The 56478-nt window shown below is 72.1% G+C and carries 52 protein-coding genes (1 of these 52 only partly in view); 28 read left to right on the forward strand and 24 right to left on the reverse strand.

The features are described from left to right. On the reverse strand, positions 1-242 hold a 242-nt coding region (locus AB0D67_RS00335; protein WP_362928183.1), incomplete at its 3' end, for a hypothetical protein. A 95-nt stretch (positions 243-337) separates the two neighbouring features. Beyond that, complete coding sequence (locus AB0D67_RS00340; protein ID WP_362928185.1) at positions 338-700, reverse strand: signal peptidase I; 363 nt, start codon at positions 698-700, stop codon at positions 338-340. Positions 701-887: 187 nt separating this feature from the next. Here AB0D67_RS00340 and AB0D67_RS00345 point away from each other — a divergent pair, with 187 nt between their 5' ends. Further along, positions 888-1364: a peroxiredoxin gene (locus AB0D67_RS00345; protein ID WP_362928187.1), complete on the forward strand. Its 477-nt coding sequence runs from the start codon at positions 888-890 to the stop codon at positions 1362-1364. Positions 1365-1453: 89 nt separating this feature from the next. After that, positions 1454-1756 (forward strand): antibiotic biosynthesis monooxygenase, encoded by a 303-nt coding sequence (locus AB0D67_RS00350; protein WP_362928189.1) that lies wholly within the window; start codon positions 1454-1456, stop codon positions 1754-1756. Between the two features lie 33 nt (positions 1757-1789). On the opposite strand, the gene AB0D67_RS00355 is transcribed toward AB0D67_RS00350, so the two are convergent. After that, positions 1790-2281 carry a GntR family transcriptional regulator gene (locus AB0D67_RS00355; RefSeq protein WP_362928191.1) on the reverse strand — a complete coding sequence of 164 codons (492 nt, stop codon included), beginning with the start codon at positions 2279-2281 and terminating at the stop codon, positions 1790-1792. Positions 2282-2391: 110 nt separating this feature from the next. Further along, positions 2392-2874, reverse strand: a complete 483-nt coding sequence (locus AB0D67_RS00360) for a GntR family transcriptional regulator (RefSeq protein ID WP_362928193.1) — start codon at positions 2872-2874, stop codon at positions 2392-2394. 186 nt (positions 2875-3060) lie between these two features. On the opposite strand from AB0D67_RS00360, the gene AB0D67_RS00365 reads away from it, so the two are divergent. After that, a complete protein-coding gene (locus AB0D67_RS00365) occupies positions 3061-3306 on the forward strand; it encodes a hypothetical protein (protein WP_362928195.1) in 246 nt (81 codons plus the stop codon). 425 nt (positions 3307-3731) lie between these two features. On the opposite strand, the gene AB0D67_RS00370 is transcribed toward AB0D67_RS00365, so the two are convergent. Beyond that, a complete protein-coding gene (locus tag AB0D67_RS00370; RefSeq protein WP_362928197.1) occupies positions 3732-4400 on the reverse strand; it encodes a UPF0758 domain-containing protein in 669 nt (222 codons plus the stop codon). A gap of 181 nt (positions 4401-4581) precedes the next feature. Continuing rightward, positions 4582-5379, reverse strand: a complete 798-nt coding sequence (locus tag AB0D67_RS00375) for a GntR family transcriptional regulator (protein ID WP_362928199.1) — start codon at positions 5377-5379, stop codon at positions 4582-4584. A gap of 544 nt (positions 5380-5923) precedes the next feature. On the opposite strand from AB0D67_RS00375, the gene dapA reads away from it, so the two are divergent. Beyond that, entirely contained in the window at positions 5924-6847 is a 924-nt protein-coding gene (gene dapA / locus AB0D67_RS00380; protein WP_362928201.1) for a 4-hydroxy-tetrahydrodipicolinate synthase, read from the forward strand. A gap of 138 nt (positions 6848-6985) precedes the next feature. Beyond that, entirely contained in the window at positions 6986-8671 is a 1686-nt protein-coding gene (locus tag AB0D67_RS00385; RefSeq protein ID WP_362928203.1) for a ribonuclease J, read from the forward strand. 110 nt (positions 8672-8781) lie between these two features. Here AB0D67_RS00385 and AB0D67_RS00390 read toward each other — a convergent pair whose 3' ends face one another. Next, the gene (locus AB0D67_RS00390) at positions 8782-9159 is read right to left on the reverse strand and encodes a MerR family transcriptional regulator (RefSeq protein WP_362928205.1); all 378 of its coding nucleotides are present in this window, start codon (positions 9157-9159) and stop codon (positions 8782-8784) included. 51 nt (positions 9160-9210) lie between these two features. Further along, a complete protein-coding gene (locus AB0D67_RS00395; protein ID WP_362928207.1) occupies positions 9211-10242 on the reverse strand; it encodes an NADP-dependent oxidoreductase in 1032 nt (343 codons plus the stop codon). Positions 10243-10433: 191 nt separating this feature from the next. On the opposite strand from AB0D67_RS00395, the gene kduI reads away from it, so the two are divergent. The 4 genes from kduI to AB0D67_RS00415 all read left to right on the forward strand — a co-directional run bounded on the left by kduI (position 10434) and on the right by AB0D67_RS00415 (position 13113). Beyond that, positions 10434-11246, forward strand: coding sequence for a 5-dehydro-4-deoxy-D-glucuronate isomerase (gene kduI, locus AB0D67_RS00400; RefSeq protein WP_362928209.1), 813 nt, complete (start codon positions 10434-10436; stop codon positions 11244-11246). Beyond that, on the forward strand, positions 11246-11983 hold the full coding sequence (locus AB0D67_RS00405) for an SDR family oxidoreductase (RefSeq protein ID WP_362928211.1): 738 nt from the start codon (positions 11246-11248) through the stop codon (positions 11981-11983). Before kduI ends, AB0D67_RS00405 begins: the two co-directional genes overlap by 1 nt. Before the next feature lie 16 nt (positions 11984-11999). Then, on the forward strand, positions 12000-12764 hold the full coding sequence (locus AB0D67_RS00410; protein WP_362928213.1) for an IclR family transcriptional regulator: 765 nt from the start codon (positions 12000-12002) through the stop codon (positions 12762-12764). 163 nt (positions 12765-12927) lie between these two features. Next, positions 12928-13113, forward strand: coding sequence for a tautomerase family protein (locus tag AB0D67_RS00415; RefSeq protein WP_362928215.1), 186 nt, complete (start codon positions 12928-12930; stop codon positions 13111-13113). A 142-nt stretch (positions 13114-13255) separates the two neighbouring features. Here the strand turns inward: AB0D67_RS00415 and AB0D67_RS00420 are convergent, their stop codons facing one another. Further along, the gene (locus AB0D67_RS00420; protein WP_362928217.1) at positions 13256-14755 is read right to left on the reverse strand and encodes a sodium:solute symporter family protein; all 1500 of its coding nucleotides are present in this window, start codon (positions 14753-14755) and stop codon (positions 13256-13258) included. Between the two features lie 206 nt (positions 14756-14961). Here AB0D67_RS00420 and AB0D67_RS00425 point away from each other — a divergent pair, with 206 nt between their 5' ends. From AB0D67_RS00425 to AB0D67_RS00455, 7 genes are all read left to right on the forward strand, one after another. Continuing rightward, positions 14962-16218, forward strand: a complete 1257-nt coding sequence (locus AB0D67_RS00425) for a pectate lyase (protein WP_362928219.1) — start codon at positions 14962-14964, stop codon at positions 16216-16218. 154 nt (positions 16219-16372) lie between these two features. After that, entirely contained in the window at positions 16373-18910 is a 2538-nt protein-coding gene (locus tag AB0D67_RS00430) for a DNA translocase FtsK 4TM domain-containing protein (RefSeq protein ID WP_362928221.1), read from the forward strand. 205 nt (positions 18911-19115) lie between these two features. Continuing rightward, positions 19116-19862 (forward strand): RodZ domain-containing protein, encoded by a 747-nt coding sequence (locus tag AB0D67_RS00435; protein ID WP_362928223.1) that lies wholly within the window; start codon positions 19116-19118, stop codon positions 19860-19862. 122 nt (positions 19863-19984) lie between these two features. Further along, entirely contained in the window at positions 19985-21394 is a 1410-nt protein-coding gene (gene rimO / locus AB0D67_RS00440) for a 30S ribosomal protein S12 methylthiotransferase RimO (protein WP_362928225.1), read from the forward strand. Positions 21395-21419: 25 nt separating this feature from the next. Next, positions 21420-22025 (forward strand): CDP-diacylglycerol--glycerol-3-phosphate 3-phosphatidyltransferase, encoded by a 606-nt coding sequence (gene pgsA / locus AB0D67_RS00445; RefSeq protein WP_362928227.1) that lies wholly within the window; start codon positions 21420-21422, stop codon positions 22023-22025. Next, entirely contained in the window at positions 22025-22525 is a 501-nt protein-coding gene (locus tag AB0D67_RS00450) for a nicotinamide-nucleotide amidohydrolase family protein (protein WP_362928735.1), read from the forward strand. Before pgsA ends, AB0D67_RS00450 begins: the two co-directional genes overlap by 1 nt. 204 nt (positions 22526-22729) lie before the next feature. Continuing rightward, a complete protein-coding gene (locus AB0D67_RS00455) occupies positions 22730-23089 on the forward strand; it encodes a helix-turn-helix transcriptional regulator (RefSeq protein WP_362928229.1) in 360 nt (119 codons plus the stop codon). On the opposite strand, the gene AB0D67_RS00460 is transcribed toward AB0D67_RS00455, so the two are convergent. After that, positions 23086-23877, reverse strand: a complete 792-nt coding sequence (locus tag AB0D67_RS00460; RefSeq protein ID WP_362928231.1) for a DNA-formamidopyrimidine glycosylase family protein — start codon at positions 23875-23877, stop codon at positions 23086-23088. The two genes, AB0D67_RS00455 and AB0D67_RS00460, sit on opposite strands and share 4 nt — an antisense overlap. Positions 23878-23886: 9 nt before the next feature. After that, on the reverse strand, positions 23887-24336 hold the full coding sequence (locus AB0D67_RS00465; RefSeq protein WP_362928233.1) for an Rrf2 family transcriptional regulator: 450 nt from the start codon (positions 24334-24336) through the stop codon (positions 23887-23889). 459 nt (positions 24337-24795) lie between these two features. Here AB0D67_RS00465 and AB0D67_RS00470 point away from each other — a divergent pair, with 459 nt between their 5' ends. Then, positions 24796-25974, forward strand: coding sequence for an ROK family transcriptional regulator (locus AB0D67_RS00470; protein ID WP_362928235.1), 1179 nt, complete (start codon positions 24796-24798; stop codon positions 25972-25974). Between the two features lie 108 nt (positions 25975-26082). On the opposite strand, the gene AB0D67_RS00475 is transcribed toward AB0D67_RS00470, so the two are convergent. The 4 genes from AB0D67_RS00475 to AB0D67_RS00490 form a co-directional block, all read right to left on the reverse strand. Then, positions 26083-27561, reverse strand: a complete 1479-nt coding sequence (locus AB0D67_RS00475) for a glycoside hydrolase family 3 protein (RefSeq protein WP_362928237.1) — start codon at positions 27559-27561, stop codon at positions 26083-26085. Between the two features lie 202 nt (positions 27562-27763). Continuing rightward, positions 27764-28615, reverse strand: coding sequence for a carbohydrate ABC transporter permease (locus AB0D67_RS00480; RefSeq protein WP_362928239.1), 852 nt, complete (start codon positions 28613-28615; stop codon positions 27764-27766). Then, on the reverse strand, positions 28612-29628 hold the full coding sequence (locus AB0D67_RS00485) for a sugar ABC transporter permease (RefSeq protein ID WP_362928241.1): 1017 nt from the start codon (positions 29626-29628) through the stop codon (positions 28612-28614). The genes AB0D67_RS00480 and AB0D67_RS00485 overlap by 4 nt, the downstream gene beginning before the upstream one ends. Before the next feature lie 4 nt (positions 29629-29632). After that, positions 29633-30961 (reverse strand): extracellular solute-binding protein, encoded by a 1329-nt coding sequence (locus tag AB0D67_RS00490; protein WP_362928243.1) that lies wholly within the window; start codon positions 30959-30961, stop codon positions 29633-29635. Positions 30962-31163: 202 nt separating this feature from the next. Here AB0D67_RS00490 and AB0D67_RS00495 point away from each other — a divergent pair, with 202 nt between their 5' ends. Next, entirely contained in the window at positions 31164-32525 is a 1362-nt protein-coding gene (locus AB0D67_RS00495; protein ID WP_362928245.1) for an ROK family protein, read from the forward strand. Positions 32526-32702: 177 nt separating this feature from the next. Here the strand turns inward: AB0D67_RS00495 and AB0D67_RS00500 are convergent, their stop codons facing one another. Continuing rightward, complete coding sequence (locus tag AB0D67_RS00500) at positions 32703-37649, reverse strand: DEAD/DEAH box helicase (protein ID WP_362928247.1); 4947 nt, start codon at positions 37647-37649, stop codon at positions 32703-32705. 154 nt (positions 37650-37803) lie between these two features. Between AB0D67_RS00500 and AB0D67_RS00505 the strand changes: the two genes are divergently transcribed. From AB0D67_RS00505 to rny, 5 genes are all read left to right on the forward strand, one after another. Further along, positions 37804-39141, forward strand: coding sequence for an aminotransferase class I/II-fold pyridoxal phosphate-dependent enzyme (locus AB0D67_RS00505; RefSeq protein WP_362928249.1), 1338 nt, complete (start codon positions 37804-37806; stop codon positions 39139-39141). A gap of 185 nt (positions 39142-39326) precedes the next feature. Next, on the forward strand, positions 39327-39521 hold the full coding sequence (locus AB0D67_RS00510) for a DUF3046 domain-containing protein (protein ID WP_362928251.1): 195 nt from the start codon (positions 39327-39329) through the stop codon (positions 39519-39521). A gap of 345 nt (positions 39522-39866) precedes the next feature. Beyond that, a complete protein-coding gene (gene recA, locus AB0D67_RS00515; RefSeq protein WP_362928253.1) occupies positions 39867-40976 on the forward strand; it encodes a recombinase RecA in 1110 nt (369 codons plus the stop codon). Positions 40977-40990: 14 nt separating this feature from the next. Beyond that, complete coding sequence (gene recX / locus AB0D67_RS00520; protein WP_362928255.1) at positions 40991-41737, forward strand: recombination regulator RecX; 747 nt, start codon at positions 40991-40993, stop codon at positions 41735-41737. 385 nt (positions 41738-42122) lie between these two features. After that, the gene (gene rny, locus AB0D67_RS00525) at positions 42123-43733 is read left to right on the forward strand and encodes a ribonuclease Y (RefSeq protein WP_362928257.1); all 1611 of its coding nucleotides are present in this window, start codon (positions 42123-42125) and stop codon (positions 43731-43733) included. 205 nt (positions 43734-43938) lie between these two features. Here rny and AB0D67_RS00530 read toward each other — a convergent pair whose 3' ends face one another. From AB0D67_RS00530 to AB0D67_RS00555, 6 genes are all read right to left on the reverse strand, one after another. Further along, positions 43939-45819, reverse strand: coding sequence for a prolyl oligopeptidase family serine peptidase (locus AB0D67_RS00530; RefSeq protein WP_362928259.1), 1881 nt, complete (start codon positions 45817-45819; stop codon positions 43939-43941). A gap of 117 nt (positions 45820-45936) precedes the next feature. Further along, the gene (locus AB0D67_RS00535) at positions 45937-46830 is read right to left on the reverse strand and encodes an amino acid ABC transporter permease (RefSeq protein WP_362928261.1); all 894 of its coding nucleotides are present in this window, start codon (positions 46828-46830) and stop codon (positions 45937-45939) included. Continuing rightward, the gene (locus AB0D67_RS00540; RefSeq protein ID WP_362928263.1) at positions 46827-47495 is read right to left on the reverse strand and encodes an amino acid ABC transporter permease; all 669 of its coding nucleotides are present in this window, start codon (positions 47493-47495) and stop codon (positions 46827-46829) included. The genes AB0D67_RS00535 and AB0D67_RS00540 overlap by 4 nt, the downstream gene beginning before the upstream one ends. A gap of 81 nt (positions 47496-47576) precedes the next feature. Further along, a complete protein-coding gene (locus AB0D67_RS00545; protein WP_362928265.1) occupies positions 47577-48458 on the reverse strand; it encodes a glutamate ABC transporter substrate-binding protein in 882 nt (293 codons plus the stop codon). 48 nt (positions 48459-48506) lie between these two features. After that, a complete protein-coding gene (locus tag AB0D67_RS00550; RefSeq protein WP_362928267.1) occupies positions 48507-49262 on the reverse strand; it encodes an amino acid ABC transporter ATP-binding protein in 756 nt (251 codons plus the stop codon). 119 nt (positions 49263-49381) lie between these two features. Further along, entirely contained in the window at positions 49382-50044 is a 663-nt protein-coding gene (locus tag AB0D67_RS00555; RefSeq protein WP_362928269.1) for a Uma2 family endonuclease, read from the reverse strand. Between the two features lie 169 nt (positions 50045-50213). Here AB0D67_RS00555 and miaB point away from each other — a divergent pair, with 169 nt between their 5' ends. From miaB to AB0D67_RS00570, 3 genes are all read left to right on the forward strand, one after another. Continuing rightward, positions 50214-51731, forward strand: coding sequence for a tRNA (N6-isopentenyl adenosine(37)-C2)-methylthiotransferase MiaB (miaB, locus tag AB0D67_RS00560; RefSeq protein ID WP_362928271.1), 1518 nt, complete (start codon positions 50214-50216; stop codon positions 51729-51731). Positions 51732-52388: 657 nt separating this feature from the next. Next, a complete protein-coding gene (locus tag AB0D67_RS00565) occupies positions 52389-52898 on the forward strand; it encodes a hypothetical protein (RefSeq protein ID WP_362928273.1) in 510 nt (169 codons plus the stop codon). Between the two features lie 47 nt (positions 52899-52945). Continuing rightward, positions 52946-53623, forward strand: a complete 678-nt coding sequence (locus AB0D67_RS00570) for a hypothetical protein (RefSeq protein WP_362928275.1) — start codon at positions 52946-52948, stop codon at positions 53621-53623. A 98-nt stretch (positions 53624-53721) separates the two neighbouring features. Here AB0D67_RS00570 and AB0D67_RS00575 read toward each other — a convergent pair whose 3' ends face one another. Next, positions 53722-54651: a ribonuclease Z gene (locus AB0D67_RS00575; RefSeq protein ID WP_362928277.1), complete on the reverse strand. Its 930-nt coding sequence runs from the start codon at positions 54649-54651 to the stop codon at positions 53722-53724. 19 nt (positions 54652-54670) lie between these two features. Between AB0D67_RS00575 and AB0D67_RS00580 the strand changes: the two genes are divergently transcribed. Next, positions 54671-55192, forward strand: coding sequence for a methylated-DNA--[protein]-cysteine S-methyltransferase (locus tag AB0D67_RS00580; RefSeq protein ID WP_362928279.1), 522 nt, complete (start codon positions 54671-54673; stop codon positions 55190-55192). 245 nt (positions 55193-55437) lie between these two features. On the opposite strand, the gene AB0D67_RS00585 is transcribed toward AB0D67_RS00580, so the two are convergent. Continuing rightward, complete coding sequence (locus AB0D67_RS00585) at positions 55438-55767, reverse strand: antitoxin (RefSeq protein WP_362928281.1); 330 nt, start codon at positions 55765-55767, stop codon at positions 55438-55440. Between the two features lie 96 nt (positions 55768-55863). Here AB0D67_RS00585 and miaA point away from each other — a divergent pair, with 96 nt between their 5' ends. Further along, a protein-coding gene (gene miaA, locus AB0D67_RS00590; protein ID WP_362928283.1) for a tRNA (adenosine(37)-N6)-dimethylallyltransferase MiaA crosses the window boundary here: on the forward strand, positions 55864-56478 show its 5' portion. It continues 306 nt past the right edge of the window; 615 of the gene's 921 nt are visible here — the first part of the coding sequence; the start codon lies at positions 55864-55866; the stop codon falls past the right edge of the window.

Here is a 56478-nt window from a genome sequence, read left to right on the forward strand (position 1 = left end):
ATGGACGTGATGTCGCTTCGCATCTCCTTCTGCTCGTCTTTGATGGACGTGATGTCGCTTCGCATCTGCTTCTGCTCGTCTTTGATGGACGTGATGTCGCTTCGCATCTGCTTCTGCTCGTCTTTGATGGAGACGATGTCGGATCTGATCGCTGTGATGTCACCCCTGATCTCGGTGATGTCGGATCTGATCTCTTTGATGTCGGTCTCCACCGCGGAGACGCGTTCCTCGACGTACGGCATGCGGTCAGGATAGGCCGGACAGGCCGGTCAAGGAGCGGAAACGGGTACGGGAGCCGCGGGCGGGTCCGCCGCGCGTGCATGACGCCACGAAGGACTCAGGCGACGGCGTAGCCGGCGACGGACGGCCAGCGTACGGTCAGCACCACCGACTCCTCCTCGGCGTACCAGGAGTGGTCCACGCCCTGCCCCCACACCACGTAGTCGCCTCGCTCGGCCAGCACCACGCTGCGTCCCGGCAGCTCCACCCGGAACCGGCCGCTGATCAGCACCAGCAGCGCGGTGCGCTTCTCGCCCCGCACCCATTCCGCCCGCTCGTCACCGCGCGGGTGCACGCCCCACTTGATCTCCACGTCCTCGCTGTGCCGTACGTCGCCGACCGGCTTGAAGTGCCCGAGCAGCCAGCCGCGGTCACCGGGGGCGTCCACGCCGGCATTGCCCACGTACACGTTCTCCGTCATGGGCGGCGACGCTAGCACGCCGCCCCGCCGGGGCGGCCGCGGCGGCCGTACGGTGGGGAGATCCGTACGGCGGGCCGCGGGGGCCCTGTTCCACGAGCCGTCGCCCCCTCCACAATGGGGGGCCGGAACACCGGCCGCCGCCCCACCCGGGACGGGAGGGGATGCCGGCGCGAGGGAAGGACATGGCATGAGCGGTGGGCCCGCGGTCGGAGACGTGGTCGAGGACTTCGAACTCCCCGACGAGACCGGTACGGCGCGGCGGCTCAGCGACCTGCTGGAGAAGGGGCCGGTGGTGCTGTTCTTCTACCCGGCGGCCATGACCTCCGGCTGCACGGCCGAGAGCTGCCACTTCCGCGACCTGGCCGGTGACTTCGCCGCGCTGGGGGCCCATCCGGTCGGGATCAGCCGCGACGGCGTCGCCCGGCAGAAGAGGTTCACCGACACCTACGGGCTTGGCTTCCCCCTGCTGTCCGACCCCGACGGCGTCGTCGCCCGCGCGCTGGGCGCCCGCCGCGCCTTCGCGGCCGGGCCGTTCCTGACCCGCCGGATGACCTTCGTCATCGACACGGACCGCCGCGTGCTGGAGGTCGTGCACAGCGAGACGAACATGCGCGCCCACGCCGACCGCGCCCTCGCGGCCCTGCGCTCACGCACCGGCGCGTGATCTCGCGGGTGAATCCGGTAGCGCTGGTCCCGGCCTGGGAACGCTGAGGGTGAGAAGGTCCTTCATCGGAGAGACCCGCGGGAGGCGACATGGTCACCCTGGGATTGCTCACCCTACTGGAAGTCAAGCCGGGCAAGGAGGAGGCGGCGGAGAGCTTCCTGACCGAGGCACTCCAGCTCGTCGAGAAGGAGCCGGGGACCACGGACTGGTTCGCCATGCGCCTGGGCTCCACCCTGTACGCGATCTTCGGCGCGTTCCCCGACGAGGAGGCCCGCACCGCCCACATGTCGGGTGAGCTGATCCGGGCACTGTCGGAGCAGGCCCCGGACCTCTTCGAGAAGGCCCCGGCGATCAACCCGTTCGACGTCATCGCCGCCAAGTCGCCGGGATAGCCCACAGAGAGCGGAACTCCGGAGTCTCCGGGGTCAGCGCCCGGCCGCCGCGCCGGGCCACTTCTCCTCGGGGGAGACATACGTGCCGCGATGGGAGACGGTGAAGACCCATCCCTGCTCGCGGAGGTGCGCCACGGCGTTCCGGACGGTGGCCTTGGCGACCCCGTACTGCGCCATGAGCGCCTTCTCGCTGGGGATGGCGCGGTTCGGCGGGAAGTCGCCCCGCCGGATGCGGTCGGCGACCTCTTCGGCTATCCGCTGGTAACGGGGCGTCCTGCGGGGCGCGCGCGGCACGTCGGGCTCGCCGGCGAAGGTGCCTTCCCCCTGGACCGTGTGGACGAGCCCCTGCTCGCGTAGTTCCTGCGCGACACGCCGCGCGGTCGTACGGGCGATGCCGTACTCGCTTTCCAGTTCGGCCTCGCTGGGCACGGCTTCGCCGGGGATGATCTCCCCGCCCAGGATCCGCTCGCGGATCACCTCGGCGATCTGCCTGTAGAGCGGTATGGGGCCGTCTCGATCGAGCACGACCGAACTTTAGACGGGGAAGGACGTCCGTACATACCGAATGCGGTGATCGGCGGAGGTTAGGGTCGGCGCCCCGATATGAGGGAGCGGACGGCACCGGGACGGCCGGATCATTCGGCGGGCCACTTCTCCTGCGGGGAGACGAAGCTTCCGCGCTGCGGCACGGTGTAGATCCACCCCTGTTCGCGGAGGAGGGCGACGGCACGGCGTGCGGTCTCCCGCGCCACGTCGTACTCCTGGGTCAGGGTCGTCTCACTGGGGATGGGGCGACGTGGCCGGATGGCACCGCTGCGGATGCGTTCGATCACGTCTTCCGCGATCTGCCGGTACATCGGCGTCTTCCTCGGCTGCCGGGTCCCCTCGCTGGGCGGCCCTACGAAAGTGCCTTCGCCTTGGACGGTGTAGACGAGTCCTTCCTCGCGCAGCATTTGGACCGCTCGCCTGGCGGTCGTCCTTGCGACGCCGAACTCTTTCCTGATATCGGCCTCGCTGGCGACCGGTTGCCCAGCGGGCATTCTCTCCTCGGTGATCCGGCTTCGGATGATCTCTGCGATCTGGAGGTAGAGATGGGTGTCTCCATCATGATCGAGCACAGTCAGAAGGTAGACGAACAAGCACGAGCCCTGCCATAACGGCACACCTGAATAGGCGGGAATCGACGTGCGTTGACGTAAGAAGACAACTAGACGTATGATCACGGCATGGTCAGGGGGCGGAGCAATGCTCGTGTGAGGGTCGGTCCTCCGGGGGAGCGGCATCACAGCTCTCATCCAGGGTTGTTGCAGTCGGCTCATCAGCTGGTCGGCTGGCGGCCGGAGAGGCCGAGGACCTCGCGGGTGCGGGTGAAGGAGCACACCTGCGACTGCCAGGCCACGTTCTACGAGCTGTGTCAGGCGGGAGGGCTGATGTTCGTACGGCGGACGGAGCGGCGGAACGGCGTGACGGTCGTCCACGAGTCACCGTGGGAGATCGCGAGCCGGACGCAGGAGCTCTGGCGCCGCCTGCTGACCGGCGCCGCGCGGTGACGGCAGAAAGTCGCGCGGTGACGGCAGAAAAGCGTGCCCGGCGGCGGGGTGTGGAAGGGGTCCCCCGCCGCCGGGCATACCAACCACCCGTCTCATGGGGGGCTATGACGCCTGAGGCGGGAGGCGGTCCCGCATCGGTGGAGGGCCGATGCGGGGCCACAAGGATCCCCGGCGGGCGACCCCATGCCGCCCGCCGGGCCCCGGTCGTCCGGCGAGCCGCTTCCCACGCTCCATCGGCTCGCCGGGGCCGGTTCTGTTCCGCGGGTTCCCGCCGTGGCGAGGATCGGCCGGACGTGTCTCACAACGTTGTGAGGAGGCGTCCGGCCGGCCACGGCGGGGGAGGGGTCCGCGGACGGGGCCGGGGCGGGGCGCCGTGCCGTCCGGGTGGCACGGCGCCCTCGCCCCGAACCGCATCGGAGAGACCGTCAGAACGCGCCGTCGAGGCCGACACGGCGCCAGGCGGCGTCGGTGACGATCACGTGGTCCAGAAAGCGGAGGCCGACGGTCTCGGCCGCCTCGTGCAGGCGCGCGGTGAGCTCCAGGTCGTCAGGGCTGGCGTCGAGGGAGCCGCCGGGGTGGTTGTGGGCGAGGCCGAAGGAGACGCCGCCCGAGGTCAGGACCGTGCTGACGATCTCGCGGACGGACACCGGGACGTGGTCTCCACCGCCCTCGCTGACGACCGCCCGGCGGGTCACCGCGCCCCCGGCGTCACAGACCACGACGACCACGCGCTCACGGCCGAGGCCGCGCAGCAGCGGGGCGGCGACCGAGGCGAGGTCTCCCGAGCAGGTGATCCGCCGCCGTTCCGGCTCCGACTGCGCCTGGCGCACCAGGTGGAAGGCGGCGATCACCCGGGCGGCCTTGGCGGGGCCGATGCCGGGGACGGACATCAGGCGGTGGGCGTCGGAGCGGGCCAGGCCGCGCAGGTCGCCGCAGTGCGCGATCAGATGGGAGGCGAGCTCCACCGCGTTGGTGCCCCGGCTCCCCGAGCCGATCAGCAGGGCGAGCAGCTCCCGGTCGGCCAGCGCGGTCGCGCCGTTCGACAGGAGCCGCTCGCGGGGCTGGTCGCTGGGGGGCATGTCCTTGACGCGCACGCGAGGCACCTCCGGCTCGGGAAACCAGGTCGGTTGTACCAGGGGCCGCCGACATTCCGGCGCGGTCGCGGTGAGGATCACGGAAGCCGCGGGATCCCGCGGCCCCACCGCGTCGGGAGCCCGGTTTCGGCGTACGGGATCACACGACGGCCCGTACGCCCGTACGGCCCGCGGAGCGAACCTAGGACTGGACCGGGTGGGTGTAGATCAGGCGGAAGCGGTCGCCCGGGATGACGATGTCGCTGGTCTCGACCGGGCGGTCGCCGGCCCAGTGGGTGCGCTCCACGTGCAGGACGTGGACGCCCGCGGACAGGGCGAGCGTGTCGCTCTCGGCGGGCTGGGGAACGCGCGTGCGGACCTGCTCCACTATCTCGGTGACCTTGATGCCGAGGGCGGCGAGGCGGGCGGCCGGTCCGCGGTGATGCTCGTCAGGACCGGGCCCGAAGCCGGGACCGAGGCCGGGAACGGGACCGGAGCCGGGACCGGAGCCGAGGCCGGGACCCGGAACGGGTTCGCCGAGCCCGGCGGGCTCGTAGGAGGTGGAGAGCTGGATCGGCCTGCCGTCGCCGCGGAAGACGTAGTGGGTGCGGGTCACCGGGGCGTAGCCGCCCAGGCGCAGCCGCTGGGCGATGTCGGGGGTGGCCGTGGCCGGCTCGGACCGGCGGTCGCAGGTGACGCGCACGTCGTCGGGGCCGGCGTCGGCGGCGAAGGGGACGTGATGGTCGTGGAGGCGCCAGCGGTGCAGGGGCAGCAGCACCGGTTGTGCCCGCACGTAGTGGCCGGAGCCGACGCGGCCGACGATCAGGCCCTCGGCCGCGAGCACGCGCAGCGCGTGCCGGGCGGCGGTCTCGCCCACGCCGTACTTGCGGGTGAGCTGGGCGCGGGAGGGGACGGGCGCGCCGGGGAGCAGGGAGCCGTCGACGATCTGACGGCGGATGTCGGCGACGACGCGCAGGTAGACAGGATCGGAGGTTGCCACGATGTCCATCCCAGGGGTCGGCGGGCGTCGCCTCATCCTGTCGTATCCGCGACGACACGGAGGGTGATCGCCGCTGTTTGGAGCTCCAACTTTGCCCACGCCGAAAGCGCCAGAAAATATCTCAGAGACCGTGTAACGCCCGGGTAAGCGGCCCCGATTCAACGGAAGAGACCGTCGATGTGTGTACCCCCGAGCACATATCGGCGGTCTCTCGCTTGCTCGGTGAGCATCGGCGCCCGGTCGTCGGCCCCGTATGGCATTTTTTGCTTATTTTTGGCAGCAAGAGTTGAGAAACCGGGTGGGTATGGCCTCTCCTGACCGCCGCCCCGGAGAGGCGTCGAGTAGTGTGGGGTGTGCCCCGGGAGCCGAGGGGGAAGACGGCCCGGGAACGGGAACGGCCCGCTCCGGCGGTCGCCGCGCCCGTGCCCGTCGCCTGCGGCGGGGCACCGTGGGCAGATCCGTCCTCACCGGCCCGTCCTCGCGAGTAGCGCGGACGGGGTGGCGGGGTCAACCGTTTTAAGGGAGTCCGGGTACCGTTCGGTCTATGACAGCGCCGACGACAACCTCCGACGCGCCCTTCGGGCGCATGCTGACCGCGATGGTCACGCCGTTCGCCGAGGACGGCTCGGTCGACTACGAAGGGGTCCGGCGCCTGGCCGCCTATCTGGTGGACGAGCAGCGCAACGACGGTCTCGTCGTGAGCGGCACCACGGGTGAGTCGCCCACGACCTCCGACGAGGAGAAGGAGCGTCTCCTGCGCGCCGTCGTCGAGACGGTCGGCGACCGCGCCGTGGTCGTCGCCGGAGCGGGCAGCAACGACACCCGTCACAGCGTCGAGCTGGCCAGGGCCGCCGAGCGGGCGGGGGCGCACGGCCTGCTGGTGGTCACCCCGTACTACAGCAAGCCGCCGCAGGAGGGGCTCTACCGCCACTTCACCGCCGTCGCCGACGCCACCGGCCTGCCGGTCATGCTGTACGACATCCCGGGACGCGCCGGCGTGCCGATCGCGACCGAGACCCTCCTGCGGCTGGCCGCCCACGAGCGGATCGTCGCGGTCAAGGACGCCAAGGCCGACCTGTTCGCCGCCTCGCAGGTGATGGCCGGGACGGACCTGGTGTTCTACTCGGGTGACGACGCGCTCAACCTGCCGTGGCTGTCGGTCGGCGCCGCGGGCTGCGTCAGCGTGGTGGGGCACGTGGTGGGCGCGGACATCGCCGCCATGATGGAGCGGTACCGCGCGGGCGACGTCTCGGGCGCGCTCGCCGTACACCGCAGGCTGCTCCCGGTCGTCTCCGGGATCATGACGCAGGCCGGTGGGGCGATCATGGCGAAGGCGGCGCTGGCCCTGCTGGGCCGCCCGGCCGGAGCGGTGCGGCCGCCTCTGGCGGAGGCCTCGGAGCCGCAGCTCGCGCGGCTCCGAGAAGACTTGATCGCGGGCGGCGTGAAGCTGCCCGACGGGATCGCATGAGAAGGAAACGTGGCGGCCGCAGGTGGCCGCAGTGGGGAGGAATGGAAGTTTGAGCCTCAGAGAACGCAGGGAACGCGAGGAGCGCCGGGAGCACGGCGCCCGGTCGAGGTCCGCGGCGCGCGGGGAAGGGGTGACCGGATGAGCCATCCGCACCCGGATCTCGGGACACCGCCGCCGCTCGCCGAGGGCGGGCTGCGCATCGTCGCGCTGGGCGGCCTCGGGGAGATCGGCCGCAACATGGCGGTCTTCGAGTACGACGGGCGCCTGCTGATCGTCGACTGCGGGGTGCTGTTCCCCGAGCCCGAGCAGCCCGGCATCGACCTGATCCTTCCCGACTTCGAGTACATCCGCGACCGGATGGACGACGTCGAGGCGCTGGTGCTGACCCATGGCCACGAGGACCACATCGGCGCGGTGCCGTACCTGCTGCGCGAGCGGCGTGACATCCCGATCGTGGGGTCGAGGCTGACGCTGGCGCTGGTGGAGGCCAAGCTCACCGAGCACCGCATCCAGCCGTCCAAGGTCGAGGTCGTCGAGGGCGAGCGGCACCGGTTCGGACCGTTCGAGACCGAGTTCTTCGCGGTCAACCACTCGATCCCGGACGCGCTCGCCGTCGCGATCAGGACGCCGGCCGGGCTGGTGCTGCACACCGGCGACTTCCGGATGGACCAGCTGCCGATGGACGGCCGCCTGACCGACCTGGGAGGTTTCGCCAGGCTCGGGGCCGAGGGCGTGGACCTGCTGATGTCCGACTCGACCAACGCCGAGGTGCCGGGGTTCGTCACGAGTGAGCGGGAGATCGCGCCGGTCATCGACGAGGTGATCCGCACCGCGCAGAAGCGGGTGATCGTGGCGAGCTTCGCCTCCCACGTGCACCGGGTCCAGCAGGTGATGGACGCCGCGGCCAACCACGGCCGCAAGGTCGCGCTGGTCGGCCGCTCGATGATCCGCAACATGGGCATCGCCCGCGACCTGGGCTATCTGAAGGTGCCGCCGGAGCTGATCATCGACTCCAGGGACGTCGAGGCCCTCCCTCCGGAGGACCTGGTGCTGATCTGCACCGGCTCCCAGGGCGAGCCGATGGCCGCGCTGTCGCGCATGGCCAACCGCGACCACCCGATCCGGATCGCCGATGGCGACACCGTGCTGATGGCGTCCTCACTGGTGCCGGGCAACGAGACCGCCGTCAACAAGGTGATCAACGGCCTGACCCGGTGGGGCGCCCGCGTTGTGCACAAGGGCAACGCGAAGGTGCACGTCTCCGGGCACGCCGCCGCCGGTGAGCTGCTGTACCTGCTCAACGTGACCCGGCCGTCCAACTTCATGCCGGTGCACGGCGAGTGGCGGCACATGCGGGCGCACGCCGAGCTGGCCGCGCTGACCGGGGTGCCGCGCGACCACATCGTGATCGCCGAGGACGGCGTCGTGGTGGACCTCGTCGACGGCCGCGCCCGGCTCGCCGGTGCGGTCTCCGCCGGGTACGTCTACGTGGACGGCACCTCGGTGGGCGACGTCACCGACTTCGCGCTGAAGGACCGGCGGATCCTGGGCGAGGAGGGCTTCGTCTCCATCATCATCGTCGTCGACTCCGCCACCGGCAAGCTGGCCGGCGGCCCGGAGATCCACGCCCGGGGATCCGGCATCGACCCGGACGCGTTCGACGAGATCCTGCCCCACATCGAGCGGGCGCTGGAGAGCAACGCGGCCGACGGAGTGGCCGACGCCCAGCAGATCCGCCGGGTGGTCCGCAGGACCGTCGGCCGGTGGGTGAGCGACACCTACCGCCGCCGCCCGATGATCGTCCCCGTGATCATCGAGGTCTGACGGGCCCGTTCCCGCGTTCCGGAGGGGTTCCCGCCGTACGGCGGGAACCCCTTTTCGCCGGGCCGTGAGGCTGTGAGGGCACGCGGTACGAGGGCATGCCCCCGAAGGGGCTACGGGGCCACGGTGTCCTGAACGCCGGTCCGGGTGGCGAGCCGCTCGCGCAGCCGGGTCAGGCGGGCGATCTCCTCGTCGAGCGCCGCGAGCCGTCGCCCGACGACCCCCCTGCCCTCGGCGCACCCGGGGGCGTCGTACGGCGGGCTGTCGCCCTCCAGCAGGTGCAGGCGATCGGCGCGGCTCCGCACGTCCTCGACGGTCAGCCCGAGGGACAGCAGCTCGCGGACGATCCGTATCCGGGCCACCTCGCGGGGGCCGTACTCCCGCTGCCCGGACGCCGTGCGCGGCGGCGGGGGCAGCAGCCCCCGCTGCTCGTAGAAGCGCAGCGCGCGCGGGGTGGTCCCCGCCGCGGCCGCCGCGTCGCCGATCCTCATCAGCCCTCCGGTACCCGGGTCCTCGTGTTCCGCGGCCCCGCCCGGCGGGGCCTAGAGTTCCACGATAACGGTGCCGAGGTGCCGGCCGTGGAACACCTCGTGCAGCGCCCGCGGGGCGTTCTCGATGCCGCGGACCCGCACGTGCGGGAAGGTGAGATCCCCGGAGCGCAGCCAGTCGCCGAAGCGCTCGTTCCACCGCGGGAGTCCGTCGGGGTCGTCCGGGCCGTCCGTGCCGCCGAAGCCGCGGATCGTGACCTGCCTGAGGATGAGCCGGTAGGAGTCCAGCTCGACCGGCGCCTCGGTGCCGGAACCGTGCGGCGACAGCTGGCCGGACAGCGCGCCGACCAGGACGAACCGCGCCCCGGGCCGGGCCGCCGCCACCGCGGCCCGCAGCTGCTCGCCGCCGACGTTGTCCAGCAGCACGTCGACGCCGTCGGGCGCGACCCGCGCGAGCTGCTCGCCGATCGGGCCCGCGCCGCGGACCACGGCCGCGTCGTAACCGAGCTCGGAGACCAGCCGCGCGGCCTTCTCCGGCGAGCCGGTGCTGCCGATCACCCGGCCCGCGCCGAGCAGCCGGGCGATCTGCCCGGCCATCGAGCCGACCGCCCCGCCGCCGCCCGAGACGAAGACCGTGTCGCCGGGCCGGATCTCGGCGTCCCTGGTCAGCGCGGTGTAGGCCAGCCGGCCATGCGCCAGGTGGGCGGCCGGATCGGGCAGGGAACCGTCCAGCGGGGTGCAGCCTGTGACGTCAACGGCCGCGTACTCGCGCCACCCGAGCCAGTGCGAGACCAGGTCGCCGGGGCGCAGCCCGCTGCCCTCGGGGGCCGAGACGACCTCGCCGACGGCCGCCCCGAACAGGGTGTCGCCGGGGCGCAGCGGCGGGAACGGCGCACCGTCCACGCCCCCGCCGATGAGGGTGCGCAGCGCGGCGAACACGTGGAAGAAGCGGTTCCTGACCAGGGCCTGGCCGTCCCCGGGCGTCGGCAGTGGGGTCTCGGCGATCTCGAAGTGCTCCGGGCCCGGCAGGCCGTCGGGCAGGGCGGCCAGCCGGACTTCGCGGGAGACGCGCGGCGGAGTGGGCATGCGATGTTCCTCTGTGGAGTGGGGGAATGCGGAAGGCCGGGGGGTGTGCGGCGTCGCGACGTTAACCCCTGACCCGCGCGTCAGGGGCAAGCCCGCCAGGGGCTGCGCCGTACGCTCGACATGTTCTATGTAACAGGCTTTAATTCCATGTAATAGAACAGATCTGAGGAACCAGAGAACATGGAGGGTCGATGGAGGTACGGCACGCCACGGCGCCCGACCAGATCCCCGGCGCGACCACCGAGTGGCTGCGCCGCCGTTTCCTGGCCGAGCAGCTCTTCGTGCCCGGAGAGGTCCGCCTGGTCCACTCCCATCACGACCGCCTCGTCGTCGGCGGCGCGATGCCTGGTGACGGGCCGCTGGAGCTGCCCTGCCCCGACGGGCTGCGGGCCGGATACTTCCTGGAGCGCCGTGAACTGGGCGTGGTCAACGTGGGCGAGGCGGGCACGGTGACGGTGGACGGCACGCCGTACGGGCTGGCCGCGAAGGAGTGCCTGTACGCCGGGATGGGAACGCGGGAGGTGACGTTCGAGGGAGGTCCGTTCTATCTCGTCTCCACCCCCGCGCACGCCGCTTTCCCCACGGCGAAGGCCACTCTGGAGGACGCCGAGCCCGTACGGCTGGGCGCCCCCGAGGGCTCCAACGAGCGCACCATCCACAAGTACATCCATGCCAAGGGCATCCAGAGCTGCCAGCTCGTGCTGGGCGTGACCGTGCTCGCGCCCGGCAGCATGTGGAACACCATGCCCTGCCACACCCACGAGCGCAGGACCGAGGTCTACCTCTACTTCGACCTGCCCGCCGACCAGCGGGTGATCCACCTGATGGGACGCCCCGACGAGACCCGCAACCTCGTGGTCGCCGACCGCCAGGCGGTGATCTCTCCGCCCTGGTCGGTGCACTGCGGCTTCGGCACGCACAGCTACTCCTTCGTCTGGGCGATGGGCGGGGAGAACCAGGCGTACGAGGACGTGGAGCAGGTCGCGATCGGCGAGATGCGCTGATGTTCTCGCTGGAGGGCAGGACCGCGCTCGTCACCGGCGCCCGGACCGGGATCGGCCGGGCGGTCGCGGTGGGCCTGGCCGCCGCCGGCGCCGACCTGGTGCTGCACGGGCGCGACGACGACCTGGACGAGGTCGAGGCCGAGGTCCGCGAAACCGGCCGCCGGGCGACGCGCTGGGTCCTCGACCTGTCCGACCCCGGGCGGATCCCGGCGGCGGCCGAACGGCTCGGTCCGGTCGACGTGCTGGTCAACAACGCCGGGATCATCCGCCGGGCTCCGGCGGACCGGCACTCCTACGCCGACTTCCGTGACGTGCTCGACGTCAACCTCGACGCGGTCTTCCTGCTCAGCCGGGCGGTCGGCGCGGGGATGCTGGCCCGGCGCTCGGGGAAGATCATCATGATCGCCTCGATGCTGTCGTTCCAGGGCGGCGTCAACGTCCCCGGCTACACGGCGTCCAAGCACGCCGTCGCCGGGCTGACCCGGGCGCTGGCCTGCGAGTGGGCCGCCTCCGGTGTGCAGGTCAACGCGATCGCCCCCGGCTACATCGCGACGGAGAACACCCGGCGGCTGCGTGAGGACCCGGTGCGGGAGGCCGAGATCGCCGGGCGCATCCCGGCGGGCCGCTGGGGCACGCCGGAGGACCTCGTGGGCGCCGCGGTCTTCCTCGCCTCCTCCGCGTCCGACTACGTCAACGGCCATCTGCTGGCGGTGGACGGGGGCTGGTTGGCACGCTGACCAGTAGGCTCGCAGCGTGGTCAGGGAAGGCAGCTCTATTGACAAGGCGCTGGCGGTGCTGGAGGCGATCGCCGAGCACCACCGCGTGACCGACATCGCCGCGGTGACGGGTGTGTCGAAGTCGACGGTCCACCGGATCCTCCAGTCGCTCGTCGAATGGGGCTTCGCGCGGTCCGACGGTTCCGGGGGCTACGAGCCCGGCCCCCGGATCCTCACCCTGGCGGGCCGGGTCATGAACCGCTTCGACCCGGCCCGCCAGGCGTCCGGGGCGCTGCGGGCGCTGCACGAGCGCACCGGATACACCACGCACTTCGCCGTCCGCAACGGGGACGAGGCGGTCTACGTCGACAAGCTGGAGGGCCGCCGGCCGTACCAGATGCCCTCGCGGATCGGCATGAGCCTGTTCCTGCACTGCACCGCCATCGGCAAGGCCGTCCTGGCGCAGCTGCCCGAGGGGGAGGTGCGGGAGATCTGCGCCCGCGCGGGGCTGCCGGGGCGGACGCCCCGCACCCTGGTGACCGCGGACGACCTGGTGGCCCACCTCGCGATGGTCCGCGCCCGCGGGTACGCCCTGGACGACGAGGAGAACCACCCCGGCGTGCTGTGCGTCGGCGCCCCGGTCTTCGACCACACGGGCCAGGTGCTCGGCGGCATCTCCATCTCCGCCCTCGCGATGGACCTCGGCCGTGAGGAGATCGAGCGGCTCGCCCCCGAGGTGGTGAGCGCCGCCCGGGAGGTCTCGCAGGCGCTCGGCGCCCCCGACCCGCTCCGGGCCGGCTGACCGCTTTCCCGCTCCGTGCGGCGGACCCCGTCCCGGCGGGTGCGTCTCACCGGGTCCCCGTCCCGCCGGTACGGCGGCGCGGTGCGCTCCCACGACTCCATCTTGTTTCATGTAGCGGGATGTGTTCTCATGTAACGAAATAAATGTGGAGTGGAGGTTCAGCATGCCGAACATCACCGTCGAACTGCTCTCCGGCCGTACCCTCGACCAGCGCAGGGAATTCGTCAGCGCGGTGACCCGGTCCGCCGTGGACATCCTCAAGGTCCGCCCGGAGGCGGTGCGCATCGTCTTCACGGAGATCGAGAAGTCCGACGTCGCCAACGGCGGTGTCCTGGAGTCCGACAGGTAGGCGCGGACGGGGGCCCGCCGCCGCCCGGACGCACCGGGCGGCGGCGGGCCGCTCCCTTCCGCGTGGCGGTCCGCCCGGCCTCCGGCGCCGGACCGGTCCGTCCGGTTCCCGGGGCGGGGGAGGGCCCCCTCCCGGGTGGCGGTCAGACGCTCGCGGCGGCCGTCCGCTCCGGCTCGGCGTCGTCGTCCAGGGAGTCGACCAGGGCGTCGCGGTCGGCCCGGTTCTCCGGCTTCAGCAACCCGACCGCCACGTAGAGGACCAGCGAGGTGACCAGGGGCACCCCGACCACCATCGCGGTGTCCTTGGACTCCAGGATCCACTTGACGTACGCCCAGACGCCCAGGCCCGCCGCCCAGGAGACGATCGCCGCGGTGGGGCCGCTCCGCCTGAACCAGGGGAGCATGCCCAGCATCAGCGGGATGGAGATCGGCCCCATCGTGGCCGCGACCAGGTCCACGACGATCTTCAGCACCACGCCCTCGCCCTGGGTCGCGATCGCGATCGTCATGCTGATCAGCACGAAGGTGAACGTCGTCACCCGGGCGAAGGTCAGCTCGGCCCGCGCCGACAGGTCGCGCACCCTGCGGACGATCGCCGGGGCGATGTCCCTGGTGATCACGGAGGAGATCACGTTGGCGTCGGAGGCGACCATGGCCATGGTGTGCGAGAAGAAGCCGGCGAGCACCAGGCCGATCACGCCCTGCGGCAGCAGGGTCTGGGCCAGCCGTACGTAGGCCTCCTCGGGGTTGGCCAGACCCGGCACGATGAGGGGCGCCGCGAACATCGGGACGAACAGCACCAGCGGCCAGACGAGCCACAGCGCGCTGGACAGCAGCGCCGACCGCCTGGCCGCCGAGCCCGAGGGTGAGGCCATGTAGCGCTGGGCCAGGTTCCACATGCCGCCGTTGTACTCGAAGGTCTTGATGAACAGCAGGGCGAGGAAGAACGTCGTGGTGTACGGCCCGGCGAACGGGTCGCCGTGTCCCGGGGGCAGTTTGTCCCACATCGTCCACAGGGTCGACACGCCGTCCAGGTGGCTCATGATCGCGACGAACATGGCGACGCCCGCGAAGCCCTGGATGACGAACTGCCCGAAGTCGGTCAGCACGTCGGCCCACAGGCCGCCGGCGGTGATGTAGACGAGGGTGACGACGCCGGTGATCGTGATGCCCCAGAAGATCGGCATCCCGGTGAAGCCCCGGAGCAGGATGGCGATCGCCACCCACTTGGCCGCGATGTCGACGACCTTCAGCAGCGCGCCGCTGTAGGCGAGCACCTGCTGGGTGGGCAGGTTGTAACGGCGGGCGAGGTACTCCAGCGGCGAGACGACGCCGTGTCTGGAGCGCAGCCGGTTCCATCTGGCCGCCCACAGGAACGCGCCGATGCCGACGCCGATGCCGATCGTCAGCGCCCACCAGACGTACATGGCCAGGCCGTAGGTGTAGGCCACCGCGGCGAACGCCACGAACATGACCGCGCTGTAGCCCGACATGTGGTGGGAGATGCCGGACAGCCACCAGGGGATCCGGCCTCCGGCGGTGAAGAAGTCGATCACGTTTCTGATCCGGCTCCTCGACCACACGCCGATGCCCACCATGACCAGGAAGTACGCGCCCAGAACGGACCAGTCGAGTGCGGACATGAAGTCTCCTCCCAACGCCTCGTTGGTGAGGATGTTCTGCTACATGAAACATCATGTCAATACATAGGACGGAATGCGCTTTCCTTTGGTCCCAGAGATCGACCGGTCCCGACTGTTCCATTTCACGGGAAGTCGTCCTATCTTGTGAAACTACCTTCAGCCCACCTGACAGGCTCGCGAGAGCCAGGCTCACAAGGGAGACGATCGTGTCCACGAACAGCAGGTTGCGGGCCTGCGTCACGGCGGGTGCCGCGGCGCTGCTCGCGGCCGGCGCGGTGGTGGGGTTACAACTCCCCGCCTCCGCCGCGCCGGCCTCCGGGTCCTACGCGCTGGTGAACTCCGCAAGCGGCCTCTGCCTCGACGTGACGGGCGCCTCGACGTCCGACGGCGCGGCGCTGACCCAGTCCTCGTGCAACGGGGCCGCCAGTCAGACCTGGCAGCTCTCGTTCGCCTCCGGCGGCCAGAAGCTGGTCGCCTCGCACAGCGGCAGGTGCGCCGACATCCAGGACGCCGGCACCTCGGCGGGCAAACTCGTTCTTCAGCAGGGATGCGCGGGAAGCGCTTTCCAAAGCTGGAACCTGACCGCCAGCGGCTCGAACTACCGGGTCGTCAACATCGGCAGCACCAAGTGCCTCAACGCCGAGGGGAGCACGGTCAAGCAGAACTCCTGCGACTCGGCGGCGAGCAAGCAGTGGACCCTCAAGGCCGCCGGCTCCGGCCCCGGCCCCACCCCCACGGCGACCCCCACCACCGGCCCGACGACCCCGCCGCCGTCCGGCTCCTGGCCGTCGCCGAACGGCCAGCAGGCCGTCGGCTCCACCATCAACGTCAGCGGTTCGATGGACGGCGGCATGAAGCGCTACTACGGGACCGGTGACCTCGGCAGCGGCGGGCAGAGCGAGAGTCAGCCCCCGATCTTCAAGCTGTCCGACGGCGCCACGCTGCAGAACGTGATCCTCGGCGCGCCCGCGGCCGACGGCATCCACTGCATGGGCACCTGCACGCTCAGGAACGTCTGGTGGGAGGACGTCGGCGAGGACGCCGCCACCTTCAAGGGCACCTCCGCCTCCCAGACGATGACCATCGACGGCGGCGGCGCCAGGTCCGCCACCGACAAGGTCTTCCAGCACAACGGCCCCGGCACGATGTACATCAAGAACTTCCGGGTCGAGAACTTCGGCAAGCTCTACCGGTCCTGCGGCAACTGCTCCAAGCAGTACCAGCGCAACGTGGTCATCTCCAATGTGGTGGCGACGACCCCGGGCAAGGTGCTCGCCGGCATCAACACCAACTACGGCGACACCGCCCGGTTCTCCTCGATCCGCATCGTCAACGACTCCAGTCACAAGGTCGTGATCTGCGACAAGTACAAGGGCGTGACCAGCGGTGAGCCGAGCCACATCGGCAGCGGCGCCGACGGGGTGAACTGCCTCTACTCCTCCTCCGACATCTCCTACTCCTGATCCCCTCCGGCGCCGGGCGGACGGTGGCGCCACCGTCCGCCCGGCGCCCGCCGCTCTCTCCGGCCTCTCAGATCCCTCCCGCCTCGCCGGCTTCTTCGGCCCTCCCCGGCGCGCCGCCGAGCGATCCGCGTCCCGGCTCGTTAGCCTCGCTACCATGGCCACCCGTACGTCCCGACCTTCAGGCAAGCCCCCGGCCAAGGGGGGACCCGGCCGGGCGAGGTCCGCTCCCTCCCGTACGGCCCCCGCCAGGCGGGCGGCCGCCGCCCGGGCGAAGCCCGCCGCCCGCAGGCCCGCGCCCCTGCAGCCCGACCCGATCAGCTGGGTCTTCATCATGTTCGGCAAGCTGCTCATGGGCATCTGGATGGTGCTCGCCGGGGCCGTCGGCAGCACCGCGCGGGCCATGGGCCAGAACGCCCGCGAACTCGACCCGGTCCACCGCCGCGACGGGCTCGGGCTGGCCGTCTTCTCCGGGGCGATCGTGCTGGCGGCGCTGATCTGGCGGGACACCACCGGCACGTTCTCCGAGATCGTCAACGGCTTCATGCGCGGGGCGTTCGGCTCGCTAGCCTGGCTGGCGCCGATCCTGGTGGCGCTTCTGGCCTGGCGGCTGCTGCGGCACCCGGACGAGAACGCCGACACCGGCCGGATGGGCATCGGCTGGTCCGCCCTCGTGGCCGGGCTGCTCGGCATCGTGCACGTGGCGCACGGCACGCCGTACCCGTCGGGGGGCGGCGCCGACGGCATGGACAAGGTCGCCGCCGCGGGCGGCATGATCGGGTTCATCGTCTCCGCGCCCCCGGCGAGCATCCTGCCCGCCTTCATCACCGTCCCCCTGCTGCTGATCCTGGCGGGCTTCGGCGTCCTGGTGATCACCGCCACCCCGGTGCACCGGGTCCCGGAACGGCTGGCCGAGATCCGGCACATGCTCTTCAACCGGGACCTCCCGGCCCGGACCCGCGAGCCGCGCAGGCGCACGACGCCCAAGAAGCCCCGCGGCGGTCGTGGGAACGGGGAGGAGGAGGGCCCGGAGGGGCCCGAGGGCGTCCGGCCGTACGACACGCCGCTGCTCACCGAGGCGGGCGAGCGGGCCGCCGAGCACTCGCCGGAGATCGTGCCGGGGCTGGTGGACGAGCCGCCCGCGCCCAGACCCGAGCCGTCCGAGCCGCCCGAGCCTCCCGCGCCGACCCCGGCGCCGCGCAAGGTCGAGCAGCTCGTGCTCTCCTCGCAGGCGGGCCCCTACACCCTGCCCGACACCCAGCTCCTGCGCCCGGGCAGCGCGCCCAAGCCGCAGACCAAGGCCAACACCGTCCTGGTCAACGCGCTGACCAGCGTGCTGGAGCAGTTCGCCATCGACGCCCAGGTGATCGGGTTCACCCGCGGGCCGACGGTGACGCGCTACGAGATCGAGCTGGGCCCGGCGGTCAAGGTCGAGAAGGTCACCGCGCTCACCAAGAACATCGCCTACGCGGTCAAGTCAGCCGACGTCCGCATTCTGAGCCCCATTCCCGGTAAGTCGGCGATCGGGGTGGAGATCCCCAACACCGACAAGGACCTCGTGTCGCTGGGCGACATCCTGCGCTCCCAGGTCGCCCAGGCCGACCAGCACCCCATGATCGTCGGCCTGGGCAAGGACGTGGAGGGCCGCACGATCGTGGCCAACCTCGCCAAGATGCCGCACCTGCTCATCGCGGGCGCCACCGGCGCCGGAAAGTCGGTCTGCGTCAACGGCCTCATCTCCTCGGTCCTGATGCGCGCCACCCCCGACGAGGTGCGGATGGTCCTGGTCGACCCCAAGCGGGTCGAGCTGAGCGTCTACGAGGGCATCCCGCACCTCATCACGCCGATCATCACCAACCCCAAGAAGGCCGCCGAGGCCCTGGAGTGGGTGGTGGGGGAGATGGACCGCCGCTACGACGACCTGGCCGCCAGCGGCTTCCGGCACGTCGACGACTTCAACAAGGCGGTGCGCGCGGGCAAGCTCGTGCCGCCGCCCGGCAGCGAGCGGGTCTACCAGCCCTACCCGTACCTGCTGGTGATCGTGGACGAGCTCGCCGACCTGATGATGGTCGCCCCGCGCGACGTCGAGGACTCCATCGTCCGCATCACCCAGCTCGCCCGCGCCGCGGGCATCCACCTGGTGATCGCCACCCAGCGGCCGTCGGTGGACGTCGTCACCGGCCTGATCAAGGCGAACGTGCCGTCCCGGCTGGCGTTCGCCACCTCCAGCCTCGCCGACAGCCGGGTCATCCTCGACCAGCCCGGCGCGGAGAAGCTGGTCGGCCAGGGCGACGCGCTGTTCCTGCCGATGGGCGCGAGCAAGCCCATGCGACTGCAGAACGCCTTCGTCTCCGAGAAGGAGATCGTCGAGATAGTCGCGCACTGCAAGGCCCAGATGCAGGCCGAGTACCGCGAGGACGTCACCGCCGCCGCCACCGCCAAGAAGGAGATCGACGAGGACATCGGCGACGACCTCGAACTGATGATCCAGGCGGCCGAGCTGATCGTCACCACCCAGTTCGGCTCCACCTCCATGCTCCAGCGCAAGCTGCGGGTGGGCTTCGCCAAGGCGGGCCGGCTGATGGACCTGCTGGAGAGCCGCAACGTCGTCGGGCCGAGCGAGGGGTCGAAGGCGAGGGAGGTGCTGGTCAAGCCCGACGACCTGCCGGGTCTCCTGGCCGATCTGAGAGGGTGACGACCGCACCGCACCGTCGTACGGCGCGCCGCCCTCCCGGCCGGTCTGGAAGGGTGACGAGCGGCTGAGCCGCGCCACCGCCGTACGGCGCGCCGCCCTCCCGGCCGACTTGAGAGGGTGATGACCCCCCGGCGTACACAGTCCCCCTGATTACTGATTGAATGGGACTCACTACGCAACGTCATGGGCTGGGGGGGCGTGCGGCATGAGCATTGGCGGCAGTCTGGCAGAGGCGCGCCGGACGACGGGCATGACCGTCGGGCAGCTGAGCGCGCGCACACGCGTGCGCGAGGCGCTGATCCAGGCGATGGAACGCGACGACTTCTCGCACTGCGGGGGCGACTTCTACGCGCGGGGTCACATACGCAACATCTCCAAGGTCCTCGGGCTGGACCCCGAGGCCATGGTGCACGAGTACGACGAGCTGCACGGTGGCGTCCCGCTGCCGGTGCGGGCGGCCAGCGTCTTCCAGGCCGACAAGCCGATCAACATCCGGGAGCGGCGCTCGCCCAACTGGACGATGGCCATGGCGGTGGCGCTGGCCATCATCGTGGTGTTCGGCGTGGCGAAGATGATGGGCGGGGAGGAGACCCCGACCGCCGACATCCGCCCGGCCAAGAAGTCGGCCGCGCCGCACTCGGCGCACGCGCGGCCGCTGGCCGGCGGCCCTCGCCGGGCCGGCGCGGCGCTCGCCCCGAAGCGGGGCGAGGTGGTCCTCCAGATCACCGCGAAACGCCCGTCCTGGCTCGACATCAAGGACGCGGCCGGGCACCGGCTCTTCTCCGGCCGGATGACGGCCGGTCAGGCGTCCGTGTGGCGAGCGCAGAAGGCGCTGAAGGTCACCTTCGGTGACGCGGGGGCCTTCTCGGTCCGGATGAACGGCGTGGACCTCGGTGTCCCGGGCTCCGAGGGCGAGGTGCTCAAACACTCCTACAAGGCTTCCAAGCCCTGACCGCGCGGGGTTCCGGGAGGGCCGGGAAGAGCCTCCCGGAGGGCCGGAGCGGCCGGGGAGGGGAGCCTGGGGGAGGGGGAGTGCGCCGATGGTGGCCAACTCCCGATACCGTAGTGTTCACCATGTCATCCCGCCGAACCGCATCGCTGATCACACTGGGCTGCGCGCGCAACGAGGTCGACTCCGAGGAGCTCGCCGCGCGTCTTGAGGCTGCCGGCTGGCAGGTGGGCGACGACGACCCCGACGTCATCGTCGTCAACACCTGCGGCTTCATCGACTCAGCGAAAAAGGACTCCATCGACACGCTGCTCGCCGCGGCCGACTCCGGCGCCAAGGTGGTCGCCGCGGGCTGCATGGCCGAACGCTACGGCGACCAGCTCGCCGACGCGCTGCCGGAGGCGTCGGCCGTCATCTCCTTCGACGACTACACCCAGATCGGCGCGCGGCTGGACGACGTGCTGGCCGACAGGCCGCTCGTCCCGCACAGCCCGCGCGACCGCAGGACGCTGCTGCCGATCTCGCCGGTCGAGCGCGCCGCCGCCCCCAAGACCCACATCCCCGGCCACGGCGACCTGCCCGAGGGCCTGGCCCCGGCCAGCGGCCCCCGCCCGCTGCGCAAGCGGCTGGGGGGCGGGCCGGTGGCCTCGCTGAAACTGGCCTCCGGCTGCGACCGGCGGTGCACCTTCTGCGCCATCCCCGCCTTCCGCGGCGCCTACGTGTCGCGGAAGCCGGAGGAGATCCTCGCCGAGGCGGCCTGGCTGGCCGGTGAGGGCGTCAGAGAGCTCGTCCTGGTCAGCGAGAACTCCACCTCCTACGGCAAGGACCTCGGCGATCTGAGGGTCCTGGAGAGGCTGCTGCCGGCCCTGGCCGCCGTCGAGGGGATCGAGCGGGTGCGGGTCAGCTACCTCCAGCCCGCCGAGCTCCGGCCGGGCCTGCTGGAGACGATCTCCTCGACCGAGGGCGTGGCGCCCTACTTCGACCTGTCCTTCCAGCACGCCAGCGGCACGGTGCTGCGCAGGATGCGCCGTTTCGGAGACCCCCGGCGTTTCCTGGACCTGCTGGAGACCATCCGCGCGGGCGCCCCGGAGGCGGGCGTGCGGTCCAACTTCATCGTCGGCTTCCCCGGTGAGACCGAGGAGGAGTTCGGCGAGCTGGTCGACTTCCTGCAGGAGGCCAGGCTCGACGTCATCGGCGTCTTCGGCTACTCCGACGAGGAGGGCACCGAGGCGGCGTCCCTGTCCGGCAAGCTCGACCAGGAGGTCGTCGACGCCCGGGTGGCCGCGCTCACCGAGCTGGCCGACGAGCTCATGGCCCAGCGGGCGGAGGAGCGCATCGGCGCCGAGGTGGACGTCCTCGTCGAGGAGGACCTCGGCGACGGCGGTTACGAAGGGCGGGCGGCCCACCAGGGACCCGAGGTGGACGGCTCCGTCACGGTCCAGGGCATCGGCCTGGTGCCGGGGCAGATCGTGCGGGCCGTCGTCGTCGACTCCGAGGGGGTCGACCTGATCGCCCGAATCAAGGCCGCTCCGTGAGCGCGCCGCCCGGCCGGGAGAGCGTATGACCGACCCGCCAGAGACCGGAACCGGATCGACCTCGGCATCCATGGACTCCAGGCCGAGCGCCTGGAACATCGCCAACGTCGTCACGGTGCTCCGTCTGGCGATGGTCCCTTTCTTCGTGGCGTGCCTCTTCCTGGAGGGGTACGGCTGGCGGATCACCGCGCTGGTGATCTTCCTGGTGGCCTCGCTCACCGACCTGCTGGACGGCGAGCTGGCCCGCCGCTACGGCCTGGTCACCGACTTCGGGAAGATCGCCGATCCGATCGCGGACAAGGCGCTGACCGGCGCCGCGCTGATCAGCCTGTCGGTCCTGAACGAGCTGCCGTGGTGGGTCACCGGCGTGATCCTCGGCCGGGAGCTGGGCGTGACCCTCCTGCGGTTCGCGGTGATCCGGCACGGGGTCATCCCGGCCAGCTACGGCGGGAAGGTGAAGACCGTCCTGCAGATCGCCGCGATCGCCCTCTACATGTGGCCGGGAATGCCGGAGGTGTTCCGCTGGGTCGTGATGGGCGCCGCGGTCGTCGTGACCGTGGGGACGGGGATCGACTACGTCGTCCGCGCGGTCAAGCTGCGGCAGGTGGCGAAGCAGGCGAGGAAAGCATGATGGACCGCGTCCCGCCCGCCGCCGAGGTGCTGTCCCTGCTCGTCCGCCGGGGGGAGACGGCGGCGGTGGCCGAGTCGCTGACCGCCGGGCTGATCGGCGCGGCCCTCACCGCCCCGGCCGGCGCGTCGGCCGCCTTCGCCGGCGGGGTCATCTCCTACGCCACCGAGCTCAAGCACCGCCTCCTGGGCGTCCCGGCCGACCTGCTGGCACGGGAGGGGGCGGTTCACCCGGCCGTCGCCGCGGCGATGGCGGACGGCGTCCGCCGGCTCACCGGGGCCTCCTACGGGCTGGCCGCGACCGGGGTGGCCGGACCCGATCCGCAGGACGGAAAACCGGTCGGCACCGTACATTTGGCCGTTAGCGGTTCGGACGGGCGGGTATGGCATGAAGATCTGAACCTCGCCGGAACGCGTGACGAGATCCGGCGGTCGACGGTGATCGAGGCAGTGGACCTTCTACGGAGAGTCCTGGAGACGAGCGTGGGGGAACATTCCGGGTGATTACCGCGTTACGTCCCCAGCGAACATGCTCCCCGTGGTCTGCCGTCGCATCGGTGGATGCAGGTACGGTGGAACCGTGAGTGATGTAAAGGTCAAGCGATGATGACGGCGAGGAGTATGCACCAAGGGTCGCGCAAGAACGGGCGGCACGAACCGATCGCGCGGGGGGTCGCCCAGGCTCCCGCGCTGGGGAGGGAGCGACAGATGGTCCTGCTGCGTCAGCTGCTCGGTGACGTGCTGCGGCGACTGCGGGTGCGGCAGAGTCGCACCCTGCGTGAGGTTTCCACGTTGGCCCGTGTCTCCCTCGGATATCTCTCCGAGGTGGAGCGTGGTCAGAAGGAGGCGTCCTCGGAACTGCTCGCGTCGATCTGTGGCGCCCTCGGTGTGCCGCTGTCGCAGGTGCTCCGCGAGGTCTCCGACCAGTTCGCCCTGGCCGAGCTTCAGCACGCCCCGGTGCTCACCGGTGACGTTCCCGAGCGGGAGCGCCTGCCGATCGCCGAGACCGTGCCCGGCTCGCTTCCCGAGGATGTGTTCCCCGAGGTCAACGACATGGTCGCCGCCTAGCCGGCCGGTTCTCCCGGCTGGCAGTGACGGCACCAGAAGATCAGCCGCTCCTGCGGCTGTGCCCCCATCTCGCCCCGACTGATCCGATGTCCGCAGCGCAGGCATGACCTTCCTGCCCTGCCGTACACCCACGTGTCCCGCCCCGGGCGCGGGTCGCCCGTCGTCGCCCTGGTCACCCGGTCACGGTTGGCGTGCAGCAGCCGCCGCGCGAGCGCGGCGATCCTTTCCACATCTTCGATCTCACCCACCGGCCGCCACGGCGAGACCCCCGCGAGGAAGAGCGTCTCGGCCCGGTAGATGGTGCCGAGCCCCGCGAGGTTGCGCTGGTCGAGCAGCGCCTCGCCGATGGTCGCCCGGGGATCACGCGCGAGCCGCCGCGCGGCCTCCGCCGCGTCCCAGCCGGGCCCCAGCGGGTCGGGGCCCAGATGTCCGACGAGCCGGTGCTCCTCGGCGGTCGCCACCAGGTCCAGCATGCCGAGCCGTACCCCCGCCGCCTGCCACTCGGTGTTCGCCAGCACGAGGCGGACCACGTCACCCGGCGGGACAGACCGGCCGGCGGGCGATATCCGCCAGCTCCCCTCCATCCGAAGGTGGGTGTGGACGGTCAGGCCCCCCTCCACCCGGGTGAGCAGGTGCTTGCCGCGTGAGACGGTCTCAAGGACGCGCCTGCCGGTCAGGTCGGCGGTGGCGTACCGCGGGACGCGGAAGTTGGACCTGACCAGGACCCGGCCGTCGAGCGCCCGGCCCAGCCGCCGCGCGGTGCGGTAGACGACGTCGCCTTCGGGCACGGGACCGGCTCAGTCCCAGGCGGAGGGGTCGGCGGCGAGGGTCATGACCCGCTCGGGGAGCACGCCGGTGGCGACGCTGTCGAGTGTGACCTCCTCCAGGATGGCCCGCTCGCTGGCGCGCAGCGCGATCCAGACCTTCTGCAGCGACTCGGCGGGACCGCGGTAGCCGACGTGCTCGGGCCGCTCGCCCCGGACGTTGGCCAGCGGGCCGTCCACCGCGCGGATCACGTCGGCCAGGGTGATCTCCCGCGCGGGGCGGGCCAGCACGTAGCCGCCCTCGGGACCGCGCTGGCCGCGGACCAGGCCGGCCCGGCGCATCTGCAGCAGGATGTTCTCCAGATACTTCGGCGGCATGTCCTGCTCCTTGGCCAGCTCGCCCACCGTGGTCGGTCCGTCACCGGCGGCGGCGAGTTCGGCGGCGGCACGAAGGGCATAGTCGACACGAGCAGATAGGCGCATGTAGACGATTATCCCGCCTGCTATTGACTGCTTAGGCGCGAGGTATCGGAAGAGCCGAACATGTCGCCTCTGCGACCGTCGGCGGGTCCGCCCCGCGAGGGTTTCCGTCACGCTCTGTGATGCTTCGTGCCGGACGGGTCGTGGCAGAGGGGGTGCCGTGCCGCCGGGCGTGTCGCGGTCCGCGGACGGCCCGTGACGCGCGGGCCGCGAACCCCCGGGGAGGCATGGCGTGGCCGTCCGCGAGGCCCCGGGGAGGATGCGGCGCGGCGGCCCGCGAGCACCCGCGAAGGCACGTCGTGGCCGTCCGCGAGGCCCCGGGGAAGGTACGGCGCGGCGGCCCGCGGGAACCCGCGGCGGCTCCCGCGCGGCTAAGCTGTCAGGAACCTTTATTGACTAATGCGAACGCTTCTCGCCTGAATGCAAAAGCGACGGGGAAACGGCGGACAAGAGAGCATGCGTATGGAGCGACGTCCTGGCGTTCCCAGGCTTCTGCGGGAGATCAACGACCGGGCCGCCCTGGAGCTCCTGCTCGACTCAGGTCCCCTGACCCGGGGGCAGATCGGTGAGATGACCGGGCTTTCCAAGGTGACGGCGTCCCAGACGCTGGCCCGGCTCGAAGGACGCGGACTGGTCGAGGTGACCGGGGAGCAGGCGGGCGGAAGAGGGCCGAATGCCGCCCTTTATGGAGTTATTCCGTCTTCTGCCTATGTCGTGGGCCTGGCCGTGGGGCCGGAATTCGTCACCACCGCCGTCGCCGATATCAGCGGCGATATCGTGGCCGAGGTGACGGTCGCCCCCGACGGGCACGACGACCCGGTCGCCCTCGTGCACAGCGCGATCGTCAAGGCGTGCCGGTCCGCCAAGGTCGCCCTGGCGAGGCTGCGGGCCGTGGTGATCGGCACCCCCGGCGTCGTCGATCCCCGCACCGGGGACGTCCGGTTCTCCTTCGACCTGCCGGACTGGCGCGAGGGCATCCACGAGCGGCTCGCCCGCGACCTGCGCCGCGACGTCAGGATCGAGAACGACGTGAACCTGGTGGCCATCGCCGAGCACGCCCTGGGCGCGGCGCGGCGGGCCGACGACTTCGTGCTGCTCTGGGTGGACCGCGGCATCGGCCTCGGCGTCGTCCTCGGCGGCCGGCTGCACCGCGGCCGTTCCGGCAGCGCCGGGGAGATCGGATACCTGCCGGTGCCGGGCGTTCCGCTCGCCGAGGACGTGCGGGAGGTCCCCGGGCGCATGCCGTCCCTCGCCGGAGGGTTGCAGTCGCTGGTCACCGATGAGGCGGTGACCGAGCTGGCCCGGGCGCACGGTTTCATCGGGCGCGGCGCGGCCGAGTGCGTGGCTGCGGCCGTGGAGGCGGGGGAGCGCGGCCGGCCGCTGCTGGACGAGGTCGCCAGGCGGCTGGCGCTGGGCGTGGCGTCGGTGTGCGTCGTGCTGGATCCCGGGCTCGTGGTGCTCGCCGGCGAGGTCAGCCGGGCCGGCGGTGGCGAGCTGACCTTCAGGATCGAGGAGGCCGTGGCCCGGATGTGCCCGGTGCGGCCCCGCGTGGTATCCGGCGAGGTCGAGGGCGACCCGGTGCTGAGGGGCGCCGTGCTGGCGGGGCTGGAGCAGGCACGCGAGGAGCTCTTCGCGTCCTGAGCCTCCCGCCCTCACCCGGGCCTCCGTACCGGCCCTCACCCCGAGCCTCCGTACGGCCCGCGCCGCCCGATCCCGGGCCCGTACGGCCGTGCCGTTCCGCCGGGGCCGTCAGACGCCGAGCAGTTCGGCGGCGGCCTGGGCGTTGGCCCGCGCCGCGCCGTACGTGGCGAGGTAGGTCACGCCCTCGGGCCGCCAGACCGGCAGGCCCATCTCCACCACCGTCGCGTCCGGGCGGACGGCCAGCAGCGCCGAGACCACCGAACGGCCGGCGGTGTGGCGGTGGGCGTCCTTGACCACCACGACCAGGGAGCGGCCCTCGGCGCGCGCCAGCAGAGCGGGCACGTCGGCGTCCTCCGGCCGGACCCGCACGACCTCCGCCCGGGGCAGCAGCGGGCCGAACCCCCACGGCACGTCCCCGACCGCGATGGTCGGCGGGGTCTCCATCTCCACCACCAGCGGATCGACGAGCGGGGCCGCGGTCCCGGTGAGCCTGACCGCCCGGCGGGCCGCGGCCAGGCCGACCACCCGCTCCCCGTCCATGCCCGCCGCGGCCGCCGCCCTCGCGTCCGCCCGGGACGCGGCGAACCAGGCGCGCAGCCGCGCCACCCGCTCGGCCGCCTCCTCCAGGCGCTCACCGGGCAGCCGGCCGTCCCGCACCGCCGCGAGGATCCCGGCGATGATCCGGCGGACGTCCTCCTCGGTCGGCAGCGGACCGAGGCACAACAGGTCGGCCCCGGCGGCCAGGGACAGCACGGCGCCGTCCACCAGGCCGTAGGCGTCGGTGACGGCGCGCATGTCGAGGGCGTCGGAGACGACCACCCCGTCGTAGCCCAGCTCGCCGCGGAGCAGGCCGGTCAGCGCGGCCGGTGACAGCGTGGCGGGAAGCGCGCCGGTCAGCGCGGGGACGCGGACGTGCGCGGTCATGATCGACCTGGTCCCGGCGTCGATCGCGGCCCGGAAGGGCACCAGCTCGCGCTCGCGCAGCAGCTCCAGGGAGGCGTCGACGAGCGGCACCTCCAGGTGGGAGTCCTGGTGGGTGGCGCCGTGGCCGGGGAAGTGCTTGACGCAGGCGGCCACCCCGGCGGACTGCAGGCCCCGCACCGCGGCGACGGTGTGCCGGGCCACCAGCGCGGGGTCCGGCCCGAACGAGCGGGTGCCGATCACCGGGTTGTCGTCGGCGCTGTTGACGTCCGCGGACGGGGCCATGTCGAGGTTGATCCCGCAGCGGGCCAGGTCGTCGCCGATCGCCCGGTGCACGCGCCGGGTCAGCTCGACGTCGTCGACGGCGCCCAGGGCGGCGTTGCCGGGGTAGGGGCTGCCCTCGTGGTAGTCGAGGCGGGTGACGTCGCCGCCCTCCTCGTCCAGCGAGACGACCGGCTCACCCGCCTCGCGCAGCCGCGCGGTGAGGGCCGTCAACCGGTCGGGGCCCGCGACGTTGAAGCCGAACAGGGTGACGCCGCCGAGGCCGGCCGCAAGTTCCCGCACGATCCACTCTGGGGCGGTGACGCCCTGGAAGGCGGCGAGCAGCGTGCCGGCCGCGAGACGGTACAGGCCCCGGTCGGCGGGACCCGCGGTGAGCTCGGACATGGCGCTGGAACGCTCCTTACCTGGGGAGTCGCCGGGACGGGTCGCCCGGCGGAGGGGATCTGGGGCGGGGTCCGACGGCGCGGACCGCGCGGACGGTGCGGACCGAGTGGATCGTTCGGACCGTGAGGACCGGGGGATCGGTCGCCGGCGGCGTCCCGTACGGCCCGCACCGCGTGGGCGCCGGGCCGTACCGGCGCCGGGGTCAGCCCTTGACGGCGCCCGCGACGAGGCCGGTGACCATGCGCCGCTGCACCAGGAGGAAGAAGACGACGACGGGGATCGTCATCATCGTGGAACCGGCCATGATGGCGCCCCAGTCGGTGCCGCGCTGGCCGAAGAAGAACTGCAGCGCGACGGGCATCGTGTAGCCCGAGGAGTCCGACATCAGGATGAGCGCGAAGATCAGCTCGTTCCACGCGGTGATGAACGAGAAGATGCTCGTCGCCACCAGGCCGGGGGCCACCAGCGGGAACAGCACCCGCCAGAAGGTCGTCATCCGGCTGGCGCCGTCGATCCAGGCGGCCTCCTCCAGCGACCTGGGCACCGCGGCGACGAACGTGCGCAGCATCCAGATGCCGAACGGCAGCGTCAGACCGACGTTGATGACGATCAGGCCCAGCAGCTGGTCGTACAGGCCGAGCCGCTTGACGTTGAGGAAGAGCGGGATGAGCAGCGCCTCCGCCGGGATCATCTGCACGATGAGCAGCAGGACCAGGAAGCCCGTACGGCCCCGGAACGCGAAGCGGGCGATGGCGGTGGCGGCCAGCAGCGCGAGTGCGGCGCCGATGAGGACGGTGCCCAGGGCGACGATCGCGCTGTTGCGCATGTAGAGCCAGATGGAGTTGCCGGCCACGCCCTCGCTGAGCACCCGGTCCACGTGCTCGAAGGTGAAATGGGTGGGGAACGGGATGAAGTCGGTGGTGAAGATCTGGTCGTTGGCCTTGAAGGAGGTCGAGACCATCCAGTAGACGGGGAACACCGCGAACAGGAAGACCAGCAGACCGGCCGTGTTCAGCGCGATCCTCGTGAGGCGCTTGCGGGCGAGCGGGGTCATCGCAGGTCCTCCGTCTTGACGAGCTGCCGGATGTAGACGGCGGTGACGACGAGCAGGATCAGCGTCAGGATCACCGCGATCGCCGCCCCGACACCCATCTTCGGCGGGCTGCGGAACGCCTCGGCGAAGGAGAACATCGACAGGTTGAACGCCTCGCGGTTGGTCGGCCCGTTCATCAGCACGTACAGCTGGCTGAAGACCTTGAAGTCCCAGATGATGGACAGGATCGTCAGCACCGAGAAGACCGGCTTGAGCAGCGGGAAGGTGACCTTCCTGAAGATCCGCCAGGGGGTGGCGCCGTCGACCCGGGCGGCCTCGTAGAGCTCGGTGGGGATGCCCTTGAGACCGGCCAGCACCGACACCGCGACGAACGGGAACGACGACCAGAGGACGCAGACGACCAGCACGAGGTAGATGGTGAACGCGTCGTTCAGCCACGGCTCGCCGGTCCAGTCGGACCGGTCGAACAGCAGCTCCGACAGCCAGTCGGGCAGGAGGTTCAGCGCCCAGTTGATCATCCCGGCGTCGGCGTCGAAGAGCCACCGCCAGATGACGCCCTGGGCGACCGGCGGCACGGCCCAGGCCGACATGATGCCGATGACCACGAAGGTGGACATCCTCTTGCTCAGCCGGTTGAGCAGGGTGCCGACCGCGGTCCCGAGGACCAGCGTGAGCGTCACCGTGACGGCCGCGAACACGACGGTGTTGCGGAGGGAGGACCAGAAGACCTCGTTGTCGAGGACCCTGGCGTAGTTGTCCCAGCCCTCCCAGGTCGCCGGCTTCTTCCCGTTGATCTGGGGGATCCCCACCTTCTGGAAGGAGATGAAGATCATCTGTCCCAGCGGGTAGAGCAGCAGGCCGGCGATCACCAGCAGGCCGGGCGCGAGCAGGACGTAGGGGACGGCCCTGGGGGAGAGCCCGCGGGCCTTGGCGGGACGTTGCGGTGCGTGGCGGCGCCGCCCCGGGGCGGGGGTAGCCCCCCCGCCCCGGGCGACCGTGGACGTGTTCGTCATAGGGCTACTGGTTCAGGATCTCTTCGAGTTCCCCGTTGGCCTTGGCCAGGGCGTCGTCGGCGGTGGCCTTGCCCTCGATGACCGACCGGGCGGCGTTCTGCAGCACGGCCTTGGTCTCGTTGGCCTCGGTCCAGTTGGGGTCGGCGGGGAACGCCTTGGCCTTGGCGAAGGCGGCGGCGAACGGGGCCTGCGCCGGGTCGTCCTTCAGCTTCGCGAGGGCCTCGGGGTAGATCGGCAGCAGGCCGCCGTCGGTGGCGTAGCGGCCGGCCCACTCCTTGTTCGTGGCCAGCCTGAGGTAGTCGGCCGCCATGTCCTTGTTTTTCGCGCCGTCCCAGACGGCGATGTCGTTGCCGCCGAAGAAGGACGGGGCCTCACCGCCGGACTTGGCGGGAAGCGGGAAGAAGCCCAGCTTGTCGCCCTTCAGCTTGCCCTTGCTGTCCTCCTCGATGCCCGGCAGGTCCCAGCCGGCGGTCAGGTACATGCCGACCTTGTCGTTGGCGAACCGCTTGCGGATGTCCACCGTGTTCTGCGTGAGGCGCGACTTGCCGGACAGGCCGTCGGTGACCAGGCTCGTGTAGGTGGCGAAGCCGTTCTTGAACGTGGGGTCGGTCAGCTTGCCGACCCACTTGTCGCCCTCCTTGACGGCGTACTCGCCGCCCTCGGACCAGGCGAACGCGGCGAGCAGGTGGTTGGCGTCGGAGCCGCCGTTGAAGGCGAAGCCGTCGACGTCCTTGCCCTTCTTGGCCTGGATCTTCTTGGCCGCGGCGACGACCTCGTCCCAGGTCTTCGGCACCTCGATGCCGAGGTCCGCGAACCAGTCCTTGCGGTAGAGCACCGCGCGGGAGCCCGCGCCCCACGGGATGGCGTAGACCTCGCCGTCGATGGTCTCCAGGCCGAGGAGGTTCTTCGGGATCCCCGCCTGGTCGCCGGACTTCACGATCTCGCTGACCGGGGACAGCGCCTCCTGGCTCTGCCAGAGCGGCACCTGGTCGTTGCCGATCTCGGTGACGTCCGGGCCGGCGCCGCCCGCGGCGGCGGCGGTGAACTTGTCGTTCACCTGGGGCCAGGGGATCCACTCAAGGTTGACCTTGGCGCCGGACTCCTTCTCGAAGGCCGCGTTCAGCTCGTCCATGTACTTCTGGGCGGCAGGGTTGCTGTCGCCGAGCCGCCACACGGTGAGCGTCTGGCCGGCGTACTTGGGGCCGGAGGCGGCCGGCGCCGACGCCCCGGAGGTGGCGGCGCCATCGGACGTATCAGAGCCGCCGCACGCGGCCAGGCCCAGCGCGAGGGCGGCGGTGGCGGCCGTCGTGGTGGCGATTCTCGCGAACTTCACTGGAGTTCTCCCTTTCCGGCTTTCAACGGGGTGACGCTCTTCGGGCTGTCGGCCCGGGTCCCCGCGACCCGAGCTCGCTCCGGGCGGAGTGGGCGTCCTGTAGCCCGCGGGACTGTCGCCTGCGGGCTGGCCATGGTTAAACTAACAATAAACTTTCTTAAAAGAAACGATCGTTAGCGGATCGTGACGGGGGGAGCCGACCTTGCCCAGACGCCCGGGAACACCCCGGCTGCTGCGCCAGCTCAACGACCGGGCGGCGCTGGAACTGCTGCTGTCCGGCGGGCCGCTGACCCGGGCCGAGCTGGGAGAGCGGACCGGCCTGTCCAAGGTCACCGCGGGGCAGCTGCTGGCCCGCCTGGAGGAACTCGAACTCGTCACGGTGGTCGGCGAGCAGGCGGGCGGGCGCGGCCCCAACGCGGCCCTCTACGGCCTCGTGCCGTCGTGCGCGTACGCCGCCGGGCTGGACGTCCAGCCGGACCGCGTCAGCGCGGCGGTGGCCGACATCACCGGCGAGACCGTCGCCGAGGTGTCGGTGGACCCCAACGGTCACGACGACCCGGTCCGCCTCGTCTGCGACGCCGTCGAGGCGGTCTGCGCGTCGGGCGGCATCACCCGCTCCCGGCTGCGCGCCTTCGTGATCGGCACCCGCGGCGTCGTCGATCCGGGCACCGGCGACGTCCGCTTCTCCTTCGACCTGCCGTCCTGGCACGTGGGCGTGCTCGCCGGGCTCCGCGACGCCCTCGACGTCCCCGTGCGGATAGAGAACGACGTCAACCTCGCCGCGCTCGCCGAACACGCCCACGGCGCCGCCTCGGGCCTGGACGACTTCGTGCTCGTCTGGTCCGGGGTCGGCCAGGGACTCGGGGTGATGCTCGGCGGGCGGCTGCACCGGGGCTTCACCGGCGGCGCGGGCGAGATCGGCTGGCTCCCGGTGCCGGGGGAACCGCTCCCCACGGACGTGCACGAGCCGCAGTCCGGCTCCTTCCAGCGCCTGGTCGGCGGGGATGCCGTGCGCGGCCTGGCCGGCGCGCACGGCATAGGCCTCGGCCTCGGCCTCGACCTCGGCGTCGGTGTCGGCGTCGGCTCCCGCCCCGCCGGCGCGTACGGCACCGCCTCCGGCCCCGCATCGATCTCCGGGCCGGTCGCAGGGCCGGTTTCAGGGCGCGTCCCAAGGGCCGGGATCGGCGGCGTCGGCGCGTGGGGTTCCGCGAACGGCTCGCATGAGGTCGCTCTCTCCGACGTGTCCGCGTCCCTGGGCGACCACGTCCGCGCGGCCGTCGAGGAGGGGGCGGAGGACTTCCTCGTCGAGCTGGCCGGCCGGCTGGCGGTCGGCGTGGCGGCGGTCTCGGTGGTGCTGGACCCCGGCCTGGTCGTGCTCAGCGGCGACGTCGGCCGGGCCGGCGGCCCCACGCTGGCGGCCAGGGTCGAGGAGGCGGTGGCCAGGATCTGCCCGAGCCGGCCGCGGGTCGTGGTCTCGCGGGTCGAGGGCAACCCCGTGCTGCGCGGGGCCCTGGTCTCGGCCCTCGGCCAGGCCCGCGAGCAGGTCTTCTCCGAAACCGTCTGACCGGCCCCGGCCCAGCCCCGGCCCCGGCCCAGCCCCGGCCCCGCTCCGGCCCCGGCTTCGTTCCGGGGCCGCAAGCGGGTGTTCCCGGGACGGCCCGGCGGGTTCCACCGACGTGAAGCCCGAATCCGAGACCATGGCCGGGGCCGCGTGCCCTCGGGGCCGTACGACGGTCGCCGGTCAGGCCCGCAGGCGCAGACCGCGCGGGGTCGGGTGGAACCCGGCGGCCTCCAGCGCGCCGGCCAGGGGGGAGTCACCGACGGCCGAACCGTCCGCGCGCTCCACGGTCAGCTTGCCGAGGGCGCCGTCGCGTACGGCCAGAGCCAGCGCGTCCACGGCGGGCCGCAGTCGCTCGCCGCCGGTGAAGGACAGCAGGGTCTTGCCGCCGCGCTCGACGTAGAGCACCAGGTGACCGTCGACGAGCACCACCAGGGAACCCGCCTTGCGGCCCGGCTTGTGGGACACCTCCCCGGGATGGGCGGGCCACGGCAGGGCGGCGCCGTACGGGTTGGCGGGGTCGGCGGCGGCCAGCACCACCGCCCGCGGCGCGTCCGCCGCGGGCTTCCGGGTGCTCCAGAGGTCGGGGGCCGGTTCGACGGGCCGGGGCGGCTCCGCCGCGGCGCGCATGCGGTCCACGGCACCCGGCAGGGCGAACTGCGCCCCGCCCAGACCTTCGACGAAGTAGCCCCGGCGGCAGCGGCCGCTCTCCTCGAACGCGCGCAGGACCTGGTAGACGGCGGCGAACCCGCCGGGCAGCCGCTCGGCGGCCACCGCGCCCCGGGTCACCACGCCGTGCCGTTCCAGCAGCGTCTCGGCCTGGGCGTGCGCCCGCTGGGTGGCGTCCCCCGCGGGCTCGGGCAGCAGCCACCAGCGCCCGCTCACGGTCGGCGGGCCGCTGCGGCTCGGCAGCACCGGCCGCCGCCTGCGGGTGGTGGCCGGGCGGTGCGCCGGGCGGCCGGTGCCGAGCGTGGCGCGCAGCGGCGCCAGCGTGTCACCGGTGATCCGGCCCGCCCACACGAGATCCCACACCGCGGCCGCGAGCACCGTGTCATCCGGGGGCGGACCGGACGCGAGGAGCGCGCCGGCGCGGACGCCCAGCTCGCGGAAGAACAGCGCGCCTCCGCCGCCGAGGGCGGACAGGACCGCCTCGTGCAGCGGGGTCATGCTGATCTCCAGCGGCTCGGGCATCAGCAGGGGCGCGGTGTCGGCGAAGTACAGCGCCACCCAGCCGTCCGCGCCCGGCAGCGAACCCTGCCCGGCCCAGACGATCTCGCCCGAGGAGGTCAGCTCGTCCAGCAGCGACGGGTCGTATCCCGGCACCCGGGAGGGCAGGACCAGCGTCTCCAGCGCGGAGGCGGGCACCGCCGCGCCCTGGAGCTGCTCGATCGCGCCCACCAGCGCGTCGATCGGCGGCCTGCCCTTCCGGGAGGCGCCGGTGACGCCGTGCCAGGCGGGGGCGAAGGCCGCGAGCGTCTCGGGGGAGACCGGCTCGACCTCCTTGCGGAGCCGGGCCAGCGACCTGCGGCGCAGCAGCCGCAGCACCCCGGCGTCGCACCACTCCTCGCCCCGGCCACCGGGCCGGAACTCCCCGCTCACCACCCGGCCCGTCGCGGCCAGGCGGCGCAGCGCGTCGGTGACGACCGCCTGCCCCAGGCCGAACCGCACCGCGGCCGTCGCCGCCGCGAACGGGGCGCGGGTGCGGGCGTGCCGGGCGACCAGGTCGCCCAGCGGATCGTCCACCGGCTCCAGGAACGCCTGCGGCACGCCGACCGGCAGCGGCACGCCGAGCGCGTCGCGCAGCCGGGAGGCGTCCTCGATCGCCGCCCACCGCTCCTGACCGGCGATCCGTACCCTGATCGCCCGCCTGGACTCCTCCAGGCCGGTCAGCCACGCCGGGTCGCCCTCGCGCAGGCTGACATCCTCGGCGAGCAGCGGACCGTGCGAGCGCAGCAGGTCGGCGAGGTCCTCGGCGTCGCGCAGCGGCCGGTCGAGCCGCGCCAGCTCGCGCTCGGTGTCGGCGATGACGTCGGGGTCGAGCAGCTCACGCAGGTCGGCCTGACCCAGCAGCTCGGCCAGCAGGGTCGTGTCCAGCGCCAGCGCCTGGGCACGGCGCTCGGCCAGCGGGGCGTCGCCCTCGTACATGAACGCGCCGACGTAGTTGAACAGCAGCGACGCGGCGAACGGCGACGCCTGCGAGGTCTCCACCTCGACCAGCCGCACCCGCCGCGCCGCGATGTCGCGCATGAGCCGGATCAGGCCCGGCACGTCGAAGACGTCCTGCAGGCACTCGCGCATCGTCTCCAGCACGACCGGGAACGAGCCGTAGCGGCTCGCCACGGCCAGCAGGTGCGAGGCCCGCTGCCGCTGCTGCCACAGCGGGGTGCGCCTGCCGGGCGTGCGGCGCGGCAGCAGCAGGGACCGCCCCGCGCACTCCCGGAAGCGCGCGGCGAACAGCGCCGAGCCGCCGAGCTCCTCGGTGACGATCCGCTCGATCTCCTCGGCGTCGAAGACCGCGACGTCGGACGGGGGGTCGGAGAGCGTGTCCGGGATGCGCAGCACGATCCCGTCGTCGGAGTGGATCGCCTGGACGTCGACGCCGTAACGCTCGCGCAGCCGCCGCCCGATCGCCAGGGCCCACGGCGCGTGCACCCGCGCGCCGTACGGCGAGTGCAGCACGACGCGCCAGTCGCCCAGCTCGTCGTGGAACCGCTCGACCACCAGCGTCCGGTCGTCGGGGACGTATCCCGTGGCCTCCCGCTGCTCGGCGAGGTAGGACAGCAGGTTGGCCGCGGCGAACCCGTCGAACCCGGCCGCCCGGATCCGCTCCGCCGCGCCGTCCCCGGAGGCGGACACCTCGCGGAGGAAGGCGCCGATCGCCCGGCCCAGCTCGGCCGGGCGCCCCGCGCTGTCGCCGTGCCAGAACGGCAGCTTGCCCGGCCGGCCGGGCGCGGGGGAGACCAGGACCCGGTCGGCGGTGATGTCCTCGATCCGCCAGGACGTCGCGCCCAGCACGAACACGTCGCCCACCCGCGACTCGTAGACCATCTCCTCGTCCAGCTCGCCCACCCGCGAGGACTTCTCCCCGGCCAGGAAGACGCCGAACAGCCCCCGGTCGGGGATCGTGCCGCCGTTGGTCACGGCCAGCCGCTGGGCCCCGGGCCTGCCCCGCAGGACACCCGTGACACGGTCCCAGACGATCCGCGGGCGCAGCTCGGCGAACTCCTCGCTCGGATAGCGCCCGGCGAGCATGTCGAGCGCCGCCTCCAGGGCGCCGCGGGGCAGCGTGCGGTACGGCGCGGCCCGCCGTACCAGGGTCTCCAGGTCGTCCACCGTCCACTCGTCGAGCGCGGTCATCGCCACGATCTGCTGGGCGAGCACGTCGAGCGGGTTACGGGGACAGCGCAGCTCCTCGATCTCCCCGGCGCGCATCCGCTCGGCCACCACGGCCGTCTGCACCAGGTCACCGCGGTACTTGGGGAAGATCACGCCACGGGAGACCGCCCCCACCCGGTGACCGGCCCGGCCGATCCGCTGCAGGCCGCTGGAGACGCTCGGCGGCGACTCCACGCAGGCGACCAGGTCGACCGCGCCCATGTCGATGCCGAGCTCCAGGCTGGAGGTCGCGACGACGGCGGGCAGCCGCCCGGACTTGAGGGCGTCCTCGATCGCCGCGCGCTCCTCCTTCGACACCGACCCGTGATGGGCCCGGACGATCTCCGGGATCACGCCCCTGGACGCGCCCGCCTGCGCCATCATCTCCGCCGGGGTGGCGGACGAGGCCGTCGGCGGCGTGGAGGCGACGCCCGGCGTGGGGCCGGGCGGGGCGGAGCCGGGCGGGGTGGGGAACCCGTCGGCCCAGTGGACGGGCTCCGCAGGGGTCTCCTTCCAGGGCGTTCCGCCGTCCCCACCGTCCCCGGCGCCCCCGGCGGCGTCGGCGTCCCCGGTGCCGGGCCGCCGTTCCCAGGCCAGCTCGTTGAGCCGGGTGCAGAGCCGTTCGGCCAGCCTGCGGGAGTTGGCGAACACGATCGTCGAGCGGTGGGCGCCGATCAGGTCGAACAGCCGCTCCTCGACGTGCGGCCAGATGGACCGCCGGGTGGGCGGCTCGGTGAGCCAGCGGTCGTCGCCGAGGTCGCCGTCACCGGGAGCACCGTCACCCAGAGCGCCGTCACCGGGAGCACCGTCACCCAGAGCGCCGCCGCCGTCGTCACGGGACGGCGACCGCGGCGGGGCGGAGTCGAGCTCGGTCATGTCCTCGACGGGGACGACGACCTCGATCTCGATCTCCTTCTCCGAGGGGGGCTGCACCACGACGGCCGGACGGGGACCGCCGAGGAACTCGGCGACCTCGCTCACCGGGCGCACGGTCGCCGACAGCCCGACGCGCTGCGCGGGGGCGGGCAGGAGGGCGTCGAGCCGCTCCAGGCTGAGGGCCAGGTGGGCGCCGCGCTTGGTGCCCGCCACCGCGTGCACCTCGTCGACGATGACCGTCTCCACCCCGCGCAGCGCCTCGCGGGCCTGGCTGGTCAGCAGCAGGAACAGCGACTCGGGGGTCGTGATGAGGATGTCGGCGGGCCTGGCCGCGAACCGGCGCCGCTCCTCCGGCGAGGTGTCGCCCGATCGGATCGCCACGGAGATCTCCGGCACCGGCAGCCCGAGCCGCCGGGCGGTCTGCCGCAGCCCGGTCAGCGGCGCCCGGAGGTTGCGCTCGACGTCGACCGCCAGCGCCTTGAGCGGCGACACGTAGAGCACCCGGCAGCGCCGGGCGGCCTCGCCGTCCTCTCCGGCGCGCCCGCGGGGACCGCCGGAGCCGCGAGGATCCCGCCGGTCGCCGGGCTTCCGGACGCCCCGCGCGGTCCCGCCGGACGGGGCGGAGCCGGGCCCGCCGTCCGCCCCGGAGACAGCGGCCGTCTCCGCCGCCTCCGCCGCGCGCTCGGCGGCCAGCCGGTCGAGCGACCAGAGGAACGCCGCCAGCGTCTTACCGGAGCCGGTGGGCGCGACGACGAGGGTGTTGTCCCCGCGGGCGATCGAGGCCCACGCCCCCTCCTGGGCGGCGGTGGGCATGGCGAAGGCGCCGGCGAACCATTCCCTGGTCACCGGGCTGAAGTGGTCGAGCGCTGAGCCGGTCACGGATCCATACTGCCCTCCGCCACCGACAGAACCGTCCGCGCGCGGGACGTCGCACGGTGCGGGGGGATACCGACCGGATCGACCTTGAACATGATCTGAAAGGACCCGAAGTCCTCATTATCCGTTTTAAACCTTTTGTCCGCATAATTCTCGCGTGCACAGTTACGACGAGCGGCTGACGGACCTGGTCTTCTCCTACATGAAGGAGCGGCTCTCACTCGACCCCGTCCCCCTCGACAACCCCGGCGTGAAGGACAAACTCGACGCGGCCCTCGCCGGGCTCATCACGCCCGGCGGCACCGACGCCGGGAAGGTCCTGGACGTCTACGCGACCCAGCTGGCCCCGGCGGTCATCTCCGCCGACAGTCCCCGCTTCCTGTCGTTCATCCCGGCCGCCCCCACCAAGGCCGCCCTGCTGTTCGACATGGTGGTCTCCTGCGCGTCGCTGCAGGGCATCTCCTGGCTGGAGGCCTCCGGCGCGATCGCCGCGGAGAACCAGGTGCTCAGACTGATCGCCGACAGGGCCGGCATGCCGGCCGGCGCGGGCGGCTGCTTCGTCTCCGGCGGCTCGGCCGCCAACCTGTCCGCGCTCGTCGTGGCCAGGGACACCGCCCGGCACCGCCGCCCCGGGGGCCGCCTGCGCGTCGCCGTCAGCGACCAGGCGCACTCCTCCGTCTCCAACACGCTGCGGATCATCGGCGTGGACGCCCTCGTCGTGCCGTCCGCCGATCACCGCCTCACCGGAGAGGCGCTGCGCGCGGCCCTGGCGGCCGACCCCGACCCCTCCGACGTGATCGCCGTCGTGGCCACCTGCGGAACCACCAACGCCGGGATCATCGACGACCTCGCCGGGGTCTCGGAGGTCGCCCGCGAGCGCGGCATGTGGTTCCACGTGGACGGCGCGTACGGCGGCGCGGGGCTGTTCGCACCCTCCGTGCGCCACCGCTACGAGGGGATCGAGCACGCCGACTCCTTCGTCGTCGACCCGCACAAGTGGCTGTTCGCGCCCTTCGACTGCGCGGCCCTGCTCTACCGCGAGCCCCGCCTGGCCCGCGCCGTGCACACCCAGGACGCCTCCTACCTCGACGTCCTGCACGTGGAGGGCGACGAGTGGAACCCCACCGACTACGCCTATCACCTGACCAGGCGCGCCCGCGGCCTGCCGCTCTGGTTCTCCCTCGCGGTCAACGGCACCGACGCCTACACCGAGGCCGTCGAGAGGGGGCTGTGGCTGGCCCGCGAGACCGCCGCGCTGATCGGCCGCACCGGACACCTGGAGCTGATCCGCGAGCCCGAACTGTCGGCGGTGCTCTTCCGCCGCGTCGGCTGGACCGGGCGGGACTACTACAAGTGGTCCGAGCGGCTGCTCGCCGGGCAGGTCGGGTTCGTCACGCCGACCGGATGGGAGGGCGAGACGATCGGAAGGTTCGCGTTCCTGCATCCCGGCACGACGATGGAGATCGTGGAGGAGATCATCGCCACGACGGCGTGACCGCGGCCCGGGGTGGCCCGCTGCGGGTCCACCCCGGGCCCACCGCCGGGCTCACTGTTGGGTCCACCGTGGGCCTGCGGCGCAGGTCCCGGGTCCGTCCCGGCCCGTGCCGGGCGGCGTGGCCGCCCGGCGGACACCGGGCGCGTCCGGTCATGAGCACCGCGGGGAGGGGCCAGACTGGAGGCATGCGCCTGTCGGATTTCTGGAACCGGATGAGACTCCACTTCGGTGACGCCTACGCCGAGTCGTGGGCCCGCGACTACGTCATCGCCGGCCTGGACGGCAGGACGGTGAACCAGGCGCTGGCGGACGGCATCGCCGCCAAGGACGTCTGGCGGGCCGTGTGCGGGGTGTCCGACGTCGCCGCCGCCCTGCGCTGAGCGCCGGCGCGCGCCGATCCGCCGTCCGCACCGTCCCGCCGGTCCATGCCGCGCGGCCGATTCGCCATGCCGTCGTCCGCGACATCCCGTCGTCCACGCCGATCCGCCGTGTGCGCCGATCCGCCGTGCGCGCCGATCGGCCGTCCCGCCGGTCCGTGCCGTGCGGTCCATCCGTCCCGCGACGCGGGGTGCCGGGGACGGATGGGAGCGTCGAGCCTCCGTCGAACAATCGTTCGGCTATATTGGACACGCCGCCACCGATGGCGTGCTCTTCCAGAAAATGTCGGTCGCACCCCGTAGCTTTCTGGCAACCGATTCATCCCGTGACCCTCCAGGGGGGCTCCCATGGCAGCTAACGACCGCGAGAAGGCGCTCGAGACCGCTCTCGCCCAGATCGAGCGGCAGTTCGGCAAGGGCTCCGTCATGCGTCTCGGCGACGAGGCGCGGGCGCCCATCGAAGTGATCCCGACCAGCTCCATCGCACTCGACGTCGCTCTCGGCATCGGCGGGTTCCCGCGCGGCCGCATCATCGAGATCTACGGTCCCGAGTCCTCGGGTAAGACCACGGTCGCCCTGCACGCGGTGGCCAACGCCCAGAAGGGCGGCGGCATCGCGGCGTTCATCGACGCCGAGCACGCCCTCGACCCGGATTACGCGAAGAAGCTGGGCGTCGACACCGACGCGCTCCTCGTCTCCCAGCCCGACACCGGTGAGCAGGCGCTGGAGATCGCCGACATGCTGATCCGGTCCGGCGCGGTCGACCTGCTGGTCATCGACTCGGTCGCGGCCCTGGTGCCCAAGGCCGAGATCGAGGGCGAGATGGGCGACAGCCACGTCGGTCTCCAGGCGCGCCTGATGTCCCAGGCCCTGCGCAAGATCGCCGGCGCGCTCAACAGCAGCGGCACCACGGCGGTCTTCATCAACCAGCTCCGCGAGAAGATCGGCGTCATGTTCGGCTCGCCCGAGACCACGACCGGTGGAAAGGCGCTGAAGTTCTACGCCTCGGTCCGTCTCGACATCCGCCGCATCGAGACGCTCAAGGACGGCACGGAGGCGGTCGGCAACCGCACCCGGGTGAAGGTCGTCAAGAACAAGATGGCCCCGCCCTTCCGCGTGGCCGACTTCGACATCCTCTACGGCGTCGGCATCTCCCGTGAGGGCGGTCTGATCGACATGGGTGTCGAGCACGGCTTCGTCCGCAAGTCCGGCGCCTGGTACACCTACGAGGGCGACCAGCTGGGCCAGGGCAAGGAGAACGCCCGCAACTTCCTGCGGAACCACCCGGACATGGCCAACGAGATCGAGAAGAAGATCAAGGAGAAGCTCGGCATCGGCCCGCGCCTGGACAGCCCGGCCACCCCGCCGCCCGCCGCTTCCGCTCCCACTGCTCCCGCTCCCGCTCCCGCCGCGTCCGGCCGGGGTTCCAAGGCGACCCCCAAGCCGGGTGACGCCTGATCCGGGAGCGGCCGATGACGACGGGACCTGACTCGACGACAGGACCGACGGGATCCGACTCCGGTCCGGCCGGCCAGGCCGGATCGCGGGACTGGGGTGCCTGGCCCGACGTGCCCGAGCCCTCGGGTTCCTCCCGGAAGGGGGGAAGACGCGAGGGCCGGCGCGGAGGGAGGCGTTCCCGGAGCGCCCCCGACGGGCGTCTCCCGGAAGGGCCGGTCGAGGGCTCCCCGGCGAGCCAGGGCCCCGACGCCGACCCGCAGGCGATGGCTCGCGCCATCTGCCTGCGGTTGCTGACCATGGGGCCGCGCACCCGGGCGCAACTCGCCGAGGCGTTGCGCAAGCGCGACGTGCCCGACGAGGCGGCCGAGGCCGTACTCGAACGGTTCTCCGAGGTCGGGCTCATCGATGACGAGGCGTTCGCCGCCGCCTGGGTGAGCTCGCGCCACACCGGGCGGGGGCTGGCCCGCAGGGCGCTCGCCTCGGAGCTCCGGCATCGCGGGGTCGACGAGGACACGGTGAAGGAGGCCGTGGAGCAGCTCGACCCCGAGCAGGAGGAGGAGACCGCCCGCAGGCTGGTGGCGCGCAAGCTCTCCGCCACCCGGGGGCTGGACCGTGCAGTCCGGACCCGCAGGCTGGCGGGCATGCTCGCCCGTAAGGGGTACGGTCCGGGGCTGGCGTTCCGCGTGGTCCGTGAAGCCCTGGAGAATGAGGAGCCGGAAGGCGCCGCGTTCGCCGACGACCTCGACCACCCCTTCGACTGACGCGCTCCCCGGCCTGAAGGCCGGAGCGCCGCGGACGATTCCGGTAGCACTCCGGTCCGGGCGGCGCCTCCGCGATGCCGCTCCGGAACGCCGCCTTCGCGATGCCGGCCGGTTCGTAGTGCGCCTTTGCTTGCCCGTTACCTGTTTGACGCTTAGCCTCGACGACAGTGAGGAGTTACTCCGCGCAGTGCGGATTGTCATAACGGTTGATTACGGGCGAACAAAGCGGCGGATGAGGGCGGACGACGCGTCGGCGTGATCAGCCGGTGTGGAGTGGACCCTCGGTCGGCACCTGCCGTGGTGACGACACCGCCTGACTTCTCCGTGCCGTGCGTGTGACCCCTCGCATGCTTGATATCCGCGACGCGAGGAGGGCGGGGCGCGCATGGATCCGATTGTGGTCGTCATACTGACCGGGGCCGTCGCGGTTCTTTCGGTGGTGACGATAGTCGCGTTGATCGTGTTGCTGCGCCGTACCGGCGGCGGGCCGATAGGCCCTTCTCCCGCGCAGCTGGCCGAGGTCCAGACCGAGCTGGAGGCCGCCCGGCGGGAGGCCGCCGACATCCGGGCCAAGGCGGAGAGCGACGCGGGGGATATCCTGCGCAGGTCCGAGCTGGCCGTCGAGGCCGCCGCGGAGCTGCGCAAGGAGGCCGAGGCGGAGAGCCGGGGCCTGAAGTACGAGATCAAGGAGCTCCGCTCGGACCTGGAGCGGCGGGAGAACCGGCTGGCCGAGCGGGAGCAGCGCCTGGACGAGGAGGCGAGACGCCAGGCCGAGCGGGCCCGCAAGCTCGCCGAGACCGAGACCGAGCTGGCCGCCCGCCGGGAGGAGCTCGACCGCGTCGCCGATGAGCGCAGGGCCGTTCTGGAGCGGGTCGCCGGTCTCACCGGTGGCGAGGCCAAGACCGAACTGGTGCGCGAGATCGAGAACCAGGCCAAGCGCGAGGCCGCCCTGATCGTCCGGCAGATCGAGAGCGACGCCCGCAAGGAGGGCGAGAAGCGCGCCACCAAGATCGTCACACTGGCGGTCCAGCGGGTGGCCACCGAGCAGACCGCCGAGTCCGTCGTCAGCGTCCTGCACCTGCCGGGCGACGAGATGAAGGGCCGCATCATCGGCCGCGAGGGCCGCAACATCCGCGCCTTCGAGACGACGACCGGGGTCAACCTCATCATCGACGACACGCCCGAGGCGGTCCTCCTGTCGTGCTTCGACCCGGTCCGCCGTGAGACCGCCCGGCTGACGCTGGAGAAGCTCGTGCTCGACGGGCGCATCCATCCCCAGCGGATCGAGGAGGCGCACGAGCGCAGCAGGGCGGAGGTCAGGGAGCTGTGCGTGCGGGCCGGTGAGGACGCCCTGGTGGAGCTGGGCCTCACCGACATGCACCCGGAGTTGGTCACCCTGCTCGGCCAGCTCCGCTACCGCACCTCCTACGGCCAGAACGTGCTGGGCCATCTCATCGAGTCGGCCCACATCGCCGGGATCATGGCCGCCGAGCTCCGGCTCGACCCGACGCTGCTCAAGCGCTGCACCGTCCTGCACGACATCGGCAAGGCCCTCACCCACGAGGTCGAGGGCAGCCACGCGCTCATCGGCGCGGAGATCGCCAGGAGGTACGGCGAGCACGAGGACGTCGTCCACGCCATCGAGGCCCATCACAACGAGGTGGAGGTCAAGACCGTCGAGGCGGTGCTGACCCAGGCGGCCGACGCCATCAGCGGCGGCCGGCCGGGCGCCCGGCGCGAGTCGCTGGAGGCGTACGTCAAGCGGCTGGAGCGGCTGGAGGAGATCGCCACCTCCTATGACGGCGTCGAGAAGGTCTTCGCCATGCAGGCCGGCCGGGAGGTCCGCGTCATGGTGAAACCCGACGGTGTGGACGACATCCAGGCCCAGGTGATCGCCCGCGACGTGGCCAAGCAGGTGGAGGAGGAGCTCACCTACCCAGGGCAGATCCGCATCACGGTCGTGCGGGAGTCCCGCGCCACCGAGTTCGCCCGCTGAACCCGCCCGGTCCGCCTGCCCCGCCTGTCCCGTCTGCCACGTCTGCCACGTCTGTCAGCCTGGCCCGTCCGGTCCGCCCTGCCGCCCGTACGGTTCCGGCCGGTCCGTGCCCTCCGGCCCACCGGATGCCCTCTCCGGGGGCCGGACCCGCGGCCGGACCCGCGGCCGGTCCGTGGGACGGCCGGGACGGACCGGCGCCGGGCTCTCAGCCGCGGAAGATCTGCTGGTAGAAGGCGAGTTCGGTGGCCAGGGCCGCGCTGCGGGTCTCCACGCGGCGGAAACCGTGGGCCTCGCCCTCGAAGGTCATGTAGGTGCACGGGACACCGCGCTCGGCGAGCGCGTCGGCGAACGCCTGCGACTGGGCGGGCGGTACCACCGGGTCGGAGAGCCCCTGCAGGAGCAGCATCGGGCAGCTCACCCCGGCGACCCGGGCGAGCGGTTCGCGGGAGCCGTACAGGACGGGGTCCTCCGGGCCGACCAGCCACTCGACGTAGCGGGACTCGAAGTCGTGGGTGGCGGCGACGAGCGGGCCGAGTGCGCTCACCCCGTAGTAGGAGACGCCGCCGGCGAACGCGTCGGAGGCGCAGCAGGCCGCCATGACGGTCCAGCCGCCCGCGCTGCCGCCCCGGATCGCGATCCGCGCGGGATCGGCCAGACCCTGAGCCGCCAGCCACCCGGCGGCGGCGACCACGTCCTCGACGTCCACCACCCCCCACTCGCCGCGCAGCCGGTCGCGGTAGGCGCGGCCGTACCCGGTGGAGCCGCCGTAGTTGACGTCGAGCACACCGATGCCCCGGCTGGTGAAGAACGCCTTCCACAGGTCGGGCTCGCTCGTGCTGTGCGAGGTGGGGCCGCCGTGGACGGACACGATGTAGGGAGGGGGGCCCTCCCCGCGGCAGCGCGGGTTCGACGGCGGGTGGACGAACGCGTGCACCGGCCGGCCGGACCGGCTCTCGATCTCCACACTCCGTGCGACCGGGAGGTAGGCGCTCTCCGGAGGCTCCTCGGTGTCGTGCCGGAGCTCCTCGGTGCGTCCGGACGGCAGGTCCAGGCGCACGAGCGAGCGGGGCGTCGCCGGGCCGTAGCCGATCCCGACGAGTGAGCGCCCGTCGCGGTCGAGGACCGGGGCCCAGCCGGAGTAGGGCACGTCCAGGTCGGTCAGCGTGCCGCCGGCCGGGTCGAGGACGCCCAGCCGCAGGTCTCCCCGCCCGTGCAGGACCGCGATCCGCCCGTCGTCCAGTACGGCGTAGGGGTGGGCGCCGAGCTGCCACAGCGGTCCGGCGAACTCCTCCTCCGCCGGGTGGAGCGCCTCCGGGGCGGCGCCGTCCAGTGTGACCCGGTAGAGGTTCCACCAGCCCGACCGGTCGGAGACGAGGTACAGGGCGCGGTCGCCGCACCAGCGGGGGGCCAGAACCGACTCGGCGGGCCCGCCGCAGAGCGTTCGTGAACGGCCGTCGGCCAGGCGGGTGATCCGCAGCTCTGTACCGTTCCACGGCATGCGCGGGTGGTCCCAGCAGATGTAGGCCAGGTGCTCTCCGTCGGGAGAGAGCTCCGGGTAGGCGTAGAAGTCGCTCCCGCCGACGTGCTCGCGCGGTTCGGCGGAGCCGTCCAGCGGGACGGAGACGATCGAACGGCTCACCCGCCCGTCGTCGTGGTGCCGCTCCCGGACGCACCAGACCCGGCCGTCGCGGACGCTCATGTCCGCGTAGCGGAGCCCCGCGTCCCGGCCGGGCTCCGGCGTGATCGGCCGGGGCTCGCCGCCCGGGAGCAGCAGGTGAAGACGCTGGTCGGCGAGGTTGGCGAACACCACGCCGCCGCCCGGGACGACCGCGTAGGCGCGCCCGCCGTACTCGTGGACACGGGTACGGGCGCTCCACGGCGGGGCCAGCAGCTCGTGGAGCGTGCCGTCGGGATCGCGCCGCATGATCGTGGTCCGTCCGCCCTCGGCGGGGCGGTCCTCGGTCCACCACACCTGCTCGCCGGACACCGTCGGATACGCCGGGCGCAGCCCGGACCGGGCCACCTCGGCGGTGGACACCGGCGAAGGCCAGGCGGCGTACGGCAGGACGGCCTGCTCGGGGGACATGAGGTCATCCTGCCCGATAACCCGGCGCGTGTCGCCGGTATGACACGCGCCATGGCCGCGCCGGAACAGGTCCGGCCGCCCGCACGGGACGGCGGGCGGCCGGAACGGGATCGCGGCTCAGACGGGAGTGGCGCCGCTGCCGACGGCCACGCCGACCGCACCCGGCGGCTCGATCGGCCCGGCCGCGGACTTGCGGCTGCGGCGGCTGCGCCGCTCCAGCCAGGTGGCCACGGCGCTGAGCGTCATGTTCAGGCCCACGTAGATGATCCCGATGACGATGGCGGCCGGGATCAGCGACCCGAAGTTGACCGCAGGGATGATCTTGAAGCCCATGTTCAGCAGGTCGACGTAGGCGATGATGTAACCGAGGGCGGTGTCCTTGAGCAGCACCACGAGCTGGCTCACGATCGCCGGCATCATCGCGGTGACGGCCTGGGGGAGCAGGATCAGCCGCATGACCCCGCCCTTGCGCAGCCCGATCGCGTAGGCGGCCTCCGACTGTCCCTTGGGGACGGCGCGGATGCCCGCCCGGACGATCTCGGCCAGCACCGACCCGTTGTACAGGGTCAGACCCGTCACCAGCGCGATCAGCGTGTAGTCGCCGCCGCCGAACGCACTGGGCGCCAGGTAGAAGATGAAGAAGATCAGCAGCAGCAGCGGAATCGCCCGGAAGACCTCGACGACCACGCCGGCGGGCACCCGGAGCCACGCGTGGTCCGACAGCCTGGCCAGGCCGAAGATCGCGCCGAAGACCAGTGCGAAGATCGCGGCGAGACCCGCCGCCTTCAGCGTGCCGAGCAGACCGGGGATGATGTAGACGGTCCAGGTGTCGAGCCGGACGAACGGCTCCCAGATCTGCCCGTCCCACTGGCCCTTGGCGTCGAACCTGGCGTAGACGACGTAGAGGACGGCGACCACGGCGACCGCCGCCACCAGCGTCAGGACGTTGTTGCGCAGCCGCGCGCGGGGTCCCGGCGTGTCGAACAGGACCGACACTTCGGATCGGCTCATCGGGCCACCGCCAGACGGTTGGCGAGCCAGCCGGTGAGGAAGCCGATCGGCAGGGTGACCACCATGAACGCGATGACGAGCCCGATGAAGATGGGGATCGACACGCCGGTCTCGTCGAAGGTGTCCTTCATGACGAACGCTGACTCCGCCAGGTAACCGGCCGCCACCGCGACCGTGGTGTTCTTGATCATTGCGATCATCACGCTGCCCAGCGGGGCGATGACCACGCGGAACGCCTGCGGAAGGATGATCATCCTCAGTGACTGGAAGAACGTCAGCCCGATCGCGCGGGCCGCCTCCGCCTGCCCCAGCGGCACCGTGTTGATCCCCGAGCGCAGCGCCTCGCAGACGAACGTCGCCGTATAGGCCGACAGGCCCAGCGTCACCAGCCAGAACCCGTTGCTGCTCGGCTCGTCCGAGAAGGTGAGCCCCAGGGTGTCGCTGAGGCCCAGCGCGGAGAACGCCAGGACCAGTGTGAGCGGGGTGTTCCGCACGATGTTGACATAGGTGGTGCCGACGGCCCGCAGGACCGGGACCGGCGCGACCCGCATCGACACCAGGATCGTGCCCAGGATCAGGGACAGGACAGCGCAGACCAGGGAGAGCTGCACGTTCTTCAGGAAGCCCGCCAGCAGGTCCGGCGCGTATTTGATCAGATCGTCCATCGTGCTCCATCGGGGGACGGCAGCGGCCGGTGGCCCGAGGTCGGGTCACCGGCCGCCGCTCCTACGAGACCGGTCGTGGCGTCAGGCGCAGGGCTCGAACTTCGGCGCCTCGGTGGGCAGCTCCAGACCCTGGGTCTTGCCGAACCACTTGTCCAGCAGCTGCTTGGCCGTGCCGTCCTGGTACATCTTGGTGATGGCCGTGTTGATGGCCTCGCAGGTCTTGGTGTCGCCCTTCTTCAGGCCGACGCCGTACTTCTCGTCGGTGAACGGCTGGCCGAGGACCTTGAACTTGTCGGGCGCCTGCGCGGCGAACCCGGCGAGGATCAGGTTGTCGGTGGTGACGGCGTCCAGGTTGCTGCCCTGGAGCTTGGCCACGCACTCGGAGTAGGTCGCCGCGCCGACGAGCTGGGCGTCCAGGTCGAGCTCACCCTCCGGCGGCGGGTCGGTGATCCGCTTGTAGGAGTTGGAGCCGGCCACCTGGCAGATCCGCTTGCCCGCGAGGTCCGTCGGCTTGGTGACCTTGGTGTCGTCGGCGCGGACCATGACGTCCTGGTGGGCGACGATGTACGGCCCGCCGAAGGTCACCTTCGGCTTGCGGCTGTCGGTGATGGAGTAGGTCGCCACGATCATGTCCACCGTGCCGTTGGCGAGGAACGCCTCACGGTTGGAGGAGGCGGACTCCTTCCACGTGATGTCCACGTCCTGGCCGCCGCCCAGCTCCTTGACGATGTACTTGGCGACGTCGACGTCGAACCCCTCCGGCTCGGCGCCCTTCTTCAGGCCCATGCCCGGCTGGTCCCACTTGGTGCCGACGACGATCTTCTTGGCGCCCTTGACCTTGTCCACGACCGTCGAGTAGGCGGCGCTGCCGCCGTCCCCGCCGTCGTCGCCCCCGCAGGCGGCCAGACCCAGAGTGAGCGCGCCGACGGCCGCCAGCGCCGCACCGGCACGTAGTAGTCGCATGTTTTCGTTACCCCTTTTTCCTGGAAATGTGCAGCCGGCCTGAGAGCCTCAGTGGGTGAGGATCTTGGAGAGGAAGTCCTTGGCGCGATCGGTCCGGGGAGCGGTGAAGAACTCGTCGGGGGTGTTCTCCTCGACGATCTGCCCGTCGGCCATGAACACCACCCGGTCGGCCGCGCGGCGGGCGAAGCCCATCTCGTGCGTCACGACCGCCATCGTCATGCCTTCGGCGGCGAGCCCCACCATGACGTCGAGCACCTCCTGGACCATCTCCGGGTCCAGCGCGGACGTCGGCTCGTCGAAGAGGATCATCTTCGGGTCCATGGCCAGGGCCCGGGCGATGGCCACCCGCTGCTGCTGGCCGCCGGAGAGCTGGGCGGGGTACTTCGACGCCTGCGCGCCGATCCCGACCCGGTCCAGCAGCTCCATGCCCCGGCGCTCGGCCTCGGCCCTGGCGGTGCCCCTCACCTTGATCGGCCCCAGCGTGACGTTCTCGAGGATCGTCTTGTGCGCGAACAGGTTGAAGGACTGGAACACCATGCCGACCTCCGACCGGAGCCGGGCCAGGGCCTTGCCCTCGACCGCGAGCGGCTGCCCGTCGAAGGTGATCGCCCCTCCGTCGATGGTCTCCAGCCGGTTGATCGCCCGGCACAGGGTCGACTTGCCGCTGCCCGAGGGGCCGATGACGACCACGACCTCGCCGCGGGAGATGGTCAGGTTGATGTCGCGCAGGACGTGCAGGCTGCCGAAATGCTTGTTCACGTCCTTGAGCACGACAAGAGGAGTCGCGTCCCCGTTCTCCGTCATGGAGCACAACGTAAAGCCGTGAAGGGCACCTCGGGCTAACCCTGCGGTACCGATCAGGTCACGACCTGGAGATATGCGATGAAATAGGGATGAATTCGTGTCAGAGCCGCTCCGGAGTGTCAGATCCGCGCGAGACCCGCCGGGTCGAGTGTCAGTTTGCATGGTTCGGTCAGCTCGGCCACCCCTCCGGCCGCGACCCGGTGGACGAGCCGGTAGCCGCCGTCCTCGTCGAGCTCGTAGGTGAACACGATCGGCAGCCGCTCGTTGCCCTGTCCCTGGAAGGGGAGCATCTCGATCCGCCAGAAGTGGGGGATGCCCGCCTCGGCGTACTTGGAAGGCTTCAGCCTGCGGTCGGTCGCCGTGGTGGACCTGGAGACGATCTCCACGACCAGGCGGACCCACTCGGGCCTGGCCAGTTTGGCTCCGTCGCGGAAGGGCTGTCGCTCGACCACGATGACGTCGGGTATGACCCCCGGCTTGTCGTCCAGCAGCAGGCCCGTGGCGGTGATGGCCGCCAGCTCTTCCGGAAGGGACGTGTGCAGCAACAGGCGGAGGTTGTCGCCGATCCACTGATGCTGGGCCGGTGGGGCAGGGGACACGATGAGGCTCCCGTCGATGAGCTCGTAACGACTGCCGTCGTCGCGTGAGTTGAGCTCGAACCACTCATCGACACTGAGCTCCCCGGGGGTGGACCAGGGGCCGTTCCGCTTCGGCGCCGCCTTCTTCCTGTGAGGCTTGTTGGCCTTCACCGGCGCCTCCGAGGTCTGCACGAGCATCGCCATACGGCTCACCGCCCCAAATGCTCTGTCGGTCGAGTCTTATTCTCGCACGCGGCTTCGGGCCCCACCCTAACAAGGATCATTACTCTCCGTTTGTTTTTCCTTACCGAAAGTGTGGGGGGTGGCGGCCGTACCGGGAGGCCGCGCGGAGCGCCTACCCTTGTCTGTTGAGATGACTGCCACCGTGGAGAGCACCCGCACGTACGAGGTCCGTACCTACGGGTGCCAGATGAACGTGCACGACTCCGAGCGCCTGTCGGGCCTTCTCGAAGACGCCGGATACGTCCCGGCACCCGAGGGGGAGACGGCCGACGTGGTCGTGTTCAACACCTGCGCCGTCCGGGAGAACGCCGACAACCGGCTTTACGGCAACCTCGGCCACCTGCGTCCCACGAAGGCGGGCAGGCCCGGCATGCAGATCGCCGTGGGCGGCTGCCTGGCCCAGAAGGACCAGGGGGAGATCGTCCGCAGGGCGCCCTGGGTGGACGTGGTGTTCGGCACCCACAACATCGGCTCGCTGCCGGTGCTGCTGGAGCGGGCCCGCGTCCAGCGGGAGGCGCAGGTCGAGATCAAGGAGTCGCTGGAGACCTTTCCCAGCACGCTGCCCACCAAGCGGGAGTCCGCCTACGCCGCCTGGGTGTCGGTCTCGGTCGGCTGCAACAACACCTGCACGTTCTGCATCGTGCCGTCGCTGCGCGGCAAGGAGAAGGACCGCCGCCCCGGCGACGTCCTGGCCGAGGTGCGCACCCTGGTGGGCCAGGGGGTCCTGGAGGTCACGCTCCTCGGCCAGAACGTCAACACCTACGGCGTGGAGTTCGGCGACCGCTTCGCCTTCGGCAAGCTGCTGCGCGCCTGCGGCGACGTGGAGGGGCTGGAGCGGGTCCGCTTCACCAGCCCGCACCCGGCCGCCTTCACCGACGACGTCATCGCCGCGATGGCCGAGACGCCCAACGTGATGCACCAGCTCCACATGCCGCTGCAGTCGGGCTCCGACCGTGTCCTGAAGGCGATGCGCCGCTCCTATCGCGCCGAGCGCTACCTCGGCATCATCGAGCGGGTCCGCGCGGCCATGCCGGACGCCGCCATCTCCACCGACATCATCGTGGGCTTCCCCGGCGAGACCGAGGAGGACTTCCAGGCCACCCTCGACGTCGTGCGCGCCTCGCGCTTCGCCAACGCCTTCACCTTCCAGTACTCCATCCGGCCCGGCACGCCCGCCGCCACCATGGACGACCAGGTCCCCAAGGAGGTCGTGCAGGAGCGCTACGAGCGCCTCGTGGCCCTGCAGACCGAGATCTCCTGGGAGGAGAACGGGAAGCAGGTCGGCCGGACGATCGAGGTGCTGGTGGCCGAGGGTGAGGGCCGCAAGGACGAGGCGACCCGCCGCCTGTCCGGCCGCGCCCCCGACAACCGCCTGGTGCACTTCACGCCGAGCTCCCGGGACGGCGACGCCGCCGGGACGCCGCGCCCCGGTGACATGGTCGCCGTCGAGATCACCTACGCGGCGCCGCACCACCTGGTCGCCGACGGCCCGATGCTGGGCCTGCGCCGTACCCGCGCGGGCGACGCCTGGGAGGCCCGGCAGGCCGCCCCGGCCGCCTCGGGCGGGGGCGTCCTGCTCGGCATGCCGGCGATCGGCCGGCCCGCCCCGCTTCCGCAGGAGACGCCGGGCTGCTCCGTCAGCCCCTGAACCGCGTGGGCCGATCCGGCCCACCGCTTCCGTACGGCCCGCCGCGGCGCCTCCGAGCGGCGGGCCATCGCCCCGTCTCCACCGCCGCTCTCCCGTACGGCCGCTCTCCCGTACGCCTGCCGCGGCGTGTCCCGCGCGGCGGGCCGTGATGGTGCTCCGCCGGTCTTTTTCCAGTCCTCCGCCCGTTTTTTCCAGTCCTCCACCCGATCGGCCCGGAGTCCGCCCACCCGGTGCGGAACCGCCCGCCGAGCCGCCGGTCGGGGCGGATTTCCGGGGTCGCGCCGGATTGTCCCCGGTCGTCGGCTCCACCGATGGTAAGTCGTGATTTCGTTGTGATCAGTGTGCGATCACACCATTCCTGTGGCTAGTGTGGTCCGGCGCCCGCGGAAGCCGTGGAGGTTTCCCCCCGATAACCGCAGGGAGTTGTTCCGAATGCGCGTCCCCTCATCTCCGGGTCACCCTCAGCAGCCCGGAGACCACGTCCCCTCGTCTCCGGGCCACCCCCGACAGTCCGGAGACCCCATCCCCTTCTCACCGGACCACCCCCGGCGGCTCGGAGAGACCGAGATCCTCGCCGGCCCCGCCGGTGAACCCCTCCCCGCCGGTGAGACCACCGGCAAGCCCGCCCCCACCCGCAGGCGGAAGCGCGGTCCGGCCATGACCGTCGCCTCCGCCGTCGCAGGGGTGGCGGTGGCCGCCGTCGTGGGCGCCGGCATCGTCTTCGCCGTCGCCGGCGGCGACGATCCCGCCGGTCCGTCGGCGCCGAACGGCACCGGAACCAGCCAGGAGGCCGGCCAGGACCCGGCCTCCGGCGAGTCCGGCCGGCAGTCCGGAGACGCCTCCTCGGACGGATCCGGCGGATCCGAGGCGTCCGAAGGATCCGGCGGTTCCGGTGATTCCGGCGGATCCGTCGGAGACGCCGGATCGGGCACGGAGCGCGCCGCGGGCGGCGGCGACGGCGCGGCCACCGGAAGCGGCTCGCAGAGCGGCTCCCGCTCCTCGAACGGCGACACGACCGGTAAGACCACGACCGGCAAGAAGAGCTCGTCCGCGCCCGCCAAGGAGCACCAGAGCGGCACCGGGTCGTCCTCGGGCGAGGACGGCTCCGTCGACCCCCGCTCGGACGGCCCTCCCGGATCCGTCCCCCCGAACGGTCCCAACGGCTGACGGCGGCCACCGGCGGCGGCCGGCACCCGATCCCTTAGTCTGGCCGGGTGCTTGCCGCCGCCGCCGTGTGTCCTCACCCGCCGCTGCTGGTCCCCGAACTCGCCGGCGCAGCGGGCCCCGAACTCGACGACCTCCGGGCGGCCTGCGCGGCCGCGCTGGACGCGCTGCGTGACGCCCGCCCCGAACGGATCGTGGTGGTCGGCGGAGCGGACCTGGCCGGAGAGCACGGGGCCGGCGCCGCGGGGAGCCTCGCGCCCTGGGGTGTCGACGTCCGGGCCGGTGAGGGTGAGCCGGTCCTGCCCCTGTCCCTGACGATCGGGCGCTGGCTGCTCGACCGGGCGGGGATGGCCGCCTCGTCCTTCCACGCGGTGCCGTTCGACGCCTCGCCGGCGGAGTGCGCCGCGCTCGGCGCGCGGCTGGCGGACGGACCGGGCCGGGTGGCGCTGCTCGTCATGGCCGACGGCTCGGCCCGCCTGACGGAGAAGTCCCCCGGGTACCTCGACCCCCGCGCCGAGCCGTACGAGGCCGCGATCGTCGGCGCGCTGGCCCGGGGAGACGCCCGGGAACTCGCGGCGCTCGACCCGGGCGAGGCCGCGGAGTCGCAGGTGGCCGGTCGTGCGGCCCTTCAGGTCCTCGCCGGGGCGGGCGGTGCGTCGCACGCCGAGGTGCTCTACCACGCGGCCCCCTACGGCGTCGGCTACTTCGTCGCCCGCTGGACCGGATGACCCCGTCGCGGAACGGGGCGGAAACCGGTGGCCGCGGCGCGAAACGGAGCGGACGCCGGTGGCCGCGACGCGGAACCGGGACGGTCATCGGCCATCGGTCATCGATGGTCGCGGCGCGGGACCGCGACACGCATCAGGTCGTGGGCGAGCACCACCTCGCCGTCGAAGGCCAGGCGCGCCTCCTCCGTGAACCGGGGCTCGTCGGCGGCGTCGTAGCGTTCGGAGACGTGGGTCAGCACCAGGCGGCGCACCCCGGACTCGGCGGCGACCCGGCCGGCCTGGGCGGCGGTCAGGTGGCCGTACCGCGCGGCGAGGTCCGACTCCGAGGACAGGAACGTGGACTCGATCACCAGCAGGTCCACGCCCTCGGCGAGCGCGAGGACGCCGTCGCACAGCGCGGTGTCCATGACGAACGCCGCGCTCTGGCCGGGGCGGGGCTCGCTGCACTCCGAGAGGAGCACGACCGACCCGTCAGGGGCGCGCACCGAGCCCTCGCGCTGGAGTTCGCCGACCGCCGGGCCCCGGATGCCGCGCTCGGCGAGCCGCCCGGGAAGCATCCTCCGGCCGTCCGGCTCGTCGAGGCGGTAGCCGTAGGACTCGACGGGATGGGAGAGCGGCCGGGCGGTGAGGGTCACCGGCCCGGCGTCGAAGGCCGGCGCGGGGCCCGAGAGCGGGCACTCGTCGATCACCGAGGTGTCGGCGAAGACGCTGGCGTGGCGCAGCCGCCGCCAGTAGGTCTCGCCGCTCGCCGGGTAGGCCGCCCGGACCCGGTGGGTCACACCGTCCCTGGCGATGCGCTGGACGACGCCCGGCACCCCCAGGCAGTGATCGCCGTGGAAGTGGGTGACGCAGATCCAGGTGACGTCGTGGGAGCCGACGCCGGCCCGGATCATCTGGCGCTGGGTACCCTCTCCCGGATCGAACAGGAACCCCTCACCATCCCATCTCAGGAGATATCCGTTGTGGTTACGGTGGCGGGTGGGGACCGCGCTTGAGGTGCCGAGGACGACGAGTTCGCGAAGGGACACGGTGCACATGGTAGGAACGGTGGCGTTCGGGAGCGTCCCGACCCCGCTGGGGGACATGCTGGCCGCCGTCACCGAGGACGGGGTGGCGGGCGTCGGCTGGAGCGGTGGCCGCGACGGGGAGCTGCGGGAACGGCTGCTGCTCCGCCTGGGGCTGGCCGAGGCCGGCGACCCCGCGCGTACGGCCCCGGTGCTGGACGAGCTGGCCCGCTACTACGCGGGGGAGTTGCGGACGTTCTCCTCGCCGGTGGACTGGCGGCTGACCACGCCGGTGCAGCGCAGGGTGCTGGGCACCCTGTACGAGACGGTCGGGTACGGCGAGGCCGTGACCTACGGCGAGCTCGCCGCCCGCAGCGGGACGGGCGTCCCCGCGCGGGCCATCGGCTCGATCATGGGCGCCAACCCGATCCCCGTCATCGTCCCCTGCCACCGGGTCATCGCCGGGAACGGCCTGGGCGGTTTCAGCGGCGGTGAGGGCGTGGAGTCCAAGCGGTGGCTGCTGACCCTGGAGGGCTACCTGCAGCCGATGCTCGACTGGGGCTGACCGGCTCCGGCCGGATGAATCGGTCGGCCGGCCAGGAATCGGGCAGGACAAGGCGCCGGACGGAACCTCGGAACCGTCCGGAGACGGGTGCCGGACAGCGGAACCGTCCGGAGACGGCGGGCCTCCGGGCCGTCGGAGAGGCCGCCGGGGCGCCCGGCGCCGTGGCCGGAGACCTTCGCGACGGCGCCGCCCCGGCGGAAACCGGTGCCGGGCCGGACGGGCCCGGTGAACCTTCCCGGTGGCGGCTAGGGCGCCGGGGGCGCTCCGGGGCGGCCCGGGGCAGGCGGCGCGTCGGTGTCGGTCTCGGGCCGGCCGGGCGGCGTGCCGTGCTCGCCGTATCCCGCGGCGGTGCCCGCCTCGCCGTACCCTCCGGTCTCACCGGGCTCGCCGGGCCGGGCGGTCATCTTCTCGGCGGCCTCCCGCGCCTTCTGCGCGGCGAGGTCGATCTTGTCGTCGTACTTGCCGCCGCTCTTCTGCCTGGCCATCTGCTCGGCCTTGTCGATGCCCTTCTGGGCGAACTCCCCGGCCCGCGGGTTGCCCCGCAGCATCTCCTTGAGTTTCTGCATGATCGACATGGCTGCGTCCCCCTGTTCGACGTGACGTGACGTGACGTCAACCGCATGCATACCCACAGGGCTCACCCATACCCCGGAGGTTGACACACTTGTCCCGTGCGTCAGCTACCAGTCATCGCCGTCGTCGGCCCCACGGCGGCCGGAAAGTCGGACCTCGCCGTCGATCTCGCCCTCCGGCTGGGCGGCGAGGTGATCAACACCGACTCCATGCAGCTGTACCGGGGCATGGACATCGGCACGGCGAAGCTGACCCCGGCGGAGCGGCGCGGGGTCCCCCACCACCTGCTCGACGTCTGGGACGTCACCGAGACCGCGAGCGTGGCCGAGTACCAGAAGATGGCCCGGCCGCTGATCGAGGAGCTGCGGGCGAAGGGGACCGCGCCGATCCTGGCGGGCGGGTCCGGGCTGTACGTGCGGGCGGCCCTCGACCACCTGGAGTTCCCCGGCACCGATCCGGAGGTCCGCGCCCGCCTTTCGGCCGAGCTGGAGCGCCTCGGCCCGGCCCCGCTGTACGAGCGGCTGCGCGGGAGCGATCCGAAGGCGGCCGCGGCGATCCTGCCGGGCAACGGCCGCAGGATCGTCCGCGCGCTGGAGGTCATCGAGATCTCCGGGCGTCCCTTCTCGGCCACGATGCCCTCCTACGACGCCGTCTACGACAGCGTGCAGATCGGCGTCGAGGTGCCGAGGGACGTGCTGGACGAGCGGGTGGCG

Origin of the sequence: Streptosporangium sp. NPDC048047, assembly GCF_040653115.1 — a bacterium.
Classification (GTDB): domain Bacteria; phylum Actinomycetota; class Actinomycetes; order Streptosporangiales; family Streptosporangiaceae; genus Streptosporangium.

Coding starts and splice junctions, on each gene's coding strand:
- AB0D67_RS00340 (WP_362928185.1), bottom strand. CDS start 700: ATGACGGAGAACGTGTACGTGGGCAATGCCGGCGTGGACGCCCCCGGT.
- AB0D67_RS00345 (WP_362928187.1), top strand. CDS start 888: ATGAGCGGTGGGCCCGCGGTCGGAGACGTGGTCGAGGACTTCGAACTC.
- AB0D67_RS00350 (WP_362928189.1), top strand. CDS start 1,454: ATGGTCACCCTGGGATTGCTCACCCTACTGGAAGTCAAGCCGGGCAAG.
- dapA (WP_362928201.1), top strand. CDS start 5,924: ATGACAGCGCCGACGACAACCTCCGACGCGCCCTTCGGGCGCATGCTG.
- AB0D67_RS00385 (WP_362928203.1), top strand. CDS start 6,986: ATGAGCCATCCGCACCCGGATCTCGGGACACCGCCGCCGCTCGCCGAG.
- AB0D67_RS00390 (WP_362928205.1), bottom strand. CDS start 9,159: ATGAGGATCGGCGACGCGGCGGCCGCGGCGGGGACCACCCCGCGCGCG.
- AB0D67_RS00395 (WP_362928207.1), bottom strand. CDS start 10,242: ATGCCCACTCCGCCGCGCGTCTCCCGCGAAGTCCGGCTGGCCGCCCTG.
- kduI (WP_362928209.1), top strand. CDS start 10,434: ATGGAGGTACGGCACGCCACGGCGCCCGACCAGATCCCCGGCGCGACC.
- AB0D67_RS00405 (WP_362928211.1), top strand. CDS start 11,246: ATGTTCTCGCTGGAGGGCAGGACCGCGCTCGTCACCGGCGCCCGGACC.
- AB0D67_RS00415 (WP_362928215.1), top strand. CDS start 12,928: ATGCCGAACATCACCGTCGAACTGCTCTCCGGCCGTACCCTCGACCAG.
- AB0D67_RS00420 (WP_362928217.1), bottom strand. CDS start 14,755: ATGTCCGCACTCGACTGGTCCGTTCTGGGCGCGTACTTCCTGGTCATG.
- AB0D67_RS00430 (WP_362928221.1), top strand. CDS start 16,373: ATGGCCACCCGTACGTCCCGACCTTCAGGCAAGCCCCCGGCCAAGGGG.
- AB0D67_RS00435 (WP_362928223.1), top strand. CDS start 19,116: ATGAGCATTGGCGGCAGTCTGGCAGAGGCGCGCCGGACGACGGGCATG.
- rimO (WP_362928225.1), top strand. CDS start 19,985: ATGTCATCCCGCCGAACCGCATCGCTGATCACACTGGGCTGCGCGCGC.
- pgsA (WP_362928227.1), top strand. CDS start 21,420: ATGACCGACCCGCCAGAGACCGGAACCGGATCGACCTCGGCATCCATG.
- AB0D67_RS00450 (WP_362928735.1), top strand. CDS start 22,025: ATGGACCGCGTCCCGCCCGCCGCCGAGGTGCTGTCCCTGCTCGTCCGC.
- AB0D67_RS00455 (WP_362928229.1), top strand. CDS start 22,730: ATGGTCCTGCTGCGTCAGCTGCTCGGTGACGTGCTGCGGCGACTGCGG.
- AB0D67_RS00465 (WP_362928233.1), bottom strand. CDS start 24,336: ATGCGCCTATCTGCTCGTGTCGACTATGCCCTTCGTGCCGCCGCCGAA.
- AB0D67_RS00470 (WP_362928235.1), top strand. CDS start 24,796: ATGGAGCGACGTCCTGGCGTTCCCAGGCTTCTGCGGGAGATCAACGAC.
- AB0D67_RS00475 (WP_362928237.1), bottom strand. CDS start 27,561: ATGTCCGAGCTCACCGCGGGTCCCGCCGACCGGGGCCTGTACCGTCTC.
- AB0D67_RS00480 (WP_362928239.1), bottom strand. CDS start 28,615: ATGACCCCGCTCGCCCGCAAGCGCCTCACGAGGATCGCGCTGAACACG.
- AB0D67_RS00485 (WP_362928241.1), bottom strand. CDS start 29,628: ATGACGAACACGTCCACGGTCGCCCGGGGCGGGGGGGCTACCCCCGCC.
- AB0D67_RS00510 (WP_362928251.1), top strand. CDS start 39,327: ATGCGCCTGTCGGATTTCTGGAACCGGATGAGACTCCACTTCGGTGAC.
- recA (WP_362928253.1), top strand. CDS start 39,867: ATGGCAGCTAACGACCGCGAGAAGGCGCTCGAGACCGCTCTCGCCCAG.
- recX (WP_362928255.1), top strand. CDS start 40,991: ATGACGACGGGACCTGACTCGACGACAGGACCGACGGGATCCGACTCC.
- rny (WP_362928257.1), top strand. CDS start 42,123: ATGGATCCGATTGTGGTCGTCATACTGACCGGGGCCGTCGCGGTTCTT.
- AB0D67_RS00530 (WP_362928259.1), bottom strand. CDS start 45,819: ATGTCCCCCGAGCAGGCCGTCCTGCCGTACGCCGCCTGGCCTTCGCCG.
- AB0D67_RS00535 (WP_362928261.1), bottom strand. CDS start 46,830: ATGAGCCGATCCGAAGTGTCGGTCCTGTTCGACACGCCGGGACCCCGC.
- AB0D67_RS00540 (WP_362928263.1), bottom strand. CDS start 47,495: ATGGACGATCTGATCAAATACGCGCCGGACCTGCTGGCGGGCTTCCTG.
- AB0D67_RS00545 (WP_362928265.1), bottom strand. CDS start 48,458: ATGCGACTACTACGTGCCGGTGCGGCGCTGGCGGCCGTCGGCGCGCTC.
- AB0D67_RS00550 (WP_362928267.1), bottom strand. CDS start 49,262: ATGACGGAGAACGGGGACGCGACTCCTCTTGTCGTGCTCAAGGACGTG.
- AB0D67_RS00555 (WP_362928269.1), bottom strand. CDS start 50,044: ATGGCGATGCTCGTGCAGACCTCGGAGGCGCCGGTGAAGGCCAACAAG.
- miaB (WP_362928271.1), top strand. CDS start 50,214: ATGACTGCCACCGTGGAGAGCACCCGCACGTACGAGGTCCGTACCTAC.
- AB0D67_RS00565 (WP_362928273.1), top strand. CDS start 52,389: ATGACCGTCGCCTCCGCCGTCGCAGGGGTGGCGGTGGCCGCCGTCGTG.
- AB0D67_RS00585 (WP_362928281.1), bottom strand. CDS start 55,767: ATGTCGATCATGCAGAAACTCAAGGAGATGCTGCGGGGCAACCCGCGG.